Source organism: Tomitella cavernea, from assembly GCF_016599145.1.
Classification (GTDB): domain Bacteria; phylum Actinomycetota; class Actinomycetes; order Mycobacteriales; family Mycobacteriaceae; genus Tomitella; species Tomitella cavernae.
This window is the reverse complement of sequence record NZ_JAENKO010000031.1, coordinates 1-53,366: the sequence shown is the minus strand read 5'-3', so window position 1 is coordinate 53,366 and position 53,366 is coordinate 1. Positions and strand designations below refer to the sequence as shown.

At 71.8% G+C, this 53,366-nt stretch carries 49 protein-coding genes and 1 pseudogene; 26 read left to right on the top strand and 24 right to left on the bottom strand.

What is annotated here, in order from left to right:
- Positions 1-279 precede the first annotated feature (279 nt).
- The gene (locus JJ683_RS12040; protein WP_307810886.1) at positions 280-1,287 is read left to right on the top strand and encodes a ribokinase; all 1,008 of its coding nucleotides are present in this window, start codon (positions 280-282) and stop codon (positions 1,285-1,287) included.
- Positions 1,284-1,529: pseudogene (locus tag JJ683_RS19755) on the top strand (hypothetical protein); the annotation flags it as partial. The gene JJ683_RS12040 and the pseudogene JJ683_RS19755, both read left to right, overlap by 4 nt.
- 32 nt (positions 1,530-1,561) lie before the next feature.
- Here the strand turns inward: JJ683_RS19755 and JJ683_RS19750 are convergent.
- Positions 1,562-1,798, bottom strand: a complete 237-nt coding sequence (locus JJ683_RS19750; protein WP_372435294.1) for a hypothetical protein — start codon at positions 1,796-1,798, stop codon at positions 1,562-1,564.
- A 125-nt stretch (positions 1,799-1,923) separates the two neighbouring features.
- On the opposite strand from JJ683_RS19750, the gene JJ683_RS12030 reads away from it, so the two are divergent.
- Positions 1,924-2,646, top strand: a complete 723-nt coding sequence (locus tag JJ683_RS12030) for a hypothetical protein (protein ID WP_200174386.1) — start codon at positions 1,924-1,926, stop codon at positions 2,644-2,646.
- Between the two features lie 57 nt (positions 2,647-2,703).
- Here the strand turns inward: JJ683_RS12030 and ahpD are convergent, their stop codons facing one another.
- Together ahpD and JJ683_RS12020 are read right to left on the bottom strand one after the other, a co-directional pair.
- Positions 2,704-3,228: an alkylhydroperoxidase, AhpD family gene (gene ahpD, locus JJ683_RS12025; RefSeq protein WP_200174385.1), complete on the bottom strand. Its 525-nt coding sequence runs from the start codon at positions 3,226-3,228 to the stop codon at positions 2,704-2,706.
- 2 nt (positions 3,229-3,230) lie between these two features.
- Positions 3,231-3,818 (bottom strand): peroxiredoxin, encoded by a 588-nt coding sequence (locus tag JJ683_RS12020; protein WP_182357359.1) that lies wholly within the window; start codon positions 3,816-3,818, stop codon positions 3,231-3,233.
- A 224-nt stretch (positions 3,819-4,042) separates the two neighbouring features.
- Here JJ683_RS12020 and JJ683_RS12015 point away from each other — a divergent pair, with 224 nt between their 5' ends.
- Positions 4,043-4,975: a LysR substrate-binding domain-containing protein gene (locus JJ683_RS12015; RefSeq protein ID WP_200174384.1), complete on the top strand. Its 933-nt coding sequence runs from the start codon at positions 4,043-4,045 to the stop codon at positions 4,973-4,975.
- Positions 4,976-5,035: 60 nt separating this feature from the next.
- Here JJ683_RS12015 and JJ683_RS12010 read toward each other — a convergent pair whose 3' ends face one another.
- Positions 5,036-5,935, bottom strand: coding sequence for a LysR substrate-binding domain-containing protein (locus JJ683_RS12010; protein WP_200174383.1), 900 nt, complete (start codon positions 5,933-5,935; stop codon positions 5,036-5,038).
- 328 nt (positions 5,936-6,263) lie between these two features.
- Between JJ683_RS12010 and JJ683_RS12005 the strand changes: the two genes are divergently transcribed.
- Entirely contained in the window at positions 6,264-7,067 is an 804-nt protein-coding gene (locus JJ683_RS12005) for an enoyl-CoA hydratase (RefSeq protein ID WP_200174382.1), read from the top strand.
- Between the two features lie 17 nt (positions 7,068-7,084).
- On the opposite strand, the gene JJ683_RS12000 is transcribed toward JJ683_RS12005, so the two are convergent.
- Positions 7,085-7,720, bottom strand: coding sequence for a DUF4203 domain-containing protein (locus JJ683_RS12000; RefSeq protein ID WP_200174380.1), 636 nt, complete (start codon positions 7,718-7,720; stop codon positions 7,085-7,087).
- Positions 7,721-7,783: 63 nt separating this feature from the next.
- Between JJ683_RS12000 and JJ683_RS11995 the strand changes: the two genes are divergently transcribed.
- A complete protein-coding gene (locus JJ683_RS11995; protein WP_200174378.1) occupies positions 7,784-8,161 on the top strand; it encodes a DUF5997 family protein in 378 nt (125 codons plus the stop codon).
- Between the two features lie 18 nt (positions 8,162-8,179).
- Here the strand turns inward: JJ683_RS11995 and JJ683_RS11990 are convergent, their stop codons facing one another.
- Both JJ683_RS11990 and JJ683_RS11985 read right to left on the bottom strand, forming a co-directional pair.
- A complete protein-coding gene (locus JJ683_RS11990; RefSeq protein ID WP_200174376.1) occupies positions 8,180-10,705 on the bottom strand; it encodes a DEAD/DEAH box helicase in 2,526 nt (841 codons plus the stop codon).
- 64 nt (positions 10,706-10,769) lie between these two features.
- Complete coding sequence (locus JJ683_RS11985) at positions 10,770-11,855, bottom strand: proteasome assembly chaperone family protein (RefSeq protein ID WP_200174402.1); 1,086 nt, start codon at positions 11,853-11,855, stop codon at positions 10,770-10,772.
- A 415-nt stretch (positions 11,856-12,270) separates the two neighbouring features.
- Here JJ683_RS11985 and JJ683_RS11980 point away from each other — a divergent pair, with 415 nt between their 5' ends.
- Both JJ683_RS11980 and JJ683_RS11975 read left to right on the top strand, forming a co-directional pair.
- A complete protein-coding gene (locus JJ683_RS11980; protein ID WP_200174374.1) occupies positions 12,271-13,005 on the top strand; it encodes a hypothetical protein in 735 nt (244 codons plus the stop codon).
- A gap of 120 nt (positions 13,006-13,125) precedes the next feature.
- A complete protein-coding gene (locus JJ683_RS11975) occupies positions 13,126-14,277 on the top strand; it encodes a DUF4192 domain-containing protein (protein ID WP_200174372.1) in 1,152 nt (383 codons plus the stop codon).
- Positions 14,278-14,320: 43 nt separating this feature from the next.
- Here JJ683_RS11975 and galE read toward each other — a convergent pair whose 3' ends face one another.
- The gene (gene galE, locus JJ683_RS11970) at positions 14,321-15,325 is read right to left on the bottom strand and encodes a UDP-glucose 4-epimerase GalE (RefSeq protein ID WP_200174400.1); all 1,005 of its coding nucleotides are present in this window, start codon (positions 15,323-15,325) and stop codon (positions 14,321-14,323) included.
- Positions 15,326-15,348: 23 nt separating this feature from the next.
- On the bottom strand, positions 15,349-16,041 hold the full coding sequence (locus JJ683_RS11965) for an iron-dependent transcriptional repressor DtxR (RefSeq protein ID WP_200174370.1): 693 nt from the start codon (positions 16,039-16,041) through the stop codon (positions 15,349-15,351).
- 207 nt (positions 16,042-16,248) lie between these two features.
- Between JJ683_RS11965 and JJ683_RS11960 the strand changes: the two genes are divergently transcribed.
- Both JJ683_RS11960 and JJ683_RS11955 read left to right on the top strand, forming a co-directional pair.
- A complete protein-coding gene (locus tag JJ683_RS11960; RefSeq protein ID WP_200174368.1) occupies positions 16,249-17,568 on the top strand; it encodes an acetoin utilization protein AcuC in 1,320 nt (439 codons plus the stop codon).
- On the top strand, positions 17,552-20,257 hold the full coding sequence (locus JJ683_RS11955; RefSeq protein ID WP_200174366.1) for a bifunctional acetate--CoA ligase family protein/GNAT family N-acetyltransferase: 2,706 nt from the start codon (positions 17,552-17,554) through the stop codon (positions 20,255-20,257). The genes JJ683_RS11960 and JJ683_RS11955 overlap by 17 nt, the downstream gene beginning before the upstream one ends.
- Before the next feature lie 170 nt (positions 20,258-20,427).
- Here the strand turns inward: JJ683_RS11955 and JJ683_RS11950 are convergent, their stop codons facing one another.
- The 3 genes from JJ683_RS11950 to JJ683_RS11940 all read right to left on the bottom strand — a co-directional run bounded on the left by JJ683_RS11950 (position 20,428) and on the right by JJ683_RS11940 (position 23,657).
- Positions 20,428-21,414, bottom strand: a complete 987-nt coding sequence (locus tag JJ683_RS11950; RefSeq protein ID WP_200174364.1) for a sigma-70 family RNA polymerase sigma factor — start codon at positions 21,412-21,414, stop codon at positions 20,428-20,430.
- Positions 21,415-21,619: 205 nt separating this feature from the next.
- The gene (locus JJ683_RS11945) at positions 21,620-23,170 is read right to left on the bottom strand and encodes a DUF7782 domain-containing protein (protein WP_200174362.1); all 1,551 of its coding nucleotides are present in this window, start codon (positions 23,168-23,170) and stop codon (positions 21,620-21,622) included.
- A gap of 73 nt (positions 23,171-23,243) precedes the next feature.
- Complete coding sequence (locus tag JJ683_RS11940) at positions 23,244-23,657, bottom strand: DUF3099 domain-containing protein (protein ID WP_200174361.1); 414 nt, start codon at positions 23,655-23,657, stop codon at positions 23,244-23,246.
- An 82-nt stretch (positions 23,658-23,739) separates the two neighbouring features.
- On the opposite strand from JJ683_RS11940, the gene JJ683_RS11935 reads away from it, so the two are divergent.
- Complete coding sequence (locus JJ683_RS11935; RefSeq protein ID WP_372435293.1) at positions 23,740-23,991, top strand: DUF3039 domain-containing protein; 252 nt, start codon at positions 23,740-23,742, stop codon at positions 23,989-23,991.
- Here JJ683_RS11935 and JJ683_RS11930 read toward each other — a convergent pair.
- The gene (locus tag JJ683_RS11930; protein ID WP_200174359.1) at positions 23,964-25,154 is read right to left on the bottom strand and encodes a YihY/virulence factor BrkB family protein; all 1,191 of its coding nucleotides are present in this window, start codon (positions 25,152-25,154) and stop codon (positions 23,964-23,966) included. The two genes, JJ683_RS11935 and JJ683_RS11930, sit on opposite strands and share 28 nt — an antisense overlap.
- Positions 25,155-25,381: 227 nt before the next feature.
- On the opposite strand from JJ683_RS11930, the gene JJ683_RS11925 reads away from it, so the two are divergent.
- Positions 25,382-27,154 (top strand): DEAD/DEAH box helicase, encoded by a 1,773-nt coding sequence (locus tag JJ683_RS11925; RefSeq protein ID WP_200174398.1) that lies wholly within the window; start codon positions 25,382-25,384, stop codon positions 27,152-27,154.
- A 172-nt stretch (positions 27,155-27,326) separates the two neighbouring features.
- On the opposite strand, the gene JJ683_RS11920 is transcribed toward JJ683_RS11925, so the two are convergent.
- On the bottom strand, positions 27,327-27,518 hold the full coding sequence (locus JJ683_RS11920) for a DUF7455 domain-containing protein (protein WP_200174358.1): 192 nt from the start codon (positions 27,516-27,518) through the stop codon (positions 27,327-27,329).
- 526 nt (positions 27,519-28,044) lie between these two features.
- Here JJ683_RS11920 and JJ683_RS11915 point away from each other — a divergent pair.
- Positions 28,045-28,527 (top strand): cation:proton antiporter regulatory subunit, encoded by a 483-nt coding sequence (locus JJ683_RS11915; protein WP_200174357.1) that lies wholly within the window; start codon positions 28,045-28,047, stop codon positions 28,525-28,527.
- Positions 28,528-28,534: 7 nt separating this feature from the next.
- Positions 28,535-29,857 carry a cation:proton antiporter gene (locus JJ683_RS11910; protein WP_200174355.1) on the top strand — a complete coding sequence of 441 codons (1,323 nt, stop codon included), beginning with the start codon at positions 28,535-28,537 and terminating at the stop codon, positions 29,855-29,857.
- Between the two features lie 108 nt (positions 29,858-29,965).
- Here JJ683_RS11910 and JJ683_RS11905 read toward each other — a convergent pair whose 3' ends face one another.
- Together JJ683_RS11905 and ppgK are read right to left on the bottom strand one after the other, a co-directional pair.
- Positions 29,966-31,258, bottom strand: a complete 1,293-nt coding sequence (locus JJ683_RS11905; protein ID WP_200174352.1) for an RNA polymerase sigma factor — start codon at positions 31,256-31,258, stop codon at positions 29,966-29,968.
- A gap of 273 nt (positions 31,259-31,531) precedes the next feature.
- Entirely contained in the window at positions 31,532-32,281 is a 750-nt protein-coding gene (gene ppgK / locus JJ683_RS11900; RefSeq protein ID WP_307810888.1) for a polyphosphate--glucose phosphotransferase, read from the bottom strand.
- A 344-nt stretch (positions 32,282-32,625) separates the two neighbouring features.
- Here ppgK and JJ683_RS11895 point away from each other — a divergent pair, with 344 nt between their 5' ends.
- Positions 32,626-33,483 (top strand): inositol monophosphatase family protein, encoded by an 858-nt coding sequence (locus tag JJ683_RS11895; RefSeq protein WP_200174396.1) that lies wholly within the window; start codon positions 32,626-32,628, stop codon positions 33,481-33,483.
- A 33-nt stretch (positions 33,484-33,516) separates the two neighbouring features.
- Here the strand turns inward: JJ683_RS11895 and cei are convergent, their stop codons facing one another.
- A complete protein-coding gene (cei, locus tag JJ683_RS11890) occupies positions 33,517-34,170 on the bottom strand; it encodes an envelope integrity protein Cei (protein ID WP_200174350.1) in 654 nt (217 codons plus the stop codon).
- Positions 34,171-34,726: 556 nt separating this feature from the next.
- Here cei and JJ683_RS11885 point away from each other — a divergent pair.
- Positions 34,727-35,032 (top strand): DUF4193 domain-containing protein, encoded by a 306-nt coding sequence (locus JJ683_RS11885; RefSeq protein WP_143908450.1) that lies wholly within the window; start codon positions 34,727-34,729, stop codon positions 35,030-35,032.
- A gap of 100 nt (positions 35,033-35,132) precedes the next feature.
- Here the strand turns inward: JJ683_RS11885 and JJ683_RS11880 are convergent, their stop codons facing one another.
- The gene (locus tag JJ683_RS11880) at positions 35,133-35,684 is read right to left on the bottom strand and encodes a DUF3093 domain-containing protein (RefSeq protein WP_200174349.1); all 552 of its coding nucleotides are present in this window, start codon (positions 35,682-35,684) and stop codon (positions 35,133-35,135) included.
- Between the two features lie 111 nt (positions 35,685-35,795).
- Between JJ683_RS11880 and dut the strand changes: the two genes are divergently transcribed.
- On the top strand, positions 35,796-36,290 hold the full coding sequence (dut, locus tag JJ683_RS11875; RefSeq protein ID WP_307810887.1) for a dUTP diphosphatase: 495 nt from the start codon (positions 35,796-35,798) through the stop codon (positions 36,288-36,290).
- Entirely contained in the window at positions 36,287-37,285 is a 999-nt protein-coding gene (locus tag JJ683_RS11870) for a DUF3710 domain-containing protein (protein WP_307810885.1), read from the top strand. Before dut ends, JJ683_RS11870 begins: the two co-directional genes overlap by 4 nt.
- 89 nt (positions 37,286-37,374) lie before the next feature.
- On the opposite strand, the gene JJ683_RS11865 is transcribed toward JJ683_RS11870, so the two are convergent.
- Complete coding sequence (locus JJ683_RS11865) at positions 37,375-38,097, bottom strand: alpha/beta hydrolase family protein (RefSeq protein WP_200174348.1); 723 nt, start codon at positions 38,095-38,097, stop codon at positions 37,375-37,377.
- A gap of 102 nt (positions 38,098-38,199) precedes the next feature.
- On the opposite strand from JJ683_RS11865, the gene JJ683_RS11860 reads away from it, so the two are divergent.
- On the top strand, positions 38,200-38,577 hold the full coding sequence (locus JJ683_RS11860; RefSeq protein ID WP_182347636.1) for an OB-fold nucleic acid binding domain-containing protein: 378 nt from the start codon (positions 38,200-38,202) through the stop codon (positions 38,575-38,577).
- A 100-nt stretch (positions 38,578-38,677) separates the two neighbouring features.
- Complete coding sequence (locus JJ683_RS11855) at positions 38,678-39,448, top strand: DUF3159 domain-containing protein (RefSeq protein WP_200174390.1); 771 nt, start codon at positions 38,678-38,680, stop codon at positions 39,446-39,448.
- Here the strand turns inward: JJ683_RS11855 and JJ683_RS11850 are convergent.
- The gene (locus JJ683_RS11850; protein WP_200174347.1) at positions 39,397-40,086 is read right to left on the bottom strand and encodes a potassium channel family protein; all 690 of its coding nucleotides are present in this window, start codon (positions 40,084-40,086) and stop codon (positions 39,397-39,399) included. The genes JJ683_RS11855 and JJ683_RS11850 overlap by 52 nt on opposite strands.
- Positions 40,087-40,146: 60 nt before the next feature.
- Positions 40,147-40,812 (bottom strand): potassium channel family protein, encoded by a 666-nt coding sequence (locus tag JJ683_RS11845; RefSeq protein ID WP_200174345.1) that lies wholly within the window; start codon positions 40,810-40,812, stop codon positions 40,147-40,149.
- A gap of 209 nt (positions 40,813-41,021) precedes the next feature.
- Here JJ683_RS11845 and JJ683_RS11840 point away from each other — a divergent pair, with 209 nt between their 5' ends.
- The 3 genes from JJ683_RS11840 (at position 41,022) to dxs (ending at position 46,657) form a co-directional block, all read left to right on the top strand.
- Positions 41,022-43,070 carry an APC family permease gene (locus tag JJ683_RS11840; protein WP_200174343.1) on the top strand — a complete coding sequence of 683 codons (2,049 nt, stop codon included), beginning with the start codon at positions 41,022-41,024 and terminating at the stop codon, positions 43,068-43,070.
- Positions 43,071-43,076: 6 nt separating this feature from the next.
- Positions 43,077-44,381, top strand: a complete 1,305-nt coding sequence (locus JJ683_RS11835) for a class I SAM-dependent RNA methyltransferase (protein ID WP_200174341.1) — start codon at positions 43,077-43,079, stop codon at positions 44,379-44,381.
- A 311-nt stretch (positions 44,382-44,692) separates the two neighbouring features.
- Positions 44,693-46,657 carry a 1-deoxy-D-xylulose-5-phosphate synthase gene (gene dxs / locus JJ683_RS11830; RefSeq protein ID WP_200174339.1) on the top strand — a complete coding sequence of 655 codons (1,965 nt, stop codon included), beginning with the start codon at positions 44,693-44,695 and terminating at the stop codon, positions 46,655-46,657.
- Positions 46,658-46,694: 37 nt separating this feature from the next.
- Here the strand turns inward: dxs and JJ683_RS11825 are convergent, their stop codons facing one another.
- Positions 46,695-47,981: an HRDC domain-containing protein gene (locus JJ683_RS11825; RefSeq protein WP_200174337.1), complete on the bottom strand. Its 1,287-nt coding sequence runs from the start codon at positions 47,979-47,981 to the stop codon at positions 46,695-46,697.
- 9 nt (positions 47,982-47,990) lie between these two features.
- Positions 47,991-49,430 carry a WS/DGAT/MGAT family O-acyltransferase gene (locus JJ683_RS11820; RefSeq protein ID WP_200174335.1) on the bottom strand — a complete coding sequence of 480 codons (1,440 nt, stop codon included), beginning with the start codon at positions 49,428-49,430 and terminating at the stop codon, positions 47,991-47,993.
- Between the two features lie 125 nt (positions 49,431-49,555).
- Between JJ683_RS11820 and JJ683_RS11815 the strand changes: the two genes are divergently transcribed.
- Positions 49,556-50,797, top strand: coding sequence for an alpha/beta hydrolase (locus tag JJ683_RS11815; RefSeq protein ID WP_200174332.1), 1,242 nt, complete (start codon positions 49,556-49,558; stop codon positions 50,795-50,797).
- Here JJ683_RS11815 and JJ683_RS11810 read toward each other — a convergent pair.
- The gene (locus tag JJ683_RS11810) at positions 50,766-51,359 is read right to left on the bottom strand and encodes a DUF3000 domain-containing protein (protein ID WP_200174388.1); all 594 of its coding nucleotides are present in this window, start codon (positions 51,357-51,359) and stop codon (positions 50,766-50,768) included. The two genes, JJ683_RS11815 and JJ683_RS11810, sit on opposite strands and share 32 nt — an antisense overlap.
- A 188-nt stretch (positions 51,360-51,547) precedes the next feature.
- Between JJ683_RS11810 and hemE the strand changes: the two genes are divergently transcribed.
- Together hemE and JJ683_RS11800 are read left to right on the top strand one after the other, a co-directional pair.
- Positions 51,548-52,654, top strand: a complete 1,107-nt coding sequence (gene hemE / locus JJ683_RS11805; RefSeq protein ID WP_200174330.1) for a uroporphyrinogen decarboxylase — start codon at positions 51,548-51,550, stop codon at positions 52,652-52,654.
- On the top strand, positions 52,654-53,366 hold a 713-nt coding region (locus JJ683_RS11800; RefSeq protein ID WP_200174327.1), incomplete at its 3' end, for an FAD-dependent oxidoreductase. The genes hemE and JJ683_RS11800, both read left to right, overlap by 1 nt.

Below are 53,366 nucleotides of genomic sequence, written 5' to 3'. Positions count from 1 at the left end.
TGCCGTGGCCTCGGGGCCGTCGTCGCGCTGCGGCGCCTCCGGTGCGCCGGAGGCCCCCTGCGGGCCGCGCCGCCGCCGTCCACCGCGGCGGCGGCGTGATGCTGGGGCGCCGACGGGCGGCGGTTGCTTCGGATTCATCTCCGTTCCAGGCTAACGGTGCCGGGCGGCCGGCAATGATCGGCCGTGCCCGCGTGTGACGTGATCGGCGCAGCGCGCGACGTAGGGGGCCGGCCCTGGCGAAGAGTAGTGGCGCGAGTCGGACTTGCACGTGCCGGATCCGTGTTTGACTACGGCCGCCCCGTCAACCAACGCCGTGCGGACGCGGAGAAGCTGCCGCGCAGCGTGAGCCAGGAGGCCCATCGCATGGTCGAGCACGTGCACCGGGAACAGGCGGCGGAGATCGTGGTGGTCGGTTCGGCGAACCTCGACACGACGGCGCACGTGCCCAGGCTGCCGGCCCCGGGGGAGACGGTGCTGGGCGGGGACACCGGCGAGTCGGTCGGCGGCAAGGGCGCCAACCAGGCGGTGGCCGCGGCGCGGCTGGGGCGCAGCGTCGCGATGGTCGGGAGGGTCGGCGACGACCCGGCGGGCCGGCGCATCCGGGAAGCGCTGACCACGCAGGGCGTGCAGGTCGACCAACTCGGCTCCACCGCCGGCAGCGGGTCCGGGGCGGCGCTCATCGTCGTCGACGAGTCCGGGGAGAACATGATCGTCGTCGCACCGGGGGCCAACAGCACGCTCACCGCAGCGCACGTGCGCGCGGCGCAGGAGCTGCTGGCACGGGCGGGCGCGGTCGTGTGCCAGCTGGAGATCCCGGAAGAGGCGGTGGTCGAGGCCGTCCGGCTCGCCGGCGGCCGGGTGATCCTCAACCCGTCGCCGGTGCGGTCGGTGCCGCCGGAGGTGATGGCGCGGGTGGATGTGCTCATCGTCAACCGTTCCGAACTCGGCGCGATCGCCGGGGCTCCCGAACCGCGGACCGTCGATGACGCCGCCGCGCTGGCTGCGGGCGTGGGCGGCCCCGGCGCGGTGGTGGTGACGCTCGGCGCCGACGGCGCGCTGCTCGTGGACGGGAACACACGGGTGCACGTGCCGGCGGTGCGGGTGCCGACGGTGGTGGACCCGACCGGTGCCGGGGACACGTTCTGCGGGGCGCTCACCGACGCCCTCGTGCGTGGCGAGGCCCTGGACGGTGCGGTGCGCTGGGCCGTGCGTGCGGCGGCGCTCGCGGTGACGGGTGCGGGCGCGCAGTCCGCCATGCCCACCGCCGCGCAGCTGGCGACGGCATGATGCGGGGCCGCAGGGCCGGGGCACGGCAGGCGGACGGTCCGAACACGCTCGAACGCACCGCCGGCGACACGCCGGCGGTGCGGCTGCAATTGTGTGACGTCGGGAAGGTCTACCCGGGCGTGCGGGCGCTCGACGCGGTGGATTTCGATGCGCACGGCGGTGAGGTGCACGGGCTGCTCGGCGAGAACGTCCCGGGCAGGAGCACGTTGATCAAGATGATGGCGGGAGTGGACCGGCCGGACAGCGGTGAGTTGTCCGGCTTCCTGTCCTTGCGCTACCGGCGTTTCCGGCGCATGGAGCACAGTGCGCGTCGGGCGGTGGCCAGCGGCCGGCGCTCGGCGGCCAGCGGCACGCCGGCCGTCTCGGTTGCCACCGCACGCGTGTGGCGCTGATGAAGACGCTCGCGGATCTCGTCGGGGGAATAGGCACGCCGGACTCGTTGCGACCGGGCCTCCAGCACGCCCGAGGCGACGACGCCGGCGGCGCCCGCCAGCCCGAGCGCCTTCCACAGGGTGTCCTTGCGCATACCGTCCTCCTATGGTGCTCTCCGGTCATCGAGGGATGGTCACGATGATGCCGCATGCGCGATGCGGCCGGGCGCCGCAGGCGGGGCTGGAGCCGTGGCAGGATCGCGGAATGGCAGTGCACGCGAACGGCATCACCGTCGAGGAGGCCGCCGGGGCCGCCCGCACCGGCGACATCTGGATATTCCGCGGCGGATCCGGCGCGGACAAGGCGATCCGCGCGCTCAGCAACAGCCCGGTCAACCACGTGGGCATGGCCGTGGTGCTCGAGGATCTCCCGCCGCTGCTGTGGCACGCGGAGATGGGCAAGTCGCTCCCGGACGTGTGGACCGGCACCCGGCACCGCGGTGTCCAGCTGCACGATCTGCGGGACGCCGTACGGGTCTGGGGGCACCGATACGGGCAGAGCGCGTGGCTGCGGCAGATCAACGTGGAGGTGACGGCACCGCAGGAGGACGCGTTGCTGCGCACCGTCGCGCGCCTGGACGGCACGCCTTTTCCGTCGACGGCCCGGCTGGGCGCGCGGTGGCTACGCGGCCGCATGCCGCGCGGGCTTCTCCTCGGGGGCGGCCGTGGTGCGCCGGCCGCGACGTGGGAGAGCGCGTACTGCGCGCAGGTCGTAGCGCACACCTACGAGCAGATGGGGTTGCTGCGTCGCGGTCGCGACGCCGGCTGGTACGACCCGGGGCGGTTCTGGAGCGGGGACCGGCTGCCGCTGGTGCCCGGCGTGGAGCTGGGCGGGGAGATCGCGGTGCGGGTGTCAGCGAAAGGGGAGGGCGCCGGCGGGGCGGGCGACGGCGGGAAAGAGAACGGGAACGGCCCCGCACCCTCGTGAGGCGCGGGACCGTTCCCGATGCCCGCGGCGCCGGATGGTGGCGCCGCGCGGCGGGTGCTACTTGGCGGCCTCGATCTCGACGGCCTGGGCGACGCCCGCCATGGTCGCGGCCACCTTGACCGCCTCCCACACCTGCTCCTTGGTGAGCCCCTCCTTGCGGACGGTGGCGTCGTGCGCGGCCGTGCAATCGTGGCAGCCGTTGATCGTGGAGACCGCGAGCGACCACAGCTCGAAGTCGGCCTTCTCCACGCCGGGATTGCCGATGATGTTCATCCGCAGGCCCATCTTCACCTGCGCGTAGTCGCTCCCGAGGAACGACTTGGCGCGGTAGGCCACGTTGTTCATGCCCATGATGGTGGCGGCGCCGAGCGCCGCGTCGAACGCGGCGTCCGACAGGTGCCCGCGCGCCTCATCGGAGATCTCGGAGAACACGGTGGCCGACTTGCTCGCGGCCGCGGCCGCGAGCATCGTGCCCCACAGCTGCTGGTCGTTGAGCTCCGTGGAGCGCGACAGCGAGCTCAGGTTGAGCTTGAGGTCCTTGGCGTATTCGGGCAGCGAGTTCTTCAGGTTGTCGATGCTCATGCTCAGAGTGCTTCCTTGACCAGCTCGCCGGCGTCGATCGTCGGGTCGCCCTTCTTCCAGTTGCAGGCGCACAGCTCGTCGGACTGCAGCGCGTCGAGCACGCGGAGGACCTCGTCGACGTTGCGCCCCACCGAGCCGGCCGTCACGGAGACGAACTGGATCTCGTTGTTGGGGTCGACGATGAAGGTCGCCCGGTCGGCGACGCCGTCCGCGTTGAGCACGCCCGTGGCCTCGACCAGTTCACGCTTGAGGTCGGAGAGCATGGGGAAGGGGAGGGTCTTGAGATCCTCGTGCTGCGCACGCCACTGGAAGTGCACGAACTCGTTGTCCACCGAGGCGCCGAGCACCTGCGCGTCACGGTCGGCGAACTCGTCGTTGAGCTTGCCGAAGGCGGCGATCTCGGTGGGGCACACGAAGGTGAAGTCCTTGGGCCAGAAGAAGATCACGCGCCACTTGCCGGCGTAGTCGTCGCTGGTGACCGTGGAGAAGTAGTCCTCGGGCTGCTGCGCGTCGACCTGCGACAGATCGCCGCCGATGAGGGCGGTGAGGCTGTAGGAGGGGAACTGGTCGCCGATGGTGAGGAGAGCCACTGGGATAACTCCTTTTCGTTGTGGTGCGGCGGGGTGTCCGCCGCGTCGGTGCCGGCGTGGGGTGCGCCGGCCGAAGGTCCGGGAACGGCGGACGATGGCCCGCCACGGCGTGTGATCCACGCCGCAGAACGTTGTGGTCGTCCGACCTGCTCCGAACTCCCTTCACCACTATGCACCAGAAACCAGAAAAGGTAAAGCCTCTAGGTTGATGTAGACTCATTGCTGTGATTGATGAATCCTATCGTCCCACGGTGGCGCAACTGCGGGCGTTCGTCGCGGTCGCCGAGTATCGCCACTTCAGTACCGCGGCACAGCGTCTGGGCGTGAGTCAGCCCACCTTGTCGCAGGCGCTCGCATCGCTGGAATCGGGGCTCGGAGTTGTGCTCATGGAGCGCAGCACCCGCAAGGTCCTGGTCACCGAGGCGGGACGGGAGCTGCTCGGCAAGGCGCTCGCCGCGCTGGAGGCGGTGGACGGGTTCGTCACCGCGGCCGCGGGAATCGGCAGCGGAATGGTGGGCGGATTGCGGATCGGGATGATCCCCACCGTCGCCCCCTACCTGCTGCCCGCGGCGCTGCCCGCGCTCGGGGCGGCCTACCCGGACCTGCACCCGCACCTGGTGGAGGACCAGACCGAGCGGCTCCTCGACGCCCTGCGGGGCGGCGCGCTCGACGTGGCGGTGATCGCACTGCCGTCGGGCGCCGCGGGCCTGGTGGAGATCCCCCTGTTCGACGAGGACTTCGTCCTCGTCCTTCCGGAGGAGCATCCGGCCGCCGGCCGAGACGACCTGTCCGCCGACGTGCTCGACGAACTGCCGTTGCTGCTGCTCGACGAGGGGCACTGCCTGCGTGACCAGACGCTCGACCTGTGCCGGCTGGTGGGCGCCACGCCGGCGCTGGGGGACACCCGCGCGACGTCGCTGGCCACGGTGGTGCAGTGCGTCGCAGGGGGACTCGGTGTCACGCTGGTGCCGGAGTCGGCGGTGCCGTCGGAGGCCGGACGCGGCGGCCTGGCGACGGCACGGTTCGCACACCCGACACCCGGGCGCACCATCGCGCTGGTCTACCGCAAGTCCACGGGGCGGCACGACGACTTTCGTTCCCTGGCGGCCGAATTGGCGGCATGCGCGCCCGCGGGCCGAGCGCACTCGGTCGACTGACCCGATCCCTGCGACCATCGGGCTGACGACTGTCGCGACAAGGGGCGGCGTGGCGTGCGATCAGCGGCGTCCGCGCTTGGGGCGTCCCGCCGGCCGGCCACGGCGCGGCCCGGAGGTGCGCCTGCCGCCGGCGGAACCCTTGCCACCCGCGTTCCCCTTGGCACCTTTCGTCCCCCTGGCGCCGGCCGATCCTCCGGACCCCTTCTGCGCCGGACCGCCGGACCGGTGGCCGGCGCCCGCGTCACGGTCGTCGTCCCGAGGCCGACGTGCCTGCCCGCCGGTGCCGCGGGAGCTGTTGGCGGTGCGGCCGCGCACGATCCCGATGAACTCGTCCATCAACTCGGTCGATCGGTCCTCCCGCCACACCAGCGCCACCTGGGACTGTGCGACCCGTTTGCGCGTGGCCGAGTCGGGCTCCTCCAGGGGGCGGTATACGAGATCCTTGCGGTGGTGCAGGCGGGCGAGCGACTGGGGAAGCGCCACCAGCCCGACCCCCGCCGCGACGAGCGCGAGCGCGTCCGGGATCGTCGCGGGGCGCTGATACGACGGGATGCCGGGCGGGACATCCCAGTCGAGCACGTCGTCGAGCGGGTGGTGGACGATCTCGTCGTCGAGGTCCTCCGGGCAGAGCGACTCGGCGAGTGTCAGCACGTGGTCCTTGGGCATCATCACGACGGTGACCTCGGTGTAGAGGGGGATCGCGTGCAGGCCCTCGCGGTCGATGGGAAGTCGCACCAGAGCTGCGTCGGCCTCCCCGGCGCGCATCGACTGCACTGCCGGCCCGGTGTCGGCGGGGGCCAGGTCCAGGGGCACGTCAGGGAACCGCGCCTCCCACACGCGCGCCCACTTGGCCGGGGTGGTGCCGGGGACGAACGCGAGGCGGAACCGCGGCCCGGCGGGGTCGTCGGGGGCGCCGTCGTCAGAGGCGCCGTTGCCAGGGTTCGATGCGTCGTGGTGCACCTGGTCAGCGTACCGGCGCGTGGCAGTCGAAGTTCAGGCGCGACATGGCCATGGCGTCCGAACTTCGAACGCTACAGCGTGTCACGTTCGCAGTTGTCGGGGTCGGTTCGTAGTTGCGGACCGGATGCGGCAATTTCGGGCGCGACGGCGTGTGATGTTCGAACTTCGAGCGTGACGGGCTGGTCGCGCCTGAACTTCGAACGCGGTGCCGCGTGCACGCCAACGTCGAACGCTGTGAAACGGTGGCGTTCGAACTTCGAGCGCGACGCGCCCGTCCGCGAGTCCCGGAAAGCCCCCGCAGCGGCTCCCGGTTTCGTACTGTCGGGGAATGGAATTCGTTCTCGTGGATCGTCCGCGCCCGGAGATCGCCCTCGTCACCCTCAATCGCCCGGAGCGCATGAACGCGATGGCGTTCGACGTCATGGTCCCCTTGCGGGACGAGCTCGAACGCATCAGCAACGACAACTCGGTGCGCGCGGTGGTGCTCACCGGGGCCGGTGCGGGGTTCAGCTCGGGCGCCGACCAGCAGTCGGCGGGCCGCATCCCGCACACCGAGGGGCTGACCCGCGCCACGGTCGCGCTGCGGTCGATGGAGATCCTCGACCAGGTGGTGACCACTCTGCGGTCGATGCACCAGCCGGTGATCTCCGCGATCAACGGCGCGGCGATCGGCGGGGGACTGTGCATGGCGCTGTCGACGGACATCCGGGTGGCTTCCACCGGCGCCTACTTCCGCGCCGCGGGCATCAACAACGGGCTCACCGCCAGCGAGCTGGGCCTGAGCTATCTGCTGCCGCGCGCGATCGGCACCTCTCGGGCCTCCGAGATCATGCTCACCGGCCGCGACGTCGGCGCCGAGGAGGCCGAACGCATCGGGCTGGTGTCGCGGCTCACCGAGCCCGACGACCTGCTCGAGACGTGCTTCGCGATGGGCGAGGCCATCGCCGGGTTCTCGCGGCCGGGCATCGAGCTGACCAAGCGCACGTTGTGGTCGGGCATGGACGCGGGAAGCCTTGCACAGCACATGAACCAGGAGGGCTTGGGGCAGCTGCTGATCCGCCTGCTCACGGGGAACTTCGAAGAGGCCACGGCGGCGCGCAAGGCGGGCCGAGCGGCGGTGTTCCAGGATTGAGGGGGTCCGGCCGTCCGTCACCGGCGGGGGGAGCGCCACTGGTCCCGTGTCGCGGGCGTGCGGCCGTACGCCCGCGCTTGGGCGACGCCGCCGAGCACCACCAGCGCCGCATACAGCGCGAACCACCACCAGCCGTCCTCGATGGCCGCGGTGATGGCGGCCTGGTGGAAGTCGGCGGTGTCGAGAGCGCCGGTGAGCAGCATCACCGCGCCGACGAGGGTCACCGCGCCGCTGAGCACGCTGACCACGACCAGCAGGATGGCGGGCAGGTTCACCGCGAGCGCCACCGCGGCGAGCAGCAGCCCGAGCAGGACGCCGACGAGGATGACTGTCCAGTTCCACTGCGCGTCGGCCGCGACCATCGCGGCGGCGCCGGTCGTGAAGCCGACGGCGGCCATCGCGACGATCACGGCGACCGCGTAGTACAGGTAGGCGAGCAGCAGGAACACGATCGCCACGGCGATGCCGACGGCCCACCCGAGCCCGGTGCCGAGGAACTCGTCGCCGGTGGCGGAGGCCACCGCGCCGGCCCCGAGCGAGAGGCCCGCGAACCCGCCCCACAGCGCGATGACCACGCGCATGGCGGCGAGCCCGCGGAAGCAGAACACGGCGCCCACGATCAGGGCGAGGATCCCCACGACGATGTCGGCCATGGGGCGAGGGTATCCGGGCCGGGCGCCCGGGCGGGATCGAAGCGGGCGGATAAGCTCTGCGGTATGACCGCGCGCAAGAAACCCCAGATGCTCAAGCCGTCGACGGCCGCGAAGAAGCTCGGCATCCACCTGCCCGCCACGCCCGACGAGTTCCGGGACGGCACGGTCTCGCGCGAGGAGATGGCTGCGCTGTTGCAGGACCCGCCGCAGTGGCTCACGGTCCTGCGCGCGCAGGGGCCGCATCCGCGGCCCGTCGTCGCGGAGAAGCTGGGCGTGTCGATCGCTGGACTGGCCCGCGCCGGCGTCGACGAGGCCCTCACCACCACGCAGATAGAGGCGTTGCTCGCTGACAGGCCGGAGTGGCTGCGTCGCGAACGCGAGGTGCAGGCGGGCGTGCGTGCCGAGAACCGGCGGATCAGCCGCCGGCGCGACGCCGATTAGCGCCCCGCGCCCGCTCGCTCACCCGGCCACGACGGACAGCGTGTCCAGCACCACCTCGCCGGATTCTTCGGACGTGGCCATGTCCACCTCGGCCACCAGGGCCCAGCCATGGTCGCCGTCGGGGTCGTCGAGCGTCTGCCGCAGCCGCCAGGTGGGTTCGCCGTCCTCGTTCGTTGTCTCGGACGCGCTGAACATCTGCGGACCGCGCGCTTCGGGGCCGGTGAGCATCTCGCCGTACTCGTCGAAGAACGGTGCGAACGCCTCGGCCCATTCGTCGGCCGTGGGATCGAACTCCCACTGCTCGAGCGCCGCCCAGTCCCGGCGCGCGATCGTGTGCACCAGGTGGAACATGGCGTTGCGCAGCATGATCCGGAAGGCGCGCGGGTTGGCGGTGATCGAGCGCGTGGTCTCGCCGTGGAAGGCCTTCTCCGCCGCCTCCTGCGAGGGGGCGGACGGGTCCACCAGCTCCTCCCACTCGTCGAGCAGGCTCGAATCGACCTGGCGGATCAGCTCGCCGAGCCACTCGATGATGTCGTCGAGCTCGTCGCTGCGCATCTCCACGGGGACGGTCTGGCGCAGCGCCCGGTAGGCGTCGGCGAGGTACCGCAGCACGGTGCCCTCGGAACGGGACAGGCCGTAGCGCGAGATCAGGTCGGAGAACGTCATCGCGTTCTCGATCATGTCGCGCACCACCGACTTCGGCGACAACGCGAACTCGCTGAGCCACGGGTGGGTTTCCCGGTAGGTCGCGTAGGCCGGCGCCAGCAGCTCCTCGAGCGGTTTCGGCCAGGTGACCTCCTCCAGCAGCTCCATGCGTTCCTCGTACTCGATGCCCTCCGCCTTCATCTCGGCCACGGCCTCGCCGCGTGCGGCATGCTGCTGTGCGCGCAGCACCTGGCGCGGGTCGTCGAGCGTCGCCTCCACCACCGAGATGACGTCGGCGGCGTAGGCGGGGGACTCGGGGTCGAGCAGCTCGAACGCCGCGAGGGCGAACGGCGACAACGGCTGATTGAGTGCGAAGTTGGCTTGCAGGTCCACGGTGAGCCGGGCCAGCCGCCCGTCCTCGTCGGCGGTGTCCAGGCGTTCCACCACTCCCGCATGGAGCAGGCTCCGGTAGAGCCGGACGGCCTGCAGGATGTGTTTGCGCTGGCGGGCGCGAGGCTCGTGGTTGTCCTCCAGCAGCGAGCGCATGGCGTCGAAGCAGTTCCCGGGCCGTGCGATGACGTTGAGCAGCATCGAGTTGGTGACCGAGAAGCGGGAGACCAGCGGCTCCGGGTCCGCGGCGACGAGCTTGTCGAAGGTCTGCTCGCTCCACGACACGAAGCCCTCGGGCGGCTTCTTGCGGTGCACCTTGCGGCGCTTCTTCGGGTCGTCGCCGGCCTTCGCGAGCAGCCGGGCGTTCTCGATGTCGTGGTCGGGGGCCTGCGCCACCACGGTGCCCGCGGTGTCGTAGCCGGCGCGGCCCGCGCGCCCGGCGATCTGGTGGAACTCCCGTGCCTTCAGGTGGCGGGTGCGCACGCCGTCGTACTTGGACAGCCCCGTCAGCAGCACGGTGCGGATGGGCACGTTGATGCCGACGCCGAGCGTGTCGGTGCCGCAGATGACCGCCAGCAGGCCTTCCTGCGCGAGCCGTTCCACCAGCCGTCGGTACTTGGGCAGCATTCCCGCGTGGTGCACGCCGATCCCGTGCTGGAGCAGGCGCCGCAGCGTGCGGCCGAACGTGGTGGTGAAGCGGAATCCCGCCAGCGCCTCGGTGATCTCGGCCTTCCGGTCCTTCGATGCCAGTTTGATGCTCGTGAGCGACTGGGCGCGTTCGAGCGCGGCCGCCTGGGTGAAGTGGACGACGTAGGCCGGGCAGAGGTCCTTCGCGACGAGCTCCTCGATGGTCTCGTGCACGGGCGTCATCGCGTAGGAGAACGACAGCGGCACGGGGCGTTCCGCCCCGGCGACCAGCGCGGTGCCGCGCCCGGTGCGGCGGGTGAGGTCCTCGCGCAGATACGTCACGTCGCCGAGCGTGGCGGACATCAGCAGGAACTGTGCGCGGGGCAGCTCGAGCAGCGGCACCTGCCACGCCCAGCCGCGGTCCGGCTCGGCGTAGTAGTGGAACTCGTCCATCACCACCTGACCGATGTCGGACTCCGGTCCGCCGCGCAGGGCCAGGTTGGCCACGATCTCGGCGGTGGCGCAGATGATCGGGGCGTCCGCGTTGACGGCGGCGTCTCCGGTCATCATGCCCACGTTGTCGGCGCCGAAGACCTGGCACAGCGCGAAGAACTTCTCCGAGACCAGCGCCTTGATGGGGGCGGTGTAGTAGGTCCGGCGACCCTGGCACAGTGCGATGAAGTGGGCGGCGACCGCGACGAGCGACTTGCCGGAGCCGGTCGGGGTGGCCAGAATCACATTCGCGCCGGAGGCGAGCTCTATGACCGCCTCGTCCTGTGCCGGATACAGCGCGATGCCGGAGTCCTCGGCCCATTCGACGAACCGCTCGTAGAGCGCGTCCTCGTCGAGCGGGTCTACGGGGATCCTGTCGCTGAGCAGCATCCGTCCAGCCTAGGCGGTGTCCGGTGCGCCGCCGCCCGGGGTGGGGGCGCGGCCGGTGGGCGGGTCAGGAGCCGGTGCCGTCGCCGCCCGCGCCACTGTCGCCGGAGCCGCCTTCGTCCTTGCCGCCTTCTTCGGTGTCGCCGTCCTCCCCGGGGGCCGAGTCCTGCCGCCCGTCGCCGGGACGGCCGGAACCCGGTCCGGGGTCGAAGGGCGAGCCGGGCTGGTCACCGGGCTTGCCGCCGAGCTGCTCGGCCAGGAAGCGCTCGAACTCGGCGCCCAGCTCGTCGCCGCTGGGCAGGTCGCCCTCCTCGGCGAGCAGCGAGGACCGGCGCTCTTCGGCGGTGACGTAGGCGTCGTACTGGTTCTCCAGCGCCTTGACGACGCCGGCGACCTCCTCGTTGCCCTGCACCTGTCCGTCGATCTGTTCGCGCACGCGCGCCGCGGCGGTGCCCAGCTCGGTCAGCGGCAGCTGCAGTTCCGTGTTCTCCATCACGCACTCGAGCAGCTTTTCCGCGGAGCCCGGATAGTCCGACTGCGCCAGGTAGTGCGGCACGTGCACGGCGAACCCCAGGGTGGGGTGGTCGAGCTCGGTCAGGCGCAGCTCTAGCAGCCCGGCGGCGCTGCCGGGGATCGACATCTCACCGTCCCATTTGTGGTAGTCGCCGCGGATCGTGCTGTTGCCGGAATGCGCGGTGACGCCGGTGGGACGGGTGTGCGGGACGGCCATCGGGATCGCGCTGAGCCCGATGGTGCGCTCCACCCCGAGCTCCTCGACGAGGGTGCACACGGCCCGCGTGAAGCGGTCCCACTGGAGGTCGGGCTCCAGTCCGGAGAGCAGCAGGAAGGGCACGTCGTCGTCGTCGAGCAGCCGGTGCAGCTCCAGGCGCGGGGTGGCGTAGTCGGTGAAGCGATTGTCCCGGAAGGTCATCACCGGGCGCCGCGAGCGGTAATCGAGCAGCGCATCGATGTCGAAGGTGGCCACCGGCTCGGATTCGAGCGTATCCAGCAGATGCGCGGTGGCGATGCGGACCGCGTGCCCGGCATCGGTGAAGCCTTCGAGGGCGTGCAGCAACAGCGGCCCGGTGCCGTCGGGAGCGGTGACTTCCGGCAGCGGGCACTCCAGCTCGAACATGCCGGAATCCTGATCCACGTTCATCCCCTTCCTCGGCGCGGTGCGCGACCCGCGTCCGCAACCGGGGCCGGTGCGGCTCCCGGTGTGTCGGGTGGCGGTCGCGGTCTGCTGCCGCGGCGCCGGTCGGACCCCGGCTGTGCGCCGGTCCCTATCCCGGGCCCCATAGTAGATGTCGGTCTCGTGCGGCGGCGGCGGGCGTGCAGCGGGCACGGTGCGGGGATGTCCTGCCGGACGCGGGCGCGGTGTGTGCCTATGGTTGGGGGACTGGATGTGGACCGCGAACCGCGATTGGCCGGAGGAACGCGTGAGAGGTTTTGCCGTCGATGGCATTCGGCGCACGAAGGGTCGTCGGGGTCGTCGGGACCGTGCCGCCCGCGGCGTCGCGGCGTTGTGCTGCGGGGCGGCGTTGCTGGCGGCCGGCTGCAACTCGACGGTGAATGGGCAGGCGTATCCGGCGGAGGGCGCCGCCGCGGGCTCCCGGGCGGTGCCGCCCACCACGTCCTCCGCGGCGCCCGGCACATCTGCTCCCGGCACGACGGCGCCGGCCACCCCCACCACGCCGCCGCAGAACGCCACGTCGGCCCCCGGGGCGCACGCCGGCGCGCTCGACAGACTCCTGCCCCGGCCGGCGGCCTTCCCCGCGGGGTTCGCGGAAAGCGCCGCGGTCCTGTCGCATCACAATGCGGTGTCGGCGTCGGAGGACTTGGCAGGCGTGCAGCGTGGGGCGCGGACCAGGCCCGTCCGGTGCTCGCCCAGCGCGGAGCCGCCGCAGCCAGACGACCTGGCGGTCATTTCCGCCACCAATGCGGCCGACAACACGACTATGGCCGTGCAGCTTGAGCGGGTGCCGACGGACCTCGCCGAGTTCGGGGAGCGGATCGATGGATGCACGAAGGTGGAGTCCACCCGTTTCGGCGCGCAGTCCGCGATCACGCGCACGATGCTCGACGTTCCCGATGTCGCGGATCACGAGGTGGTGGCCTATGTGCAGCGGGTGAGTTCCGGCTCGGGCGAACCGTCCATCGAGCAGCGGTCGACGACGCTGGCCGCGCAGGTGGACGACGTCCGGATCTTCGTGGTCGGGATGAACCAGCACGGCCGGCCGCCGTCGGCCGAGGACCTGTCAGGCCTGCTCGCAGACGCCATCGACACTGTTCGCGCCGGATAGACGGACCCGCCGGCGGCCGATTTTCCACAGGCGCCGTTGTCCACAGATTTCTGCAGAACCCCAGGAGGCTGCACGATGGAGCGTGCCGGTGCCCGCTCGTGGTGACGCACTGTGGTGGGCATGACGACATGGAGATCAGACACCCCGCCGCGCCCCGACGACGCAACGCCACCGCAGCCTGACCGGATCGGCCTCGGCGGCCCTGGTGACCTCATCGCCGCGCTGCCCGGACTGCTGGGCTTCGTCCCGGAGGATTCGCTCGTCCTCGTGCTGCTGGGCGGCGGGTCCGGCCGTCAAGTGATGGCGACGCTGCGCCAGGACCTGCCCGCGCTGCTGGCGCATCCGGAGGCGGTGGACGACCTCGCCGCCCGGCTGCGCGCCATGCGCCGTGACGAGCAGTTCGACGTGCTCGCCGTCATCGTCGACGGCGCTTGGGACGGCCCCTCGGCCCCGGAGGCGTGCCACGACTGGCTGATCCAGCAGTTGCTCATGCGGTTCGGCGCGGCACCGATCGACGTGGTGGGGGCTGTCGTGGCCTCGGCGGTGGCGGACGGCGCCCCGTGGACGGAGCTTCCGGACGGGGAGCGCTGCGGGACGGTGCCGGATCCGCACGCGTCCGACCTCACCGCCACGCACGTGTTCCACGGGCGCACCATCCACGGCTCGCGCGCGGAGGTAGAGGCGGTGCTGGCGCCGGATCCGCCGGAACTGCGCGACGCGCTCTTCGACGAGCTGGGCCGTCTCGCCGGTACGGTGCTCACGCAACGCCGCATCGGCGGTGCGGAGGCGCCGGCGGCCGAGTTCGACGACGTGCTGGCCGCTGTCGTGGGTCTCGAGCGGTGCGGTGACCTGGCGGTGGGGGAGGCGGCGCGTGCGGCGCTGGCGCTCGGGTCCCCCGAGGTCCGCGACGCGGCGATGGGGCTGGCCGTCGGGGGCAGGGCGGAGGCCGCGCGGCGGTTGTGGGGGATCCTCGCGCGGCGCCTCGAGGGGATGCTGCGCGCCGAGGCGGCCGCGCTGCTCGCGTTCGCCGCCTATGCGGCCGGAGATGGCACCATGGCGGGTGTCGCGGTGGACGCGGCACTGGCGGAGTGCCCCGCGCACGGGCTCGCGGGTCTGCTCAACGAGGCGTTGGCGATGGGCCTCCACCCGGAGCGGATCCGTGAACTCGCCCGGTACGCGGTGGAGTCGAGCGCGGCCGAGGGGCTCGTCGTGCCGTGGCTCGACGAGCACGCCCGCGGCGGCGGTGAGGCTGCCGCGGGCGCGGCATCGTGACTGCGTGCTGGTGCTGCTGCGGCGGGGGCTACCGCTGCGGACACTATCGCCGCGGTGCGGACCGTGCGCGCGGCCCCAGCTCCTGCAGGTAGCGCCACGCGTCGGCGACGATCTCGTCCAGGCCGGTGCGCGAGGGCCGCCAGCCGAGGTCGTCGATGGCCTTGCGGCTCGACGCGATGAGCACTGCCGGGTCGCCCGGGCGCCGCGGGGCGTCGACGACGGGGATGTCGCGGCCGGTGACGCGTGCGCAGGCGTCGATCACCTGCTGTACGGAGAAGCCGGCGCCGCTGCCGAGGTTGTAGATCGCGTGGCTGCCGGGGGAGGCCTGGCCGAGGGCCAAAGCATGGGCCTCGGCCAGGTCGAGGACGTGGATGTAGTCGCGGACCGCCGTTCCGTCCTCGGTGGGCCAGTCGCGGCCGAACACGGAGATCGACTCGCGGTGTCCCAGGGCGGCCTGGAGCACGAGGGGGATCAGGTGGGTCTCCACCGCGCGGTTCTCGCCCGCGGCGCCGTACGCCCCGGCCACGTTGAAGTACCGCAGGCTCACCGCGGCCAGACCGTAGGCGGTGGCGTACGAGGTGATCGCGTGGTCGATCGCGAGCTTGGTCGCGCCGTAGGGGTTGGTGGGTGCGGTGGGCGCTTCCTCGGCGATCGGCACCTGCTCCGGCTCGCCATAGGTGGCGGCGGTCGAGGAGAACACCAGCCGCGGCACGCCGGCGGCGCGCATCGCGTCCAGCAGGGCCAGCGCGGTGACCACGTTGCGCTGCCAGTACTGCGCCGGCTCCTGCACCGATTCGCCGACCAGCGACATCGCGGCGAAGTGCAGCACGCCGTCGGCGGGGCCGCGGCCGTCAGCGGCCATCGCGCCCAGCACGCGTGCGGCGTCCGCGCCCGCGTCCCCCTCGACGAAGTCGGCGCCGTCGGGCACGGCGTCGCGGTTGCCGGTGGACAGGTCGTCGAGCACGGTCACGTGATGCCCCTGCTCGAGCAGCAGGGTGGCGCACACGCTGCCCACGTAGCCGGCGCCGCCGGTGACGAGCAGGCGCATCGGTGCCGGCCGGTCGCCGTCGGTCATGCGATCTTCTCCACCTGGACGGCGTGTGCGAGGTCATCGGGCAGGTGGAACGACTCGTGGCCGACGGCGGTGATGCGAACGCCGTCGCCGTCCACGTGGACGGTGACGCGCGCGTTGGGCACCACGCCCACGTCGCGCAGCGCACCGAGCGTCTCGGTGTCCACTTGCACGTGCTCCGCCAGGCGGCGGATCACCACGGCGGTGGATTTGCCCTGCGGCAGTTCGCTGAGCCGTGTCAACTCCGACGGCGGTGTCACGGCCGCCTGCTCCATGCCCAGTTGAGTCAGCCCCGGGATGGGGTTGCCGTACGGCGAAGTGGTGGGCCGGCCCAGCACCGAGACCAGGCGTCGTTCGACATCCTCGCTCATCACGTGCTCCCAGCGGCACGCCTCGGCATGCACCTCCTCCCAGTCGAGTCCGATCACGTCGACCAGCAGCCGCTCGGCCAGCCGGTGCTTGCGCATGACGGACACGGCGATCTCGCGGCCGGAGTCGGTGAGCTCCAGGCGGCGGTCCGTGCCGACACGGATCAGACCATCGCGCTCCATGCGCGCAACGGTCTGGCTGACGGTGGGCCCGGACTGCTCGAGGCGCTCGGCGATGCGGGCCCGCAGCGGGACGACACCCTCCTCCTCCAATTCGTAGACGGTGCGGAGGTACATCTCCGTGGTGTCCACCAGATCTTTCACGCTGTCAGATCCTTCACTAGGTTTTCCCCTCACGTCCTCGCCAGTCTATCGTCGCCCGCTGCGACGGGAGTGACCATTGTGGACGATCGGTCCGGGACGGTGCGAGCCGGACGGGAATCCGGGCGTGGCCCGCAGGTCCGCGCCGCACACGGCGGCGATCGGTCGAGCCGTCCACGCCGGGCCGCCGCGGGCAGTAGCGTCAGGTGCATGTCATCTCACACGGAGCCGGATGTCGCCGGCCCGCTGTACGCGAGCCGCGGTTCCTGGCCGCCGGGCGGGCGGCGCGGATCCGGCGGCCCGGCGGTCGTCTGGACCGACGAATACCTGTCCTACCGGCTCAGCGACACCCATCCGATGAACCCGGCGCGGCTCGACCTGACGATGCGCTTGGCCCGGGAGCTCGGCGTGCTCGACGGGGTGGAGACGCTGCGCCCCTCGCAGCCCTCGGACGGCGAGCTGCTGCGCGTGCACACGCCCGGATACATCGCGGCGGTGCGCGATCCGCACGGCCGGGTGGAGCACGGCCTGGGCACCGACGACAACCCGGTGTTCGCGCATATGCACGAGGCCAGCGCGATCCTCGCGGGAGGGTCCCTCGCCGCGGCGCAGGCCATCGCCTCCGGGACGGCGCGCAGGGCGGTGAACATCGGCGGCGGCATGCACCACGCGATGTCCGACCACGCCGCAGGGTTCTGCGTCTACAACGACTGCGCGATCGCCATCTCCTGGCTGCTGGACAACGGCTTCGACCGCATCGGCTACGTCGACGTGGACGTGCACCACGGCGACGGCGTGCAGCGCGCGTTCGTCGGCGACCCGCGCGTGCTCACCGTGTCGATCCACCAGCACCCGGCGACGCTGTGGCCGAACACCGGCTGGCCGGCGGAGACGGGCTTCGGCGACGCGGAGGGGTCGGCGGTGAACCTGGCGGTGCTCCCCGGCACGGCCGACGCGCTGTGGCTGCGGGCCTTCCACGCGGTGGTGCCGGGGGCGCTGCGCGCGTTCCGCCCGCAGATCATCGTCAGCCAATGCGGGGTGGACAGCCACCGTGAGGACCCGCTGGCGGACCTCAACCTCACCGTCGACGGGCACCGTGCGGCCTTCCGCGCGATCCGCGACCTGGCCGACGAGCTGTGCGAGGGGCGCTGGCTGTCCACCGGCGGCGGCGGATACGGCGTCACGAGGGTGGTGCCGCGGTCGTGGACGCACCTGCTCGCCACGGTCCTCGACGTCGATGTCCCCGTCGACACGCCCACGCCGGAACCGTGGCGGGAGGCCGCGCGCGCCGTCGCCGAATCGGCGTCGCCGGAGCTCATGCTCAGCGCCGAGGCGCCGGAGACGATGGGCGACGGGGGCGAGGTGGACTTCGAGCCGTGGAGCGGCCGATCCGACCCGTTGCCGCTGAGCGCGGTGACCCAGGTCGACAAGGCGGAGCGCGACCTGGCCCGCATCGACGCGGCCATCGCCGACACCCGCGACAACGTATTCCCCCTACTCGGACTGGACCCGGATGACCCACGAGACTGACACGCCCGCACCCGCAGACCTCGACGCGACCGCCCCGGGTGGGAAGGTCTACCACTACCCCGAGCACTGGGTGGCCGACGTCCTCGCGTCGGACGGCCGTGCCGTGCGCATGCGCCCGATCACACCCGACGACGGCGACAAGCTGGTCGAGTTCCACTCGACGCTGTCCGAGCGCACCCGATACCTGCGCTATTTCGGGCCCTATCCGACCATGTCGACGCGCGACGTCCGTCACTTCACCCACCTCGACTATGTGCGCAGGGTGGGGATGATTATGGAACTCGGCGACAAGATCATCGCCGTGGGCAGCTACGAGGGGCTCGACAACGTCGACGACGGCAAGTCCGCGGAGGTCGCCTTCGTGGTGGCCGACAACCACCAGGGCCGCGGGCTGGGCCCGGTGCTGCTCGAGCATCTCGCCGGCGCGGCGGCGGAAAACGGGCTCGAACGGTTCGTTGCGGAGGTGCTCGCCGAGAACCGGCACATGGTGTCGGTGTTCCGCGAGGCCGGCTACCAGGTCAGCCGCAGCTACGACGGCGGCGTGGTGCACCTGGAGTTCGACATCGACCCCACCGAGGCGCTGCTGTCGGTGCGCAACGCCCGCGAGCGCGCGGCGGAGGCGCGCAGCGTGCGCAACGTGCTCACCCCGCGGTCGATCGCGGTGATCGGCGCCTCCACGGACCCGTCCAAGGTGGGCCACGCGGTGCTGCGCAACCTGCTGGGCGCCGGGTTCACCGGTCCGGTGTTCCCCGTGAACGCCGAGCACCGCTCGGTGCGCGGCGTGCGCGCCTACGCTTCGGTGCGCGACATCCCCGACGACCTCGATCTGGCGGTGGTGGCGGTCCCCGCCGAAGCGATGGACGAGGTGTTCGAGGACTGCCTGGCCAAGGAGGTCAAGGCGCTCGTGGTCGTCTCCGCAGGGTTCAGCGAGACGGGGCCGGACGGCCAGGAGCAGGAGCGCCGGCTGGTGCGGGCGGCCCGGGCGCACGGGATGCGCGTGGTGGGCCCCAACGCCCTGGGCGTGGCGAACACGGACACGGCGGTGGGGCTCAACTCCACGCTGGCACCGGTGTTGCCGGGGCGCGGCCGAATCGGCTTCTTCTGCCAGTCGGGCGCGCTGGGCATCCAGATCCTCGACGGCGCGGCCAAGCGGCGCCTGGGGCTGTCCACATTCGTCTCGGCGGGCAACCGCGGCGACGTCTCCGGCAACGACGTGCTGCAGTACTGGGACACCGACCCGGACACCGACGTGGTGCTGCTCTACCTGGAGAGCTTCGGCAACCCGCGCAAGTTCTCGCGGATCGCCCGCCGGGTGGCGCGGGGCAAACCGGTGGTGGCGGTGAAAAGCGGCCGGCACGCGGTGCCCCCGGCACTCGCGGCCACCGGCGTGGAGATCGACGACGCGACGGTGCGGGCGCTGTTCGAGCAGTCGGGCGTGATCCACGTCGATTCCATCGCGCAGCTTTTCGACTGCGCCCAGGTGCTGGCCTACCAGCCGTTGCCGCGGGGGCCGCGCGTGGCGATCGTCGGCAACTCGACGGCGCTCGGGGTCCTGGCCGCGGACGCGGTGCGCAGCGAGGGGCTCGACGCGGGGGACCCGGTGGACCTGGGGGCCCGGGCGACGCCGGAGGAGTTCGCCGACGCGGTGACCGCGGCGGTGCGCTCGGAGTGGGTGGACGCGGTGATGGCCGTGTTCGTGCCACCGATCGCGGTGGCCCCCGAGCCGTACGCGGCCGCGCTGCGGGACGCCGCGCAGCAGTCGGCGAAGCCGATAGTGACGACGTTCCTCGCCGAGGAGGGCCTCCCGGACATGCTCGCTGTGCACGACGACGGGGGCAACCCCGCCCGCGGCTCCGTCCCGTCCTACCCGGGCCCCGAGCGTGCCGCCACGTCGCTGGCACGAGCCTGGCGGTATTCGCGGTGGCTCGACGTGCCCGTGTCGACGATGACGCGGCCGGACGGCATCGACACCGAGCGCGCACGTGCGCTGGTGCACGGCTGGCTCGCCGAGCGGGGGCAGCGGCAGCTGACCGACAGCGAGTCCACGTCGCTGCTGGCCTGCTACGGGATCGGCGTGGTGCCGTACGTGGAGGTGGCGGACGGCCCGTCCGCGCGTGAGGCGGCGGAGAACATCGGCTACCCGGTGGCGCTCAAGGCGCGCGCGGCGGACTGGCGGCGCCGGCCGGATCTGATGGGGGTGCGCCTGGACCTCTCGTCGGCCGAGGCGGTGGGCGACGCCTACGCGGACGTGTCCGCGCTCTCGGGCAGCGACGTCGTGCAGGTGCAGAAGATGGCGCCCAAGGGGATCAACTGCGTGATCTCCGTGCAGGACGACCCGTCCTTCGGGTCGGTGATCTCGTTCGGTCTCGCCGGCGTCATCTCGACGCTGCTGGGCGATCGCGCCTACCGCGTGCTGCCGGTGACCGAGGACGAGGCCCTCGAGCTCATCGACGCGCCCAAGGGCGCCCCGCTGCTGCACGGCTACGGGTTCGGGGCGCCGGTGGACAAGGGCGCCCTGGTGGACATGGTGCACCGGGTGTCGGCACTGATCGACGACATCCCCGAGGTGCGCGAGCTGGTGTGCGAGCCGATCCTGGCCTCCGCCGAGGGCGTGGCGGTGCTGGAGACGCAGGTGCGCATCGGTCACGAGCCGCGCCCGGTGGACCTGGGGCCGCGGCGCCTGCGGTGAGTCGCCCCGCCGCGCGCGGCGGGGCGGTCGCAGACAGACGCCCGCCCCCTCGGAAGGGAGGCCGAGGGGGCGGGCTACGCGGCCAGGGGAACCGCGCGGAATCGGGGCGGGAACCATGCGCCCCGATGCTGGGGGAGGCACGGGGCGTTGCGGCCCCGCGCCCGCGGCCGTCACACGGCGTAGGCGCGCAGGCGCTCCGCCCGGTCGCCCTGGCGCAGCTTGCCCATCACCTCGCGCTCGATCTGCCGGACCCGCTCGCGGGAGAGGCCGAAGGACTTGCCGATCTGGTCGAGCGTGCGCGGCTGCCCGTCGTCGAGGCCGAAGCGCAGCCGGATGACCTGCTGCTCGCGGTCGTCGAGGGTGGCGAGCACCGAGCGCACGTCCGAGTGCAGGAGATTGGCGATCACGGAGGTCTCCGCGTCGGTGGCGTCGGAGTCCTCGATGAAGTCGCCCAGCGGGGCCTCCTCGTCAGTGCCGACGGGCATGTCCAGGCTCACCGGGTCGCGGCTGTGGTCCAGCAGGTCGGAGATCTTCTCCTTGGGGATGCCGGATTCCTCCGCCAACTCGTCGTCGGTGGCTTCGCGGCCCAGCTGCTGGTGCAGCTCACGCTTGATGCGGGCGAGCTTGTTGACCTGCTCGACCAGGTGGACGGGCAGGCGGATGGTGCGCCCCTGGTCGGCCATACCGCGGGTGATGGCCTGCCGGATCCACCAGGTGGCATAGGTGGAGAACTTGAAGCCCTTGGCGTAGTCGAACTTCTCCATCGCGCGGATCAGACCCAGGTTGCCCTCCTGGATCAGGTCCAGCAGGGGCATTCCCCGGCCCGTGTAGCGCTTGGCGAGCGACACCACCAGCCGCAGGTTGGCCTCCAGCAGGTGCTGGCGGGCCGCCTGACCCTCGCGCACGATCGTGGCGAGGTCGCGCTTCTTGGCCGCACCGAGCCGCGGGCGGGTCTCCAGGAGATGCCGCGCGTACAGGCCCGTCTCGATGCGCTTGGCCAGCTCAACCTCTTCAGCTGCGGTGAGCAGCGGAGTCTTGCCGATCCCGTTGAGATAGACGCGCACAAGGTCGGCCGACGGGCTCTGGGCATCCAGATCTGCGCGGCTCATCGCACGGGGGCGATGGGTCTTGGAAACGCCGGTGTCGGGGCTACTCATGGGGTGCCTCCTGCCTCGTTGATGTCTCACACCGTTCAACGCGCGGCGGCGGCGGTTTAGTTCCCGGCGTTCCGCAGCCCCATGCCATGTGACCTGCATGTTTGCGGGACGCTGTCTGAGAAGTTGCTGAGAGTTCGATGTGGACGGGCGCAGGGGCTCTCAGGGTGGCTCCGCCGTGCCTGCGCCGTCGGTCGGCGGCGCGTGTTCAGGGGTTCCCCGCGACGGGCCGCAGCAAACCGTGCCGGACCAGCGCGGTGACGAGTGCGGTGGCCTCGCCGGTCAGCGCGTCGGCATCGGCTCCCCGTGCGGCGGCGAGCAGCCCGGCCACCTGCGCCGTGGTGAGCTCGCCGCGGCCCAAGCCGGTGAGCAGCTGGAGCGATGCCTCGTCCACCTCGTGCTGCCAGCGCGGGCCCCCGCCCCGGTGCAGGCGCGTCACCGCCTCGCGCCACGTGTCCTCGTCCGCGGCCGGCGCGTCGTGAGCGGGTGCGGAAGAGGCGGCGGCAGTGGGGAGCAGGACGCGTTCGAGCGCGGTCGCGGGGTCGAACCGGAAGCGGGAGGCGGCCACGTCGGCGCGGCGCAGCCACGCGGCACGGGAGAGGTGGTCGAGAGCCTCGTCGCCCAGGGGGTCGTCGAACCCGTGCCGCAGGTCCTCGGCCGTCAGGGACGTCGGCTCGTCGGTGCGCTGCAGATAGACGAAGCCGAATCCGACGCCCTCGACGCCGGCGGCCTTGAAGTGCGCCAGCCAGTCGTCCGCGAGCGTGGCGTGCGCGGGGTCGCGCGGGTCGAGCCCCGCGTCGCGCATCCACGTGCCCACATACAGCGCCGGGTCGGCGACGTCGCGCTGGACGATCCACGCCTCGAGCCCGTCGTCGGGCAGCCACCCGGCGACACGCGACCGCCAGTCCTCGCCGCGCAGGTGCACCCAGGACGCGAGCATCGTGGCTACCCCGCCCGGCGCCAGGTGCGCGAGCGCGCCGGAGATCATCGTCTCGCTCGCGCCGTCGAGGGGCAGGCCGGAGTCGCGGTAGGTGTGGTCGACGGTGCCGCGGCCGACGACGAACGGCGGGTTGGCCACGATGCGGTCGAACCTGCGCCCCGCCGCGGGCTCGTACCAGGGGCCGCGGAGCAACTCGACGTCGACGTCGTTGAGCGCGCAGCCGGCCGCCGCGAACTCCAGGGCGCGCGCGCTCACGTCGGTGGCGGTGATGCGGCGCGCGTACCCGGCGGCGTGCACCGCCTGGACGCCGCACCCCGCGCCCACGTCGAGGACCGTATCGACCGGGGCGGTGGGCGTGGCGCGCAGCAGTGACAAGGATGCGTGGCCGACGCCCAGGACGTGGTCGGGCGCGGTGGTGCACCGGCGCATGCTGCCGTCGAGGTCGGAGATCATCCATCGGGTCCCGGCCCCCAGGTCCATCGGGCGCACGTCGAGTGCGGCCCGGACGCTGTCGCCGGAGGCCTCCAGCAGGCCCGCCGCGACGGCCTCGTCGACGTCGACGGGGGCCAGGGCGGCGGCGGCCTCGCGGCGCGGGCAGTCGTCGCCCACGAGCAGCAGGCGGATGAGCGTGCCGGTGTGCCCCGTGCCGGCGGCCGCCCGCCGCACCGGCACCGGTTCGCCACGGCCTAACGCGTCATGCCCGTCGTCGCCGAGTATCGCCATGAGGGTGTCGGCGTCGTAGTGCTGCGCCTCGAACGCCTCCCGCAACCGCGGTGCAAGCGTGACCAGAGGGGAGGGGCCGGAGTTGTGCATGCTCATGCACGGATTGTTTCAGGAGGCCGCCGCGTTCGGGTGCCCTGCGTGCCGGTGCCCCGCGCGCGGCGTGCGGCGGTCATCCCTCGATGGTGCGGTGCGTGTGCGCGTCCAGCTGCCGGTCGTGCGACGGGCGTGCGTAGCGGCGCAGCTTGTCTTTGCGGCGGGGCGGCGCGTCGTTGGCGATGAGTACGGCGATCCACGGCAGGGGGATGGAGATGGCGACGATGACCAGCGACACCCACACGATGTTCCACGTGCTGTAGACGATCACGGCGATCACCAGCGCAGGGATGCGGAAACCCATGAGGATCGCGTACTTGCGAATGCGCACGCGCTGCTGCGCCTCGAACGACTCCTGGGCCTCGGTGATCCTCGGCGGTCTGCGTGCCGCGGACGCCGCGGACAGGTCCGACCCGGTTCCGTCGAAGCCCGATTCGCCGCGGTACTGCTCGCCGGGTCCCTCGTCCTCGTAGCCGCCGTCGTATGCCATGCCTCCATGCTCCCACTGCGCGGCGGCCGGCGCACTGGCCGGGGCTGGTACTCGGGGCGCGGTTTCCGGCATCATGGAGTGCGTGAGTACTCAAACCGCCGGGCAGACCGGCCTGCTGGAGCCCGAGGTCGTCGAGGACGAGCGCACCGACGACGACACACCGAAGTTCTTCCACTATGTGCGCAAGGACAAGATCACGGAAAGCGCAGTGATGGGCACCCAGGTGGTGGCGCTCTGCGGCGAGGTCTTCTCCGTGACGAAGTCGCCCAAACCGAACTCGCCGGTGTGCCCCGAGTGCAAGAAGGTCTACGAGACCCTGCCGTCGGGGAACTGACGCACCTCGCCCTCCGGGGCTACGCTGACGCCGGGGTCGCCGGGCGACTGCTGGTCCGGCCCCGGCGCGCGGGCGCGGTCCTCGGGGCGCGCTGCGGGATGCCGCTGGACGGTGGTGCGCCGCGGCGCGGCGGCGATGCGGCGCAGCGGTGAAGTCACTGTTGCACCGGAGAGTCCGTCCAGCGTGTCGGACTGCGTGCTGAGCCAGTCGCGGAGCTGGTCGATGCGGGTGCGGCGCGCGGGCCAGAACTCCTGGATCACGGCGTTGAACTGTGCCCCGAGCACCACCGCGAACCCCAGGAAGAACGTGAACAGCAGGAACGCGATCGGTGTCGCCAGCGCACCGTAGCTGTAGCCCGTCTGGGTGACGAGGGTCAGGTAGAAGCGCAGCCCCGCGCTGGCGAGGACGAAGAACACGCCGGCGAGGACCGCGCCCGCGAGCAGCCGGTGCCACGGCAGCGACCGTGGCAGGGCCAGCTTGTACAGGGTGGTCAGCCCTGCCACCAGCAGCACCCCCACTGCGGGGAAGTACGCGATGTCGATCAGCTGCGAACCGAACCCGTACCAGGAGTCCGGCAGGATCTGCGCGATGTAGGTGGGGCCCAGCGCCACCAGGGGCAGCGTGATCACGCTGAGCAGCAGGAAGAACAGGTAGAGGATCAGCGCGACCACCCGCTGCCAGACGGGGTGACGCTCGTCTTTCTGGCCGTGCGCCTCCACGATGGCGTCGACGAAGCAGGAGATGGCGGACGAGCCGGCCCACAGCGAGAGCACGAAGCCCACGGACACGATGGCGCCGCGTCCGCGCGCGAGGATGTCCACGATGGTCGGTTGGATGATCTGGTCGACCACGTTGTCGGTGAAAACCGTGTGGGCCGCGGTGACGATCTTCGATTCGATGAGGTCGACCGTGTCGGGGCCGAACAGCCCGCCGATGTAGCCGAGTGAGCCGAGCAGCCCCAGCAGCAGCGGGGGCAGCGACAACGTCTGCCAGAACGCCGCCTGCGCGGAACGGCCGAAGATCCCCTCGGTGAACGATTTGACGGACACGCGGGCGATCACCCGCCACACCGTGGCCAGGGCGCCGATGATCCCGCGGCGCACTCCTCGCACCCATCCCGCCGCGTGCGCGCGGGCGCCGTGGGCCTGTCCGTGTTCGTCCATGTCACCCTCCAGCATCCCCGATCGCGGTCTGGACCTGCCATGAAGGTCGGCGGCGTGTCGCTCGGACAGGTTGCTGCCGGGTTGCTGCCGGGCCGCGCCAGGTGCCGGAAACCACGCTCGGCCGCACGCGCGCGGCGCCTCGAAGGGCGGTAGGCTCCATCATCGGCGGGGGAGCCGATGCGGAAGAGGTGTGTCAGCAGTTGGTCGTCGGTACAGGGGTCTCCGAGGTGCAGGATGAGGAAACGGCGGAGGCGGCCAACGCGGATGCGCGAGTGGGAAAGGGTGCGCTGCGCGCCTGGCAGCGCCGGGCGCTCACCAGGTATCTGACGACCAATCCGCGTGACTTCCTCGCGGTCGCCACGCCGGGCGCGGGCAAGACCACCTTCGGCCTGCGCGTGGCGGCCGAGCTGCTGGCGGACCGCACCGTCGACCAGATCACGGTGGTCGCACCCACCGAACACCTCAAGTACCAGTGGGCGGAGTCCGCCCGCCGCGCCGGCATCGCGCTGGATCCCGACTTCTCCAACTCGGTGGGACAGACGTCCGGGGACTACCACGGCGTGGTCGTCACCTACGCGCAGGTGGCCTCGCATCCGTTCCGGCACCGCGTCCGCACTGAGAACCGGCGGACTCTGGTCATCCTGGACGAGATCCACCACGGCGGCGACGCGAAGAGCTGGGGTGAGGGGATCCGCGAGGCGTTCGACGACGCCTCCCGCCGCCTGACGCTCACCGGCACGCCCTTCCGCAGCGACGACAGCGCCATCCCGTTCGTCACTTACGAGCCGGACGGCGACGGCCTGATGCGCTCGAAGGCCGACCACTCCTACGGGTACTCCGACGCGCTGGCGGACGGCGTCGTGCGGCCCGTGGTCTTCCTCGCCTACTCGGGTGAGGCGCGCTGGCGCACCAGCGCCGGCGAGGAGTACTCGGCGCGGTTGGGCGAGCCGCTCAATGCGGAGCAGACGGCACGGGCGTGGAAGACGGCGCTGGACCCGGCGGGCGACTGGATCCCGGCCGTGCTTACCGCCGCCAACACCCGGCTCGGGCAGCTGCGCGCCGGGGGGATGCCGGACGCCGGCGGCCTCGTCATCGCCACCGACCAGTCCACCGCCCGGGCCTACGCGAAGGTGCTCGGCAACATCTGCGGCGAAGCGCCCACGGTGGTGCTCTCCGACGATCCGACGGCCTCGCAGCGGATCGCGGAGTTCGCCGCGGGCGACAGCCGGTGGATGGTGGCGGTGCGCATGGTCTCCGAAGGGGTCGACGTGCCGCGCCTGGCCGTCGGCGTCTACGCCACCAGCGCGTCCACGCCGCTGTACTTCGCCCAAGCGATCGGGCGTTTCGTACGCTCACGCAGGCCAGGCGAGACGGCGAGCGTTTTCCTGCCGTCGGTGCCGGTGCTCCTCGACCTCGCCAGCCAGCTCGAAACCCAGCGCGACCACGTCCTGGGCAAGCCGCACCGCGAGGAGGGGTTGGACGACCAGCTCCTGGCGGACGCGAACAAGCAGAAAGACGAGCCGGGCGAGGAGGAGAAGGCCTACACGTCCATCGGCGCCGACGCGGAGCTCGACCAGGTCATCTACGACGGGTCGTCGTTCGGCACCGCGACCTTCGCCGGGTCCGACGAGGAGGCCGACTACCTGGGGCTGCCCGGGCTTCTCAACGCCGACCAGATGCGCGACCTGCTGCGGCGTCGGCAGAGCGAACAGCTCGACGAGCGGATATCCGCCCCGGGCGCGGCCGCGTCCGGGGCGGACTCCGCACGATCCGGGCCTGACGTGCCGGCGCCCGCGGTGGACGGAGGCACCGACACCCGCCGCCGGCTCACCGAGCTACGGCGCGAGCTCAACGCGCTCGTGGCTCTCAATCATCATCGCACCGGCCGCCCGCACGGCGTCATCCACGGTGAACTGCGGCGGGTCTGCGGCGGCCCGCCCACCGCCCTGGCCTCGGCGGAGCAGCTGCAGGCCCGCATTGCGCATCTGCGCAACCACTGATGCTCGGCCGTGCCCGGCCGTGTGCAGAATGCCAGGGGATGTGGAATGCCTGGGGACGTGGAACGCCCGGGGACGTGGAACGCCCGGGGACGTGGAACGCCCGGGCGATGCCGATGGATCGGCCCCGCCCGGGCGGAAGCGTGGTCAGCCGACAGCGGTGCTGCCGCGAGGCTCAGGCGTCGACGGACTGTGCGTCGATGGTGGCCTCGATCTCGCGGAGGCGGGTCTCGTGCTCGTTCCCGTGGTGGCGGCAGAACAGGAGCTCGCCGCCGGAGGGAAGCGTCACGCGGACCTTGGCGCCCGCACCACAGCGATCGCAGCGGTCGGCGGCGGTCAGCGGGGTGCTGATCAGTGTGCCTGTCATGACTCCTCCGTCCTCGACACCCGATGGGTGCGTCTCAGCGGGTTCCCGACCCCGATGGATTTCGGGTCCGGGACCATCCGGTTGCTTGAACGCGAACTCGGCTGTGACGTTCTGTCCGTTCACTGTGCCAGACGCGTGGGAGGTCCGCGTTGTTCCCGCGCGCACCGGCGTGTGAGCGAGAGCATGCCTGCACACGTCCTGCCTGGGCTGAACCTGCTGCTCCGGTGCGCGGCGCAGTGGATTGCGCCGATAGCGAAATCCGCTCGCAGGCGCGTGGCCGGCCGGCCACGCGCACTGACGGGAGGAGATGCATCATCGCATGGGAAATGGCCGGATCGACATGGGAAACGGTCGGATCGGCATGGGAAACGGCCGGATCGGCATGGAAAAGACAGCATCGATGTGGAGGCGGGAGGATCGCGGAGGAAGCGGCAGGCCGCGCCGGGGCGACTAGGCCCCGGCGAACCATGGGACGGGCGAGGCCCGCCGTCGAGGGCGGCCGCCGGTGCTGCGTTAGGGTAAGCCGATGAACGTTGAAGTCACGCCCCTGCCGGGGATCGGCGTCCGCAAGGACTTCGAGGTTTCAGCACGGCGGCGGATCGGCGTCGTCACGCATCGTGAGGGCGGACTGGACTTGATCCTGTCGCGTTCCGACGACCCCGACGCCTGCATGGCCTCGATCCCGCTGACCGCCGAGGAGGCCTCGACGCTGAGCAACCTGCTCGGCGCCCCCCAATTGGTCGAGCAGCTGCGCGACGAGCACCGCGACCTGCCGGGGCTCACCACCCGCCAGATTTCCGTGCCGGAGGACTCGCCGTTCGACGGACGCGCGATGGGAGACACCCAGATCCGCACCCGGACGGGCGCGTCGATCGTCGCGGTCATGCGCGCCGGTGAGATCCACCCCTCACCGCGGCCGGATTTCACGATCATCGGCGCGGATCTACTCATCGTCGTCGGAACCGCAGAGGGCATCGCGGCGGCGGCCAAGATCCTGCACCGAGGCTAGGCCGCCCGTGGACGCCGCAACGCTCGGGCTCCTCGAGCTCGGTGGCGTCTTCTTCGTGCTGGGTGTGGTGGGCCGCCTCGCGGGCCGCATCGGCCTCTCGCCCATTCCGCTGTACCTGCTGGGCGGGCTCGCCTTCGGCAACGGCGGGCTGATCTCGCTCGGCGATATCGGCGACTTCAGCGACCTGGCCGCAGATATCGGCGTGGTCCTGCTTTTGCTGCTGCTGGGACTCGAGTACTCGGCGGCCGAACTCATGACCGGGCTGCGCCGCTCGTGGTTCGGCGGCGTGCTCGACGTGATCCTCAACGCGGCTCCGGGGGCGGGGCTGGCGCTGCTGCTCGGGTGGGGTCCCGTCGGTGCTCTCGTGATGGGCGGCGTCACCTACAGCTCGTCCACAGGGATCATCGCCAAAGTGCTGTTGGACCTGGGCCGCTACGGCAACAGGGAGACGCCGGTGGTGCTGTCCATCCTCGTCTTCGAGGATCTCGCGATGGCGGTGTACCTGCCGATCCTCACCGCGGTGATCGGCGGTGTCAGCGTGCTCGGCGGGTTCGAGGCGGTGGGCATCGCGCTGCTGGCCGTGAGCGTGGTCATGGTGATCGCCCTGCGCTACGGCCGGTTCGTCTCCGCGCTCGTCGCCAGCCCGGACAAGGAGACGTTCCTGCTCAAAATGCTCGGTGCCGCGCTGCTGGTGGCAGGGTTGGCACAGGCGTTGCAGGTTTCCGCGGCGGTCGGCGCGTTCCTGTTGGGCATCGCGGTGTCGGGTGTGACCGCCCGGAATGCCGCCAAACTGCTCGAACCGCTGCGGGACCTGTTCGCGGCGATCTTCTTCGTCGTCTTCGGGCTCAACACGGACATCGCGACGATCCCCCCGGTGCTCGGCTGGGCGCTGGCGCTCGCGATCGTGACCACCGTGACCAAGATCATCACCGGTGTCGTGGCCGCGCGGCACGCCAACGTGGCTCGGATGGGTCAGCTCCGCGCCGGCACCACGCTCGTGGCGCGCGGTGAGTTCTCCATCGTTATCGCGGGGCTGGCCGTGGCGGCCGGCGCCGCCAACGGCGAGCTGGCCGCCATGGCGAGCGCCTACGTGCTGTTGATGGCGGTCCTGGGGCCCGTGCTCGCCAAGGTGGCCGAGCCCGCCGTGCGAGGACTGCAGGACCGGGCAGAGCGGCGGCGGAACAGGCGCAGGCGCGCGCGGGCCGAGGACCTGTCGGCGTCGGCAGGTGAGGTCGAGCCGCTTCCCGGTGGCACCGGCACGCGCGGAACGGTCGGCGACGGTGGCCGTCGTGCCGGGTCCAACGAGGCGACCGAACCCGCGGGGGAGTGACCGGCGGCGCGTGGGCGGCGGTACGAAAGTTCCGGCCGCCGTCCCCTTGCAAGGGGACGGCGGCCGGAACGCGGCAGGCCCGCTGCTCATCGGGCCTGCCGGAGGTGCTCAGTCGAGGTAGTCGCGCAGGACCTGCGAGCGTGAGGGGTGACGGAGCTTCGACATCGTCTTCGACTCGATCTGCCGGATCCGCTCGCGGGTGACGCCGTACACCTGGCCGATCTCGTCGAGGGTCCGCGGTTGCCCGTCGGTGAGGCCGAAGCGCAGCCGGACCACGCCGGCCTCCCGTTCGGAGAGCGTCTCGAGCACCGAGCGCAACTGGTCCTGCAGCAGCGTGAACGAGACGGCGTCCACGGCCACGATGGCCTCGGAGTCCTCGATGAAGTCGCCCAGCTGGCTGTCACCCTCGTCGCCGATCGTCTGGTCGAGCGAGATCGGCTCGCGGGCGTACTGCTGGATCTCGAGGACCTTCTCGGGCGTGATGTCCATTTCCTTCGCCAGCTCTTCCGGGGTGGGCTCGCGGCCCAGGTCCTGGAGGAGCTCGCGCTGGATGCGGCCGAGCTTGTTGATGACTTCCACCATGTGCACGGGGATGCGGATGGTGCGGGCCTGGTCGGCCATGGCCCGGGTGATGGCCTGGCGAATCCACCACGTGGCGTAGGTGGAGAACTTGTAGCCCTTGGTGTAGTCGAACTTCTCGACCGCGCGGATCAGGCCCAGGTTGCCCTCCTGGATCAGGTCCAGGAATGCCATGCCGCGGCCCGTGTACCGCTTGGCCAGGGAGACGACCAGGCGCAGATTCGCCTCGAGCAGGTGGTTCTTGGCACGGTTGCCGTCGCGGGAGATCCACATCAGGTCGCGGCGCACGGCGACTGTGGGACGCTCTCCGCGTTCCTTGTACTCGCCGAGCTTGTGCGTGGAGAACAGTCCTGCCTCGATGCGCTTGGCCAGCTCCACCTCCTGCTCGGCGTTGAGCAGCGCCACCTTGCCGATCTGCTTGAGGTAGGCGCGAACCGAGTCGGCGGAGGCGGTGAGTTCGGCGTCCTTGCGTGCTTGGCGGAGCGCCTCCGATTCGTCCTCGTCCCAGACGAAGTCGCCGGAGGCCTTGTCCTTCTCGGAGGGCTCCTCGGGCTCGTCGTCCACGGGGATCTCGGCCGGATCGATGTCGTCGACCTCGTGCGCGTCGCCCTTCGCGCCGGCGGACTTGGCGGACGCCTTCTTGGCTGCGGTCTTCTTCGCCGGGGCCTTCTTCGCGGCCTTCTTGGCGGGCGCCTTCTTGGCTGCGGTCTTCTTCGCCGCCGTCTTCTTGGCGGCCTTCTTGACTGGTGCGGCGTCGGCGTCGGACGGTGCCGAGGACTCCGTAGAGCCGTCGGGTGTGGGACGGGTATCGGTGGCTACCACGTACGCCCTTTCATGACGATGTCGTGCAAAATCACACCGGCGGTGCCCGGCGGAGAGTCTGAGCGGATCTTCCGGAACGAGCCGGACTACGTGCCATTGTAACGATCGACGGGGGCCGGTGGTCGTGGACATGACCCGCGCACCGGCGCAGCGGCACGTCGGGCCTGCGGATCCGGCGTTGCACCAGCGGATGCGCCGCCCGCGCGGGCTGTCGCACGACGGCCCGCGCGGGACTAAGGGCGGAGCGGCGACGGACGGGCACGGACGGTGCGGCTAGGGCCGGAGAACCGCGTGCGGTGCCGCGGCCATCAGTGCGGCACCGACGATGCCCGCCCGGTTGTGCAGGGTTGCGACGCGCACCGGGGTCTCGTTGGTGAGCCGGGGGACCCACTTGTCCGAGTCCTGGCTGATGCCGCCGCCGACGATGAACACGTCGGGGTAGACCAAGCGCTCGATCGCGAGGAGCACCCGCGACACCTCCGCGCTCCAGTGCTTCCAGCTCAGGTTCTTGCGGGTCCGCACGGACGAGGCGGCGCGATGCTCCGCCTCCTTGCCGTCCACCTCCAGGTGGCCGAACTCCGTGTTGGGGACGAGCACGCCGTGGTTGAGCAGGGCCGACCCGATTCCGGTGCCGAAGGTGAGCAGCATGACGGCGCCGTCGATGTCACTGGCGGCACCGTAGCGGTCCTCGGCGATGCCCGCCGCGTCGGCGTCGTTGAGGACCGCGCAGTCGAGCCCGAGCGCGTCGCGGAAGTGCGCGGTCGCCGGTACGCCGATCCACGACGGGTCGATGTTGGCGGCGGTGCGCACGACGCCCGCGCGCACCACCGACGGGAGTGTGATGCCCACCGGTCCCGCCCACTGGGCCTGATCGACGATGGTGCGCACCGTGTCCGCCACCGCGTCGGGCGTGGCGGGCGATGGCGTCGGGATCTTGATGCGCGCGTCGACGAAGTCGCCGGAGCGCAGGTCCACCATGGCGCCCTTGATGCCGCTGCCGCCTATGTCGACTCCGAAGGCGATCTCGTGGGAGGCGGCCGCCGTGGCCGCCGACCGCCCCCTGCTCCGATCCGCACTGAGTTCCGGCGTCACGCCCACCGCAATCCCTTTCCTGTCGCAGATTCCGCGGGCCGCGCCGCCGCCCGCCTGCCGTGGTCCACACGCCCGGCACCGGCGTCTGGACTGGCGGGGACCGGACGCACCGCCCCGAGTAGCGGACATCACATTACCCGCCGCGCGGAGACGGCACCGGCGTCGACGTGGAAGGGGCCGTGTGCTGCGATGGAGGAGTGACTGGCTTCGAGGATCGACCCGAGAACAGGTACGGACCGGGCTCCGGGGCGGTCCCGGCCGTCTCCACTGCGGAGGTGCGCGAACTACTCACGGTGGCCGTGGACGTGGCGCAGGCCGCCGCCGCGCATGTGCGGGCGCGCAGGCCGCAGGTCTTCGGCGGCCCGGGCCGGGGATATCCGGCCGGCGGCGTCGAAGCCGTGCGCGCCAAGAGCACGCCGACCGACCCTGTCACGGTGGTCGATACCGAGGCGGAGGACCTGGTGCGCTCCATGCTCGCGCGGCTGCGTCCCGACGACGCGGTGCTGGGGGAGGAGGCGGGCGGCGGCGCGGCGCGGCCGGGCACGGTGCGATGGGTCGTCGACCCCATCGACGGGACGGTGAACTTCCTGTACGGGATTCCCGCCTACGCGGTCTCGCTCGCCGCCCAGGTCGACGGCCGGTCGGTGGCCGGGGCGGTCGTGGACGTGGCGGGCCGGCGACTCTACACCGCCACGGCCGGTGGGGGTGCGCACGTGACCGACGACGACGGGACTGTGGCGCCGCTGCAGGTCACCGGCGTGTCCGACCCGGCGGTGGCGCTGGTAGCCACCGGTTTCGGCTACGAGCGGTCGCGGCGCGTGCGGCAGGGGCGGGTCATCGCGGAGCTTTTGCCGCAGGTGCGCGACATCCGGCGGATCGGCGCCGGGGCGCTGGACCTGTGCATGGTCGCGGCCGGGCAGGTGGACGCGCACTTCGAGCACGGGCTGAGCCCTTGGGACTGGGCGGCCGGTGCGCTGATCGCCGGCGAGGCGGGCGCCGTGGTGCACGTGCCGGGCCCCGATTCGACCAGCGGCGAGGGGGCGGTCACGCTGGCCGCGGCGCCGGGGGTCGCGGCCGCGCTCCGGCGGATTCTGGAACAGGCGGGCGGGCTCGACCCGATCCCGGCGGACTGACCCTGCCGGTGTGGGATTCCGCCGTGTGGGAGATCAGCAGCGCACGTCGTGCGCACCGGCGATCAGCGCCGGGTCCACCGTGGGGGCGGAGCCGCCCTGGGGGACGCGCAGCGCCTTGAGCACGGCCTCGGCGTCGGAGTTGGTGGACAGGTCGTGGAAGAGCGTGCCGAGGGCCAGGTCGACGGTGGCGTCGGCGCGATCGTCGCGGATCAACTCGGCACACGGGACCACCAGCCACAGGGTGCTGGCCGTCGCCGCACCCTGTTCGCCATAGCGGATCTGGCCCTGGCACTGCAGGGTCTGGTTGAGGTAAACGGGATCGTTGGCGACGGCGTTGTCCGCGGCGGGGTGGAACCCGATGTCGCTCAGCCCTGCGGCCACGTGCGCCGCCTGGCCGCTCTGCCCGTTGGCGTTGAACACCCGGATACGGGTGTCGGCGAGCGGTGCGGGATCGACGTCGCGCAGCGAACCGTCCGCCTTGTGGCCGAGCGGGGCTCCGCCGGGGTCCGGCGGGTTGCACGCGGCGGCCGCAGCATCCTTGCCGTCCGTGTTGAATGCCACAGTCCAGACGATTGCGACGAGGATCACGAGGACGACGGTGACGATGAGGGCGGGCAGCCGGTTGCGGTGCCGGAACGGGCGGCCGCGCCAGTCGGTCGAGTGACCGTTGGTGATCAGTGCAACCACGGGCTGTGGGCCTTTCCTCGCGCCCCGGGGGGCGGCTTCCTGTTGTCGTTCACCGTATGCGCATCGGCGTTTTCCACATGTGCAGCGTCGAGCCGTGCGCTCGCCGCAGGCGGGCCCGCCTGCGGCGACCGGTGTCACCACCCTATGCGCGAGGGCGGGCCCGGGGCAGTGCGACACACGCTGAACCCGAGGTGTTCGGGGCGGATTCCGTTCGTACACGCGGCACGCCGGGGCCGACGGATCGGGTTCGGGGCACCCTGTGGGGCGGGTTTTCCGGCGGGCACGGCCGGCCGGGGGACGGGGGCGGTGCAGGGTGGCGCTGGAGCGTTCGCTATCGTCTTGCCGCCCGGACCGGCCGATCCGGGTGCTGCGCGCCCGCGTCGAGCAGGCGGAGAATGTGGTGAACATCACCTTTGTTTCCGGGCATATGCGGGCACAAAACGTGGTAGGAGCGCGTTATGCAGCCAAGGCGTTCGAACCCGGCGTGACAAGGCGCTCGCGTTCGACACGAGCATCAGGCACGGCGACACCGTGCGGCGAGGCAGGGGAAGGAACAATGGCTACCGACTACGACGCCCCCAGGCGCGGCGACTCGGAAGAAGCGGGAAAGAACTCCTTGGAGGAGCTCAAGTCCCGTCGCGGCGACGCGCAGGCCGCGTCTGCGGACGTGGACGACGGGGAGACGACCGAGTCCTACGAGCTGCCCGGTGCGGATCTGTCCGGCGAGGAGCTGTCCGTTCGCGTTGTGCCGAGGCAGCAGGACGAGTTCACCTGCAGCAGCTGCTACCTGGTCCACCACCGGTCGCGGCTCGCGGAGGTCACTCCGGACGGCCAGCTTCTCTGCCGCGACTGCGCAGGCTAGGCCCGCGGCACGCGAACACGCGGCCGCTCCGGCGCATCTCGGAACTCCGAGCGGCACCGGGGCGGCCGCTTTCGTTCGGGGGCGGCCCGGGGCGCGGGCGCTACTCGGCCGGTGACGTGTGGGCGGGTCGGTCGCCCTCGATCGGCGCCTGGGGTACGCCCAGGGCGTCGAGGAGGCGGTGGGGCCGACGCGAGCTCACCAGCCAGTAGGGGGTGGGGTCGTCTGCGTCGTCGAGGACGATCAGCGCCAGCGGCCCCACCCAGGGGCGCTGGAAGACGAACGCGGCCGGATCCAGTTGGCGGCCCATGGCGGCCCGCTTGGCCGACCGCGGCACCGCCACCGCGCGGGACACCGCGCTGAGCGGCAGATGCGCGCGGCCGGCGATGTGGAACTCGCGCCCGGCAGGGCCTGCGGTGACGGTGAGCCGTGACCGACTGAGCCAGGCGCCCGCTGCGAGGGAGACGGGCTGCATCGCGACCATCAGCACCCAGGTGGGGACAGAGGGGAACGCCAGATGGAGCTCGTAGCCGATCAGTGCGGCGACGGCCGCACCGATGAGCCACCACCAGAGGGGGATCCACAGGCGCTCGCTGTAGACGACGTCGGGGACCGGCCGGCCGCCGGTATCGGTGGACTGTGAAGCGTTGGACACGCCACCAGGATAGTCTGGCCGGCTGTGTCCACTGATTCTGCTGTCCCCGCCGGCCGTGACGACCCCGCCGGCACCCCGCGAGCCGGTGATTCCGGCGCGCCGCCGGGGCGCGTGCGGCTGCGGCGCCTCGACGCCGGACTGCCCATGCCGCGCCGTGCGCACCCGGGCGACGCCGGGGTGGACCTGTGCTCCGCGACGAACGTCCGCATCGCGCCGGGGGAGCGGGCGCTGGTGGGGACCGGCATCGCGGTGGCGCTGCCCGTCGGGACGGTGGGACTGGTGCATCCGCGCTCCGGATTGGCCGCACGCGCCGGGTTGTCGATCGTCAACACCCCGGGCACCATCGATGCGGGTTACCGTGGTGAGATCAAGGTCTGCCTGATCAATCACGACAGGCGGACGGCCATAGACATCACGCGCGGCGACCGGATCGCGCAACTCGTCGTGCAGCGGGTGGAGTTGGTCGACTTCGTGGAGGTCGACGAGCTGGACGCGACATCGCGGGGTGATGGCGGTCACGGATCGAGCGGAGGGCACTCGGCGCTCGGGGACGGACGTTCCGGCAGCGGCGACGGTCCAGGCGAGTCGACGGAACAGGGAGTGTGACGGTGTTCGGGCGCAAGAAAAGGAACGAGGCCCAGGCGACGGATGACGGGCAGCCCGGGCAGAACCCCACGGAGCAGCATGAGGCCGGTACGGAGCCGGACGCCCCTCCGGCCCAGGATGCGCCGGGGGCCCAGGACACCCCTCCGGCCCAGGACGCCGCGGACGCGGAGGTTTCCGGGGACGGCGCCTCCGGCGCGCCGGAGGACGAACCCGCGGAGTCCCAGGACCGCAGCGACGGCCCGTTCGATGAAGCCGAGGTGGAGGGCCTCGAGGAGCTGGCGGCGGAGTCGCGCGTACTGGACTTGGGTTCAGTGCTCATCCCGGTGCCCGAGGGCGGCCAGGTGCAGGTGGAGATGGCGCCCAACGGCAGCGTCAACGGCGTGTTCGTCACGGTGGGCGGCGGCCGCGTGACGATGGCGGCTTTCGCGGCCCCCAAGTCGCCGGGCCAGTGGCGGTCGGTGATCACGGAACTGGCGGAATCGGTGCGGGGAGACGGTGCGACGGCCTCGGTGCGCACCGGCCCGTGGGGGCGCGAGCTGCACGCGGCCTCCGCCAACGGCGACGTGCGCTTCATCGGTGTCGACGGGCCGCGGTGGATGCTGCGCGGCGTCGCGATCGGGCCCACCGGCTCCGTCGGTGACGATGCGGAGCTGACCGGGGTGGCGCGTGAGATGATCAGCGGCGCCGTGGTGCGCCGCGGCACGGAGCCGATGCCGGTGCGCTCGCCGCTGACGGTGACACTGCCCCAGGAACTGGCGCAGCAGCTCGCCCAAGCCCAGCAGCAGCGCGCGGCGCAGACCCAGTCCGAGCAGCAGCGCGCGGCGATGGAGCAGCTGCAACAGCGTCAGCAGCAGATGAGCGACGCGCTGCGTGAGGCGTCCCACGGCGCGCAGGGGGGCGTGGAGACCGGCGGCGACAGCGCTGCACCGCCGGCGCCCCGGCAGAACCCCAACGGTTCTGCGATGCAGCAGTTCCGGCGCGGCAACGGCGCCTGACCGGGCCCGAGGGCAGCACAGCCGGACGAGGCGCACCGCGGGCGGGCCTACGGCGCGGCGGTGATCACGTCCGCGCGGCGCGGCAGTGATCACCGCGTCCGCGCGGCGCGGCGCAACGCCTCCGCCCCGGCCCTCGACAGTACCGACGGGTCGACGCCCAGCGCGTCGAGCGTGATGGTCGACACGGCGCTGCAATGGGCGGCACGGGCCCACGCGCGGGCCACCTCGACGGGGTGCAGCGGGTCGTCGACGACCCCCACTACGCCGAGCGGGGCGTCGAGAGCCGATATCTGCCGAGGTGTCGGCGCCACGTAGGCGGACGCTGCGCGCATCGAATCGGCGAGGTCCGCGCCCAGAGCGCGCCACGAGCGGGCGAGTTCGTCGCCCAGCCAGCGGGGCGAGGTGGCGCGCATCTGCGCGATCGTCGGCTCCACCCCGTCGGCGGCCACGCGCTGCGCGGTGATGGCCGCGCTCGCCGCGCCGGCGCTGCCGTCCGGTCGGCCGCACCAGGCCGGCATCGCGCCGATGATCCCCGCCACGCGCCCCGGCGAGCGCAGGGCCCACTGCACCGCCGCCATCGCGCCGATGGACACGCCTCCGATCAGGATGCGCCCGCCGTCGCCTGCCGCACGGGCCGCGTCGTCGAGTGCGTGGTGGTATCCGTCGATCAGCGCGGAGCGCGGCGCGACGGCGATGATGCGGTCGGCGCCGAGCGCCGCGGCGGCGGGGGCGAGGGCGCGCCGGGCGAAGTCGTCGTCGGAGCCCGTACCAGGCAAGAGGACGGCGATCGGGGCGTCGAAGGTCACAGGCACGTGACGATCTTCCAGCCCGGACGAACCCGCCCCGCAGGCGGGTCTAGGGTGGCGGTGCAAGGCGGGCGAACCGCGTGAGAGAAGCGTCATCAGGAGCGCGTCATGGCTACCGCGGCTAAGGGCTATTTCCGTCGGCTGTCACAGCGGCTGACGGAGGACATCGACGACCTCGACACCAAGGAGATGGTCGCGGCCACCGAGGCCGCGGGGGTCCGCCCGTGCACGGACTTCGTCCGCGGCGAGGAGATCACGATGGTCGGCCGGCTGCGGACGGTGTCCGCGGGCACGCGCGGGTGCGCGGCGGGCATGGAGGCCGAGCTGTGGGACGGTCACGACACAGTGACGCTCGTGTGGCTCGGCCGGCGCCGCATCCCCGGGATCGAGCCCGGACGCACCGTCTCGGTGCGCGGGCGGCTCGGCGATCGCGACGGCGCGAAGGTGCTCTACAACCCCCTGTACGAGCTGCAGGGGGAGCCATGAGGCGCGGCCTGGCGGCCGGCCGGCGCACGCGCACGCGCACGTGTGGCACCCTCGAACGGTGACGCAGGAGCAGGAACGCAAAGAAACCCTTCTCGAGCAGATGGGCGGGATCGGCGGGCTCGTCTACTCGACGCTGCCGATCCTCGTTTTCGTCCCCGTCAACGCCGTCTGGAGCCTGCAGCCCGCACTGTTCGCGGCGCTGGGCGTCGCGGCGGCCATCCTCGTGTGGCGTCTCGTCCGCGGTGAGAAGATCCAGCCCGCTGTCTCCGGCTTCATCGGTGTCGGCATCTGCGCCTACATTGCGCACCGCACCGGCACCGCCAAGGGCTACTTCCTCTTCGGTATCTACACCTCCCTGGTCTACGGGGGTGTCTTCCTGCTGTCCGTACTGGTGCGCTGGCCGCTGGTGGGGGTCATCTGGAACGGGCTCAACGGGGTATCGTCGCGCTGGCGCTCGGTGCGGCGGGCCCGCACGCTCTACGACGTCGCGACGATCGGCTGGGCCGTCGTGTTCGCCGCCCGCTACCTGGTGCAGTCGCAGCTCTACGACTCGGACCAGACGGGCTGGCTCGCCTTCGCGCGCATCACCATGGGCTGGCCGCTGGCCGCACTCGCCCTGCTCGTCACCTTCTACGCGATCCGGCGTGCAGACACGGCGGTGTTCGAGGCCCTCGGTGCACCGGAGGGCGAGGCGCCTGGCGAAGGTGTCGCTGACGATGAGTCTGCCGACGACGAGGCTGTTGACGCAGAAGCTGCCGACGACGATGGACCGGGCGTCGGGAATGGGCGGTCCGCTGCGGGGGGCACGCCGGAGCCCGGCTACCCTGCCGGCGAGCCGTACCCCTCCGATGAACCGAGTCCCAGGGCCTGACGCAGCTCGCTCTCGACACCGTCGGAGGTGACGAAGAGCAGTTCGTCGCTGCCCTCGAGCGGGTCGTCCGGCTCCGGCACGATGACGCGGCCGCCGCGCAGGATCGTCACCAGTGCGGCATCCCGGGGCAGGGGAATCCTGCGCACCGGCTTGCCGGCGAGGGGCGTGTCGTCCGGCAGGGTCACTTCGACGAGGTTGGCGCTGCCTTGGCGCAGGGTCATCAGCCGCACCAGGTCGCCCACGGTCACCGCCTCCTCGACGAGCGAGGCGAGCATCTGCGGCGTAGAGACGGCCACGTCGACGCCCCACGACTCGTCGAAGAGCCACTCGTTGCGAGGGTCGTTGACGCGGGCGACGACCCGCTGCACGGCGAACTCGATTTTCGCGAGCAGGCTGGTGACCAGGTTGGCCTTGTCGTCGCCGGTGGCGGCGATCATGACGTCGATGTTCTGCAGCTCGGCCTCCTCCAGGCGGCCGAGCTCGCAGGCGTCCGCATGCACCCAACGCGCGCCCGGGATGGCCTCAGGGGCGACAGCGGACGCCTTGCGCTCGATGAGCATCACGCTGTGGCCGCTGATCAGGAGCTCTCCCGCGATGGCGCGGCCCACCGCGCCCGCTCCGGCAATGGCAATTCTCATCGGGGCACCCTCGTCACTCGTTCCGGTCTGTCGTGCGTCGGTGGATCTGGCGGCTGCGCGTCACAGCTCGACGGGCGGCGGGGCCTCGGCCAGCGCCACGGACTCCGCGACGCGCCCCGCCACGGCGGCGATGTACACCTGGTCGTCGGCCTGCAGGACGGTGCGGGCGTCGGGCAGCACCCCCTCGCCGTAGCGGATGAGGAAGGCCACCCGGGCGCCGAGCGCGTCCTCGAGCGCGGAGGTCCTGCGGCCCATCCAGTCCTCGTGCGGGTTGACGACCACCACTGCGACGTTGCCGGACGGGTCGCGCCAGCTGTCGGAGGGTGAATCCTGCGTGATCGCCTGCAAGAACCGATCGGTGGTCCACGGGACGGTGGCGATAGTGGGGATCCCGAGGCGCTCGAACACGCGCGCGCGTTTGGCGTCGTAGATGCGCGCGACGACGCGGTCGACGCCGAACATCTCGCGTGCAACGCGGGCGCCGATGATGTTGGAATTGTCACCGGAACTGACTGCGGCGAAGGCGTCGGCCCTCTCGATGCCGGCGCGGATGAGCACGGAACGGTCGAAGCCCATCCCCACGATCCGCTCGGAGGGGAAGTCGGTGGCGAGCCGGTCGAAGGCCTGCGGATCGCGGTCGATGATGGCGACCTCGTGGCCGACCCGGTACAACGAGGCCGCCAGCGAGGCTCCGACGCGACCGCAGCCCATGACGACGACGTGCACTGGCGGACTCCCTTCGAGCAATGCGGGGACCGGTGCGGGCGCGCACCGGTGCTGCGACGGGCGGGCGTGGGCGCACCGCCGCCGCGGCGATGTTCCACGAACGCTACAACCCGGGCCGCCGCCGGGGTGCAGGGTGCCCGGAACCGGCCGCACGACGGTGCGGCGGGTTAGCGGCGCGCCGCGAGCGGGGAGGGCATACGCTGGCCCGAGTGTCCAAAATTTCCACAGCCACCAAACGGCTGATTCTGGGGCGGCCGTACCGCAGCGACACGCTGGGGGCCACGCTGCTGCCCAAGCGTATTGCGCTGCCGGTGTTCGCGTCGGACGCGGTCTCCTCGGTCGCCTACGCGCCCGAGGAGATCTTCCTGGTTCTGTCCATGGCCGGGATCTCCGCCTACGCGTACACGTCGTGGATCGGCATCGCAGTGGCCGTGGTGATGGTCGTGGTGGTCGCCAGCTACCGGCAGAACGTGCACGCATACCCGTCCGGCGGCGGGGACTTCGAGGTGGCCACCAGAAACCTCGGGCCCTCCGCGGGGCTGACGGTGGCGAGCGCGCTGCTGGTGGACTACGTGCTCACGGTAGCGGTGTCGATCGCGGCGGCGGTGTCGAACATCGGCGCGGCGGTCCCCGTGATCGGCGACCACAAGGTGATCTTCGCGGTGCTGGCGATCGTGCTGCTCACCGCGGGAAACCTGCGGGGCGTGCGGGAGGCGGGCAAGGCCTTCGCCGTCCCCACGTACATCTTCATCGTCTCGGTCCTGATCATGCTGGTGTGGGGACTGGTGGACACCTTCATTCTCGGTGCCGACGTGCAGGCGGAGTCCGCGGACTTCGGCATGCGTTCCGACAACAGCCACCTCTACGGGATCGCGCTGGTGTTCCTCATCGCACGGGCGTTCTCCTCGGGCTGCGCCGCGCTCACGGGCGTGGAGGCGATCAGCAACGGCGTCCCCGCGTTCCGCAAGCCCAAATCGAAGAACGCGGCGACGACGCTGCTCATGCTCGGCGGGATCGCGATCACCATGCTCATCGGGATGATCGTGCTGGCGCAGAAGACGGGGGTGAAGATCGCGGAGAACCCGGCGGAGCAGCTCGTCGGCGCGCCCGACGGCTACCAGCAGAAGACGATGATGGCGCAGCTGGCGCAGGCGGTGTTCTCCGGATTCCCCGTCGGCTTCTACGTGGTGACCATCGCCACCGCCCTGGTCCTCATGCTCGCTGCCAACACCGCGTTCAACGGCTTCCCCGTGCTGGCGTCGGTGCTCTCGCAGCACAATTACCTGCCGCGTCAGCTGCACACACGCGGTGACAGACTCGCGTTCTCCAACGGCATCCTGTTCCTGGCGGCCGCGGCCATCGGGTTCGTCGTGGCGTTCGGCGGCCAGGTCACCGCGTTGATCCAGCTGTACATCGTCGGAGTGTTCATTTCGTTCACGTTGAGCCAGGCGGGGATGGTGCTGCACTGGAACCGCCTGCTTGCGGACGAACAGTCGCGGCGGGAGCGGGCGAGAATGCGGCGGTCGCGTCTGGTGAACTGCATCGGCCTGGTCCTCACCGGCGCCGTGCTGGTCATCGTCCTGGTCACCAAGTTCGCGGCCGGCGCGTGGATCGCGCTGGTCCTGATGATCCTGCTGTTCCTCATGATGCGGGGAATCCAGCGGCACTACGCCGCGGTGGCCGAGGAGCTGTCCGGTTCGGATTGGGACGCGGTGCTGCCCAGCCGCACCCGCTCGGTGGTGCTGGTGTCCAAGCTGCACAAGCCGACGCTCCGCGCGCTGGCCTACGCGCGCGCCACCCGGCCGGACACGCTCGAGGCCGTCACCGTCAACGTGGACGACGCGGACACCCGCGAGCTCGTCCGGCAGTGGGAGAACAGCGATATCCGGGTGCCGCTGAAGGTGATCGAATCGCCGTACCGCGAGATCACCCGGCCGGTCCTCGACTACGTCAAACGGCTGCGCCGGGACGCGCCGCGCGACGTCGTCATGGTGTTCATCCCCGAGTACGTCGTGGGACGCTGGTGGGAGCAGGTGCTGCACAATCAGAGCGCACTGCGGCTCAAGAGTCGGCTGCTGTTCCAGCGTGGTGTGATCGTGGCCAGCGTGCCCTGGCAGCTCGAGTCGTCCGCCCGGGTGCGGTCCCGTCTGCGCGGCACCGCGGTGCCCGGGGCGGTGCGTCGCGGCTTCACCGATGGACCGGCGGCGGACGATCCGGCCCGCCAGGGCGGCGGCCCCCCGCAGCGCGGAAGGGACTGATCGACGATGGACTGGACCGGAAGGGTCCTCGAACTGCGCATCGATGCCGTGGGGCACGGGGGCGTGTTCGTGGCCCGCTCGGAGGGCCGCGTGGTGCTCGTGCGGCGCGCGTTGCCGGGGGAGCGTGTCCGCGCGCGCGTGACGGAGGACAAGGGCGGCTCGTTCTGCCGGGCCGAGGCGACCGACGTCCTGGAGGCGGCCCCGGACCGGGTGGCGGACGCCTGCCCGGCGGCGCGCGGCGGCGCCGGATGCTGCGACTTTTCACACATCGCGCCCGGCGCCCAGCGGCGATTCAAAGAGGAGGTCCTGGCCGAGCAGCTGGCCCGCATCGCGCGTCTGCCGCTGCGGGCCCCCGTGACCCCGTTGCCGGTCGTCGCGCCGGGGGCGCGCCCGGAGGACGCCGGGGACGCGGGCGCGGTCGAGGGGTGGCGATCGCGCATCCGGTTGTCGGTGGACGACGCCGGCCGCGCCGGATACCGCCGGTACCGCGGCTCCGAGGTGGTGGCGGACCTGCGCTGCCCGCAGCAGATCCCTCGCGCGCTCGACGGGCTGCAGGACACCGTGTGGCGGACCGGCGCCGAGCTGGCCGTGGCGGTGGACGACGACGGTCGCCGGCATGTGGTCGAGATCGCCCCACCTCCGCTCACCCGGGCGGCGCACCGCCGGGCCGGGCGCAGGGGGGCGAGCGCGCGGCGGGCGGCCCGGTCGCAGCGCCGGGCCGAGCACATCGTCGAGGGCGGCGGAAGCGCGGTGCAACGCGTGGACGGACGCGAGTGGCGGCTGGCGCCCACGGGGTTCTGGCAGGTGCACACAGCGGCGGCGCAAGCCTATTCGGACCTGGTCCGCGCATGGTCGGGTCTGCGTGGCGGCGACACCGCGTGGGACCTGTACGGGGGCGCCGGGGTGTTCGCGGCGGCGATGGCGTCCCAGGTCGGCGACGCGGGTCGCGTCGAGGTGGTCGAGTCGTCGTCGCAGTCCGTGCGCGACGGCCGGGACGCGCTGGCCGATCTCGGCGCCGTGCGGTTCCACCACAAGCGGGTGGGGCACGCTCTCGAGGAGTTCGCCGGCGCGGCCCCCGCTCCGGACACGGTGGTGCTCGATCCGCCGCGCGCGGGCGCGGGCCGCGAGGTGATCGGCGCGCTGGCCGCGACGCCCGTCGCCAGGATCGTCCATGTGGGTTGCGACCCCGCGTCGTTCGCCCGCGACCTGGGGCTCTACTGCGAGGCGGGTTTCCGCGTCGAAGAGCTGGCCGCTTTCGACGGGTTCCCGATGACCCACCACTTCGAGAGCTTCGCGCTGCTGGTGCGCTGATCCGGCGGTGCGGGTCCGCGCTGCGGCGGCGGGGCCGCGACGACTGGCCGGAGTGCGGCACCATACGGGTTGAGACGTGACGGTGGGTAACGTGAATCCAGCGGCGCGGTGCCCGGAGCGGGTGCACGGACATGCCCGTGGTGCAGGACATGTCCGTGCACGCACGGTTCCGGTTGCGTGTTCCGTAGACTGGATCGGACGTGGACCGGGGCGTCGAGCCGTGCGGTGACCCGTATGACCCGGCTGAACAGAGCAGTGCACCGTCCGGACGCGCATCCGGACGGTGGCATTCGTGGGAAGGACAGGCGACGATGAGCATGCTCGACCGCGTGCAGGAGCCCGCAGATCTGCGCGGGCTGAGCGGCGGCGAGCTGGAGTCGCTGGCCGACGAGATCCGGCAGTTCCTCGTGCAGCAGGTCTCCGCCACCGGCGGGCACCTCGGACCCAACCTGGGCGTGGTGGAGACGACGCTGGCGCTGCACCGGGTCTTCGACTCGCCGCATGACCCGATCATCTTCGACACCGGCCACCAGGCGTACGTGCACAAGATCGTCACCGGCCGCCGCGACGGATTCGCCACCCTGCGCAAGAAGGGCGGGCTGTCCGGCTACCCGTCGCGGGCGGAGAGCGAGCACGACTGGGTCGAGTCCAGCCACGCTTCCGCCTCGCTGTCGTACGCGGACGGCATGGCCAAGGCATACGCCGTCTCGGGACAGACCGACCGCACCGTGGTCGCCGTGGTAGGTGACGGCGCGCTCACCGGCGGCATGTGCTGGGAGGCGCTCAACAACATCGCCGAGGGCGTCGACCGTTCGCTGGTGGTGGTCGTCAACGACAACGGCCGCTCCTACTCGCCGACCATAGGCGGCCTGGCCGCCCACCTGTCCGGCCTGCGGCTGCAGCCCGGATACGAGCGGGTGCTGGAAAACGGCCGGCGCCTGGTGCGCGGGGTCCCGGTGGTGGGGGAGGCCGCCTACAAGGTGCTGCACGGCGTCAAGACGGGTGTGAAGGACGCGGTGAGCCCACAGGTGCTGTTCACCGACCTGGGCCTGAAGTACCTGGGCCCGGTGGACGGCCACGACATCGAAGCGATGGAGTCCGCGCTGCGGATGGCCAAGGAGTTCGGCGGACCGGTGATCGTGCACGCGGTCACCCGCAAGGGCATGGGCTACGCGCCGGCGGAGAACGACGAGGCCGACCAGATGCATTCGGTGCGGGTCATCGATCCCGCGACGGGGCTGGCGAAGTCGGCCTCGGAACCGGACTGGACGTCGGCCTTCTCCGCCCACCTGATCGAGCGGGCCGCGACCCGCGAGGACGTCGTCGCCATCACGGCCGCAATGGGCGGGCCCACGGGCCTGTCCGCCTTCGGCCGCGCCTATCCGGACCGCTTCTTCGACGTGGGGATCGCCGAGCAGCATGCCGTGGCGTCGGCGGCGGGACTGGCGCTCGCCGGCATGCACCCGGTGGTGGCCATCTACTCGACCTTCCTCAACAGGGCGTTCGACCAGCTGCTGATGGACGTGGCGCTGCTGAAGCAGCCGGTGACCCTCGTGCTCGACCGTGCCGGAGTGACGGGGTCGGACGGCGCCTCCCACAACGGGGTGTGGGACATGTCGCTGCTGGGGATCGTGCCGGGCATCAGGGTGGCTGCACCACGTGACGCCGCACGGCTGCGTGAGGAGCTCGACGAGGCACTGGCGGTGGACGATGGTCCGACGGTGGTCCGTTTCCCCAAAGGGGCGTTGCCCGCCGAGCTGCCCGCGTTGGAGCGAATCGGCGGCGTGGACGTGCTCGCCCGCACCGGGGAATCCGCGGGCAGCCCGGCGGCGGGCGGCGCGGATGTGCTCATCGTCGGCGTCGGGCCGTTCGCGGCCACGTGCGTCGACGCGGCCCAACGGCTTCGGATGCAGGGCATCTCGGCGACGGTGGTGGACCCGCGATGGGTCATTCCCGCGCCGGACGCGCTGGTGGCGCTCGCCCGGACGCATGCGCTGGTGGTCACGCTCGAAGACGGCGGTGTGCACGGCGGCATCGGCAGCGGCGTGTCCGCGGCGATGCGTACGGTCGGCGTGGACGTGCCCAGCCGGTCTATCGGGGTGCCGCAGCGGTTCCTCGAACACGCCTCCCGCGGCGAGGTGCTGGCGGACCTGGGACTGACTCCGGAAGCGGTGGCGCGCGAGATCACCGAATGGGTGGCGCACCTGGGCCTGGGCGGGTCGCCGGCCGCAGCGCTGCCCACCGACACCGGCCGCGGGCACATCGCGGCGGGCTGACGTCCCCGCCCGGGCCCTGGAGAGGAGCCCGGGGCGGTCAATTCCGGGCGTGCTGCCGGAAAGCGTCCGCCAGCGCCTCCGCGGTGATTTCGCACTGCCAGTCGCGTGCGCCGGCGGAGTGCAGCAGCGAGTCGATGCGTGCCAGGGACTCCGCACCGGCGTCGGCACCGTCCCCGGAGGGGATTTCACCCCAGTTCCAGCACAGCTCGCGCAGCACCCGCGGCTCGAGGACGTTCTCGGCCGGAAGGTCGTTCGCCTCGGCGAGCGCGGCGACGGTCTCGCGTGCGACGGCGAGCCGGTCGGCGGCCTCCGGGCGGGCGGCGGGCCAACGCCCGGCCGGGGGGATTCCCCCTGCCGGGCGTTGGGGCGGCAAGGCGGAGTCGGGCAGTGCCCGCGCCTCCGCGAGGGCGTCGAGCCACAGAGCAGACCGTTTGCGTTGACGAGGGCCGCCGAACACCTTGAGCGCACGCAGTTCACCGACGGTGGCCGGGTCGGCGAGCGCGGCCTCGACGATGGCGGAGTCGGGCAGAACCCTGCCGGGGGCGCGGTCGAGGGATTCGGCGAGCGCGTCCCGTGCGGTCCACAACGCCCGGACGGCGGCCAGCCGGCGCCGCGCTCGGACCTTGTGGATCCCGGAGGTTTTGCGCCACCGGTCCGGCCGCGGTGCGGGTGGCGGCGCGGTGCGGATGTGCTCGAATTCCTGGCGGGCCCACTCCGACTTGCCCTGCGCACGCAGCTGGTCGGACAGCGCGTCGCGTAGTTCGACGAGCAGTTCGACGTCCAGAGCGGCATAGTTGAGCCAGTCGGCGGGCAGGGGCCGCCGGGACCAGTCTGCGGCGCCGTGCTGCTTGGCCAGCAGCAGTCCGAATTCGCGTTCGACCATCGCAGCCAGGTTGACCTTCCCCTGGTTGAGCAGGCGTCCGGCCAGCTCCGTATCGAACAGAGCAGCGGGGTGCAGGCCGATCTCCGCGAGACACGGGAGGTCCTGGTCGGCGGAGTGCAGTACCCACTCGAGCGGATTCAAGGCGCGCGCGAGGGCGTCGAGCGGACCGGCTTCGGTGGGGTCGATGAGCGCGCTGCCCACCCCCGCCCTGCGCACTTGCACCAGGTAGGCGCGGCCGGAGTAGCGGTAGCCGGAGGCGCGCTCGGTGTCGACGGCGACGGGGCCGGTGCCCTCGCCGAGACGCTCCGCGAACGCCGCCGTCTCGGCTCCTGAGGCCAGCAGCTGCGGCACGCCCTCCCTCGGTGCCCGGAGCGGCGTGGACGGCGGCGCGGTGGCCTCATCCGCTGCCGAAACGTCACGGTCCTGTGGTGATTGCGGCATCGTTTCCGTTCAGCTGGGGGTGTCGGCGGGCTGCACGGGCGCGTTGTCCACGGGGGCCGGTCCGGCCTCGGCCGCGGCGACGAGGGCGTCGAGCGCGCCGTCCATGCCCTCCGCGAGCTTCCACAGGTCGGGGCTGAGCTCGCGGCAGGCGATGAGCCCGACGTTGAGCTGCCCGGCGACCGAGAACACCGTGATGTTCAGGCCCGCGCCGTGGAAGACGGGGCCCAGCGGGTACATCGCCTCTATTCGGGCGCCCAGGAAATACAGCGGGATCGGCGGTCCGGGCACGTTGGAGATGACGAGGTTGTGCACCACGGGATGCCGCTCCGCCAGGCGCAGTTTGGCGTAGGCACGCATGGCCACGCCGAACATGTTGGCGCCGGAGAACTGCGCCCAGTCCTGCATGAGCGTCGCGCTGATCGCGTCCTTGTGCTCCTTGGCGATGTCGCTGTGCTCGGCGATGTACCGGATGCGCTCGTCGGGATCTGCGATGTTGGTGGCCAGGTCGGTGAACATCCCCGTGACCTGATTGGTGCCGGAGCGGTCCGATTTGCCGTGCACCGACACCGGGACCATGCCGATGAGCGGGTTGTCCGGCAGTTCGTCGTTGCTCTCGAGGTACGTGCGCAGCGCCCCGGCCACCATGGCCAGCACCACGTCGTTGACCTTGACGCCGAAGGCGTTCTTGACGGTCTTGACCGCCTCGAGCGGCACCTGGGTGTACGCGATGGACCGGTGCCCGGTGATGGTGCCGTTGAACGAGGTGCGCGGCGCGGAGAAAGGCACGGGCATGGCGCGCCCGTCCCGTGCCCGGCTGATCCATCGCGGCACCACCGCGATGGTGCCGGGGAGGATCCTGGCCAGGCGCAGCGGCCGGCGCGCCACCGAGGCGATGCCGGTCACGGCCAGGGACAGGGTGTCGGCCCCGCCCACGCGCTGTGCGATCAGGTCCGGATCCATCGGCGGCGCCTCGGGGGTGAGGCTGCACAATTGGGACATCATGTTCGCGCCCGTGATGCCGTCGACGGTGGCGTGGTGCATCTTGGACATGACGGCGACGTTGCCGTCGGCCAGGCCCTCGATCACCCACATCTCCCACAACGGACGCGTGCGGTTGAGCGGCTTTCCGGCGATCTGCGCGCACAGATCGGACAGCTCCTTGCGGCCCCCGGGCGCGGGCACCGCGATGCGGTGGAAGTGGTGGTCGATGTCGAAATCGTCCGCATCGACCCACACCGGGTGGTCGAGGTTGAGGAAGGAATCCTGCAGCCTGCGCCGGAAGCCGGGCATCGCCTTGATCCGCGACGCCAGCTCGTCCTTGAGCTTGTCGAAGGTGTATCCGCCCTCGACGGTGGACCCGTCGACGATGATCAGGCCGCAGACATGCAGCAGCTGCGACGGCGTTTCGAGGTAGAGAAAACTGGCATCCAAGCCGCTGAGGCGTTCCATGCCTCGATCGTAATGGGTCGACATTCAACGCGTGCTATGTATGGTCACGGTTCCCGCGAGACCGGGCCGCGCCCGCCGCGGCGAGTGCCCGCGGCCGTATCCCGGAACACGTTATCGTCGTGGTCATGGCCAACGGGTATCTGATCAGGCAGGCGGCAGCGGCCGCGGTGGCGGCGGACGTGCTCGCGCCGCCCAAGGAGATGGCGACGTCGGTGCTCGCGATGTTCGGCGGTTGGCTGGGCGCGGAGCTGGCCCCGCACGCGCTGGCGGCGCTGGCGGTGGACAACGCGCAGCATCTGCTCCGGCACGGCCTGCGCGGCGGCGCGGACAAGGCGGGTCTGGCGCTGGGGGCGGCCGCGGCCGCGGGTTTCGGTGCGTCGCTGGCGATCAGCCGCCGTGCCGGCGGCGCGGTGCAGGACGCGTTCGAGGCCGACCTGCCCGATGCGGACCGCGCGCTCCTGGACGAGATCCCTGCCGTGGATACGGCGATCCCGTGCCGGGCGCTGGTCAACCCGTTCCGGATGGCGCGGCCCGGCGTGGTGCGCCGCCGCAACCTCACCTACGGCGACGGGTCCAAGCGCACGCGCCTCAACGTCTACAGCCGCAGCGACAGCCCCGGCGGCGCCCCGATCCTGCTGCAGATCCACGGCGGCGGCTGGGTCATCGGCAACAAGGACCAGCAGGGAATCCCGCTGATGGAGGAGATGGCCTCGCGCGGGTGGGTGTGCGCGGCGGTGAACTACCCGCTCTCGCCCCGTGCACGCTGGCCCGAGCACCTGATCGCGGTGAAGAAGGCGGTGGCGTGGCTGCGTGCCAACGCCGCGGACCTGGGCGCCGATCCGGAGTTCATCGCCGTCACCGGCGGGTCCGCGGGCGGTCACCTCACCGCGATGACCGCGCTTACCGGGCACGACACGGACCTGCAGCCGGGCTTCGAGGACCAGGACGTGGAAGTGCAGGCCGCTGTGCCGATGTACGGGGTCTACGATTTCGCCGCCGAGACCGGCATCCGTGCCACGACCAAGCGCGTGCACTCGCCGCTGAGCCCCATCGTCCTGGGCCGTGGTGCGCAGTTCCCCGACGCCTACCGCGCCGCGTCGCCGCTGGCGCACCTGACCGACGACGCGCCGCCGTTCCTCGTCGTGCACGGCAGCAACGACGTGTTCATCCCGGCGCAGGAGGCGCGGATCTTCGCAGAGAAGCTGCGAGCCGAATCGCGGCAGCCGGTGGTGTACGCGGAGATCCCCGGCGCCCAGCACGCGTTCGACGTGTTCCCGTCGGTGCGCACGGTGGCAGTGGTCCGGCAGGCGGCGCGCTTCCTGGAATGGTCGCTGCTCAGGAGCGGCCGCGCCCTCCCAAGTCGGTGACGCCCTCCGGCGGCATGCCGGCCGCCTGCGCCAGCAGCTCGCAGAACGCCTCCACGTGCGCGGTGATCGCGGCCTGGTCCGGAGTCCACGAGGCGCGCATTTCGAGCTGGTGCGCGCGCGGCGGGCCGGCGATGTCGCCGTAGCGCACCGACGTGGTGGAGGTGACGGTGCCGCCGAGAGAATTGATCACCACGCCGCGCTGCTGCAGCGCCTCCTGCAGCCAGCTCCAGGCCACCTCGGGCAGCAGCGGGTCGGATGCGACGGCGGAGTCGAGGTCCGCCTGCACGTAGGACACGAGCCGGAAGGTGCCGTTCCAGGCGTCGTCCCCCTGCGGGTCGTACAGCAGGATCAGCCGGCCGAACGCGTCGCCCTCGGACTGTGCCGGCACGGGGGCGGCGGCGTCGTCGTGCCGCACCTCGGCACCGACCGCATAGCTGTAGGGGGCGAGGCGCTGGGGCGGGCGGATCGGCCCGAGTTCGATCTCGCGGCGGACCGACGCGGAGTTCATCGCGTCGACGGCGACGCGAAAGACCGCGGGTTCCGCCTGCAGTCCGGAAGTCATCACGCCACGGACGCTAAACCCGTTGTAGCCGGCCCGCGGGGAGGCGCGCCGACGAGTATACGGATCCGTTGCACGTGCAGGCCCCGAGTCCGGCGGCGCACCGGCCCCGCGTGTCCGCGTGGCACCCTTTGGGAAACGCGCGCTCCCGCGGATTTCCGCGGCGACCGATACCGGGAGATGATGTGACCATGGCTAAGATCCCGACCCCCGCTTCCGACGCCGCGACGCCGCCTGCGGGCGGGCCCGGCCCGGCCCGGCGCGACCTCACCGACGCGCCGCTGATCGCCGCGGCGCACGGGCGCACGCCCTCGCGCCGTCCCGTGTGGTTCATGCGGCAGGCGGGCCGTTCGCTTCCCGAGTACCGGCGGGTCCGTGAAGGCATCGGCATGCTCGAATCGTGCTTCACCCCCGATCTCGCCTGCGAGATCACGTTGCAGCCGGTGCGCCGGCACGACGTCGACGCGGCGGTGCTGTTCTCGGACATCGTCGTACCGCTCAAGGCCGCCGGGGTGGACCTGGACATCGTCGCCGGGCGGGGCCCGGTGATGGCGGAGGCGGTGCGCACCCGCGCCGGGGTAGACGCGCTGCCGCGTCTGCTTGCAGAGCAGGTGGGACCGGTGGCCGAGACGATCCGGCTGCTGGTGGGCGAGCTGGGGCGGGTGCCGCTCGTGGGGTTCGCCGGCGCGCCGTTCACGCTCGCGTCCTACCTGGTGGAGGGCGGTCCCAGCCGCAATCACGAGCACACCAAGGCGCTGATGTACGGCGAACCGGACACCTGGCACGCCCTCATGGGCCTGTTGACGGACAACACGGTCACCTTCCTGCGCGCGCAGATCGCGGCGGGGGTCGACGCGGTCCAGCTGTTCGACTCGTGGGCCGGTGCACTCTCGCTCGCGGATTACCGCGAATACGTCAAGCCGCACTCGGAGCGGGTGTTCGCCGAGGTGGCGGGCGCCGGCATCCCGCGGATCCACTTCGGCGTGGGCACCGGGGAGCTGCTGGCGGAGATGGCGGACGCAGGCGCCGACGTGGTGGGGGTGGACTGGCGGGTGCCGCTGGACGACGCAGCCCGCCGGATCGGCGGCGGCCAGGCCGTGCAGGGCAACCTGGACCCGGCGGTGCTCTTCGCCGACGCGCCGACGGTGCGCCGCAAGGCCGTGGAGGTGATCGACGCGGGCGAACGGGCCGTGCGGGCCGGGGCGGCCGGCCACATCTTCAACCTGGGGCACGGCGTGCTGCCGGATACGGATCCGGACATGCTCACCCGGCTCGTGGAATGGGTGCACGAGTACTGATGGCGGGTGGCGACGGCACAGCCGCGGCGGGCCCGACCGCGGCGGACGCAGCGGCGACGGGCACGGCGGCAGCGTCCGCCGACGGTGGGGGCGCGCCGCTGCGCGTCGCAGTCGTCGGCGGCGGGGTGAGCGGATTGGCGGCGGCGCACCGTGTCCGGTCGCTGCTGGGCGGCGCCTGCCGCATCGCATTGTTCGAGGCGTCGGGGCGGCTCGGCGGCAAGCTCCGCACCGTTCCGCTCGCCGGCGTGCCCATGGAGGTCGGCGCGGAGGCCTTCTTGGCCCGCCGCCCCGAGGTGCCGGCGCTGCTGGCGGAGCTGGGGCTGGACGGAGAGGTGGTGCACCCTGCGGGAAGCTCCCCGCTGTTGCGCGCCGGGGGACGGCTGCATGCCGTGCCGGCGGGCACCCTGATGGGGGTCCCCGCCGACCCGGCTTCGCTGTCCGGCCTGCTGGGCGCGTCCGCCGCGGAGGCGGCGCGGCGCGACGCGGCCCCGATGTCGTGGGTGCCCGGCTCGGATACCACGGTGGGGGAGTTGGTGCGGTGCCGCTACGGTGCCGCGGTGGTGGAACGCTGTGTCGACCCGCTGCTCGGCGGCGTGTACTCGGGGACTGCGGGGACGATCGGCGTGCGGGCGGCGCTGCCCGGCCTGGCCCGGGCGCTCGACGCGGGAGCGCCGTCGCTGGGGCGGGCCGTGGCCGCCGCGGCCGAGGAGTC

What these genes read in the sequence shown, in the direction of transcription:
- JJ683_RS12030 (WP_200174386.1), top strand. Translation starts at nt 1,924, where the DNA reads ATGGCAGTGCACGCGAACGGCATCACCGTCGAGGAGGCCGCCGGGGCC.
- ahpD (WP_200174385.1), bottom strand. Translation starts at nt 3,228, where the DNA reads ATGAGCATCGACAACCTGAAGAACTCGCTGCCCGAATACGCCAAGGAC.
- JJ683_RS12005 (WP_200174382.1), top strand. Translation starts at nt 6,264, where the DNA reads ATGGAATTCGTTCTCGTGGATCGTCCGCGCCCGGAGATCGCCCTCGTC.
- JJ683_RS12000 (WP_200174380.1), bottom strand. Translation starts at nt 7,720, where the DNA reads ATGGCCGACATCGTCGTGGGGATCCTCGCCCTGATCGTGGGCGCCGTG.
- JJ683_RS11995 (WP_200174378.1), top strand. Translation starts at nt 7,784, where the DNA reads ATGACCGCGCGCAAGAAACCCCAGATGCTCAAGCCGTCGACGGCCGCG.
- JJ683_RS11990 (WP_200174376.1), bottom strand. Translation starts at nt 10,705, where the DNA reads ATGCTGCTCAGCGACAGGATCCCCGTAGACCCGCTCGACGAGGACGCG.
- JJ683_RS11975 (WP_200174372.1), top strand. Translation starts at nt 13,126, where the DNA reads ATGACGACATGGAGATCAGACACCCCGCCGCGCCCCGACGACGCAACG.
- galE (WP_200174400.1), bottom strand. Translation starts at nt 15,325, where the DNA reads ATGCGCCTGCTCGTCACCGGCGGCGCCGGCTACGTGGGCAGCGTGTGC.
- JJ683_RS11960 (WP_200174368.1), top strand. Translation starts at nt 16,249, where the DNA reads ATGTCATCTCACACGGAGCCGGATGTCGCCGGCCCGCTGTACGCGAGC.
- JJ683_RS11955 (WP_200174366.1), top strand. Translation starts at nt 17,552, where the DNA reads ATGACCCACGAGACTGACACGCCCGCACCCGCAGACCTCGACGCGACC.
- JJ683_RS11950 (WP_200174364.1), bottom strand. Translation starts at nt 21,414, where the DNA reads ATGAGTAGCCCCGACACCGGCGTTTCCAAGACCCATCGCCCCCGTGCG.
- JJ683_RS11945 (WP_200174362.1), bottom strand. Translation starts at nt 23,170, where the DNA reads ATGAGCATGCACAACTCCGGCCCCTCCCCTCTGGTCACGCTTGCACCG.
- JJ683_RS11940 (WP_200174361.1), bottom strand. Translation starts at nt 23,657, where the DNA reads ATGGCATACGACGGCGGCTACGAGGACGAGGGACCCGGCGAGCAGTAC.
- JJ683_RS11930 (WP_200174359.1), bottom strand. Translation starts at nt 25,154, where the DNA reads ATGGACGAACACGGACAGGCCCACGGCGCCCGCGCGCACGCGGCGGGA.
- JJ683_RS11920 (WP_200174358.1), bottom strand. Translation starts at nt 27,518, where the DNA reads ATGACAGGCACACTGATCAGCACCCCGCTGACCGCCGCCGACCGCTGC.
- JJ683_RS11915 (WP_200174357.1), top strand. Translation starts at nt 28,045, where the DNA reads ATGAACGTTGAAGTCACGCCCCTGCCGGGGATCGGCGTCCGCAAGGAC.
- JJ683_RS11885 (WP_143908450.1), top strand. Translation starts at nt 34,727, where the DNA reads ATGGCTACCGACTACGACGCCCCCAGGCGCGGCGACTCGGAAGAAGCG.
- JJ683_RS11860 (WP_182347636.1), top strand. Translation starts at nt 38,200, where the DNA reads ATGGCTACCGCGGCTAAGGGCTATTTCCGTCGGCTGTCACAGCGGCTG.
- JJ683_RS11855 (WP_200174390.1), top strand. Translation starts at nt 38,678, where the DNA reads ATGGGCGGGATCGGCGGGCTCGTCTACTCGACGCTGCCGATCCTCGTT.
- JJ683_RS11850 (WP_200174347.1), bottom strand. Translation starts at nt 40,086, where the DNA reads ATGAGAATTGCCATTGCCGGAGCGGGCGCGGTGGGCCGCGCCATCGCG.
- JJ683_RS11835 (WP_200174341.1), top strand. Translation starts at nt 43,077, where the DNA reads ATGGACTGGACCGGAAGGGTCCTCGAACTGCGCATCGATGCCGTGGGG.
- dxs (WP_200174339.1), top strand. Translation starts at nt 44,693, where the DNA reads ATGAGCATGCTCGACCGCGTGCAGGAGCCCGCAGATCTGCGCGGGCTG.
- JJ683_RS11825 (WP_200174337.1), bottom strand. Translation starts at nt 47,981, where the DNA reads ATGCCGCAATCACCACAGGACCGTGACGTTTCGGCAGCGGATGAGGCC.
- JJ683_RS11820 (WP_200174335.1), bottom strand. Translation starts at nt 49,430, where the DNA reads ATGGAACGCCTCAGCGGCTTGGATGCCAGTTTTCTCTACCTCGAAACG.
- JJ683_RS11815 (WP_200174332.1), top strand. Translation starts at nt 49,556, where the DNA reads ATGGCCAACGGGTATCTGATCAGGCAGGCGGCAGCGGCCGCGGTGGCG.
- JJ683_RS11810 (WP_200174388.1), bottom strand. Translation starts at nt 51,359, where the DNA reads ATGACTTCCGGACTGCAGGCGGAACCCGCGGTCTTTCGCGTCGCCGTC.
- hemE (WP_200174330.1), top strand. Translation starts at nt 51,548, where the DNA reads ATGGCTAAGATCCCGACCCCCGCTTCCGACGCCGCGACGCCGCCTGCG.